The organism is Paenibacillus sp. FSL W8-0187, from assembly GCF_037969755.1.
In the GTDB taxonomy this organism is placed as follows: domain Bacteria; phylum Bacillota; class Bacilli; order Paenibacillales; family Paenibacillaceae; genus Paenibacillus_AQ.
In genome coordinates, this window is sequence record NZ_CP150206.1 from 375687 (window position 1) to 433357 (window position 57671).

Sequence of the window (57671 nt, forward strand, 5' to 3'; positions counted from 1 at the left end):
GACGCTTCCCTTCACCATAAACATCGCATGCTGCAGCATATGGCCCTCTTGAATCCTATGCGGAGTAGAAGGGTCTATGGACACGAGCTCAGCGTGTTGCCAATCACGATGCGGAATCGTGGACAGGAAAGGGAGAACAGCGGTTATTCGATCAATTTCAGAGGGATTCATAGGGGGCTCCTTTTACAATTGAATTCAGCGTCGTAAACCTGGAAGTGTTAATTCTCATTATAGGCCTAATTAATATTAGATGGTGATTATATGTGATTTCAGGGAAAGTGAAAGGGTGTAACGCAGGCTAAGGCTTTGGCTTGTCGGGGCTGAGCTGTGGAATAGTGAAATGATCCCCAAACCTGTCGTTTGGGGATTCTTAATGAGGGGCATATGTAATGGAGGGTGTTTGAGGGCTGCAGGATGATTAGATAAACGACCCATGAAGTTCACGATTACTCACTTATGGTATCTAAGACCAGGGCCGTTAGCTGGTGCACGGTATGTTCGTTTAATGGACGTTGAATCTGGTACATAGCCATACTGCCGGACATGCGGGCCGTAATGTCAAAATGCCACTTCGTTAATCCGCTGCCGGATAGAAGTTGGTTTCGATAGGTATGACGATGCAACAGTGGCAGCTTCTCTAATTTATCAACCGCACGTATATGCAGTTGACGGCAATCCGTTTTAACGAGCTCAAAGATGCCAGCCAGCGGCAGGGGCTTGTTGGAGAATTGGGATGTAACGGGGATGGCGAACTTGGTTTCACGGTCGAACAAGGGCCGGAAATGACGGGAGTCCATTCCAAAAACTTCGAGGCTTTCCTGCCAAAGCTTTTGTTGAGGGTAAGCTGGCGTTACATAAGGAGTATTTTGCTGATCCAGCGTCACAGCGATGACATCATCCGTTACCAATTGATATCCTTTCTGCAGAAAGGCAGAGGCCAGCGTCGACTTCCCGTGTCCCGAGTGGCCGATGAAGGCATAGGCTTTATGGTCAATGACTACCGCACTGCCGTGCAGGGGGAGTATTTTACGCTGCAGTAAAAGGGCACCCATACAAGATCCAAGCACGTACAGCCGGATTTTATCCTCTGCAGCGCCCTTCTCTGGGGAGACAGAAATGGTCGTCCCGCCCTCTATTGCAAAAACAGCGAGTTCAGGTACTCTGAACATGACCCTATCTTCGGTACATAAGAATGTTTTATTTGACTTATCAGGTCTTCCAAGCCATCTTTCGGTCAGATCAGCATAACGGATGACAATATCGGCAAAAGCATCCGGGAGGACGACGGGCTGTAACTCAGGCAGGGGAATGTCACTATGGATGGAAAACCCGAAGGCCTTATATGCGGTTGGCTTATACGTTTGAAGCATGGTCCTCACTCCAATGATTAATATGCGAAAAAAAAGATAGCCCATATACCCGATCAGGCGTATAGGGGCTCTTTTTATCAGAACATGATGACTTTATATGTTAGCTGGTGTGAACCATTTCATCCGGATCCGGTTGCACTGCATCCGGAATCGCACTACCAGGACCAGCCATGGTCATTTTGATGTCAAGAACCTCCAAAGCAGGTACGCTCCATTCCTTTTTCATATAGATTCACCTCCTTTCAGAAATTTTTTTGTAGGAATCGATACAAAATTACGCTGCGCATAAGCAGTTTAATGGCGGGATTGTAGGCTTGATTCGGGCTGATCCCTTGGCGGGCTTCTGCTAAGGCATCGTGTATGACAGGCATGTTGATGATCTGCTGCATTCGGGAATCGTGGGATACACGGTCCAGTTCTGCTAAAAACACAGGCCAGTCACTTAGCATTCGGTGGATTGAATCTGCTGCTTGAATCCCTCTTGTTCGATGGTTGAGACGGATGGAATCAGGGAGCCAGCCTTTAGTAGAACGACGAATTAAAGCACGGTCCATCCCTTTCTGAACGAATTGCTCCATGGGAGTTGATAAACAGAAGCGGATAACCCTTAGATCATTCGAGGGATCATGGCTCCATAAAGAGTAACGAAGAGAAAGTTTACAATTACTTGTACCGGTTGCACTCCACATGTTGACTCTTTCGAAATGCACTCTTCTCGCTTCCAAGGGGTCGTCAGGCAGATCGTCTGTCGAGCCGATTCCCGTAAACGTAAGGTCATGGAGTTTCTCATAAATACCCACTCGTTTGGCGTAGTCGGAATTGATTAATTGTGGGAAATCGCCGGAAGCGATTGAAGAGCTTCGCTGTTTCAATACCGGGATAGCTTTACGACCGACAATGGAATATAGCCGTCTGCGACCCACTCCGACGTACCTGCTATATCGTTTAATTTCCTGCGTTAGCTGAAGCCACTTGAGGTTCTTCAGGAGTTTGGTGTAATATTCGATCGCAGGTCCCCAAGAGATGCTGTAATTTCCTCTGGCTCCATTAAGCAGAATCCCGATATCTCGTTGTTCTGCATGCTCGAAAATGCCCCTAAGCCAAAACGAATTATCAAAAAACTTATATGGAGACTCCAGGATGTCAATCCAATCATCGATTTCCGTGAAAGCACTTCTTCCGGAGAAATCCAAATAGTGGTCGTTAATGTTCCCCACGAATTGTACCGTTTGCTTAATGAGAGGTCTCTCGTCTGCAAGTCTGTGCTTCGGCGTCCAATCCACAAATCCGGTTTCTGGCACGTAACTGAAGGTATGTAACGAACGTTTTTCATGCTCTAACGCTCTGGCCGCAAAACTAACCACCGAACCTGAATCCAATCCTCCGCTGAGATGAGCTCCGACGTTTCGCTTCGTTCGCCGAAGCCGTGCGGTTACGGCATTGTTGAATATTTCCCGGAAAGCCTCCTCATACTCTTCTGATGATGCCAGTTGCAAAGGAATGACATCCGAGAGGCTATGGTATCGGCTAATCGATACGTTATCATTCTTAATGATGATTTTATGAGATGGCGGTAGCTGAAGGATGTTTTTGTAAATCGTAGTGGATACATCCGGTGGTTCAAAAACGCCATGGATTGCCAGAAACTCAGCCAGCCATGTTTCATTGATTTCTTTATGTATAAAAGGTAATGAAAATAAAGGATTAATGGCCGTACAGAAGCAGATCTGCTGCTCATTATGATGGTAATAGAGCGTCCTTGCGCCTGAGAAGTCCCTGGCTCCGAAAAGGAGCTGCTTTCTCTCGTCCCAAATGATGAAAGCAAAGTCCCCGACCAACCGTTCCGGCATTCGTTCGGACCATTTCTCATAAGCAAGGAGCAGAACTTCACTGTCTGTCATATGTTGCCTCGAGTGATGCGGCACTTGCAATTGATCCATTAATTCATCGCGGTTGTCGATAATGGCGTCAGCCGTTATGGCAAGCCCCCGGTTCGAATCGTAGTAAGGTAAACATTCCTGGACGGATTGCTCCGTAATCCACTGTGCATGACAACCCAACATGACGTGATCCATGTTCCATAACCTGCTTTGGTTGGCCGGATATTGCCTCAAAGCCTCCATGATAAGTCCGCCATGTTCCGACTGGACCGCTTCCCCATTAAAACGATAAATACCGGCAATAGCACTCATTTGAATTTCCTCCAATTGGACCAGAACAATCACTGCTTGATACCTATTGTATCGTAGTCATTATATAACATGATACAATACGTATCAATGTTTTTTTTATTTATTATTTTTCTTGCTTGGAAAAGGATGTACAACCTCGATTAAAATTCTTTTATGTCTTGAGCTAGTGTTGAACAGGATTAAACAAAATAGATAAGCCAGTAGAACACCGAAGGAGTCGTTAATCACATCATAGATCCGGCCTCCCCGAAAAAAGAAAAGCTGAAGAATCTCCGTTAAAGCAGCGTAGATAATAGCCCAATAAAAAGCCGATTTATATTTCCCGAAATTTGAAGCGAGCAAGGCAAGAATAAAGAATCCGATAAGATGGCCTATTTTCCGTAAAATCCAGTCCTGGCTAGCCCATTGGAAATCAAGCCTTAACAACTCCGACCAATCGGGATTCGGATTGAGTTGGAAATCAATAATATGATATTGGATTAACAGATTGAAGTTAACGGAGCAAGTGAAGATAAACAGGGCAAGAGCCCAGATGATCGTAAGAACGATGCGCATAGCAGAGCCTCTTTTCATAAAAGCGCTTCAATATTGGGTGCATTCTTATAAAATGCAGGAACAGGAATGGCCGTTGATACATAATGTATCTAACTAAGGTTGTATATTATAGCAGCTCTACACTTATTTCAAGTTTAAAAACAGCTTTTTTGATAACAAGACAAGATGAATGCCTTCTATTCATCTTAGTTAAGCGTTTACAGAATGCATGTTTACCACTTGAAGCAAGGAGGATATCAGCATGGCTGACAAGTATACCCATTACATGAAGATGAATACATGGTCATCTAGCGATGAGATGCTCTTGGAAGACTTAAGCTTCAACTTTAACTTGCTTGATGAGGAAATGATGAGCCGGGGTATTAACGTTAAGTGGTTTGGGGCTGTAGGTGATGGTAAAACAGATGATACTGCGGCATTCCAGGCAGCGATGGCAATGTGTGATAAGCGTTATAAGCTGTTTGTGCCGGCAGGCAATTATCGGATCCGACAAACGATAGAGAACAATAGTCGTGGGATCTATGGAATTGCTCCTTATGTGGATAGCGGACAAATGGGGACTCGAATTATCTGGGATCCCCTCGACACTACAACGGATTTGCTCCCTTGTATTAGAATTGCAAATGCTGGAGTAAGAGCAGTTTTTGAGGATTTTGGAGTTTATGGGGTCTCGCAATATAACTCAAGACAACTCATCAACTGGATTAATAAGGAGTTATTTGAACAAAGTTTGTACGATATGTTTGCCGTAGGTCCAGCTGCGTTCGAAGTAGCAGGATCAGCGACACCGATATTTAGAAATATTGCTACATCCGGAGTAAAGGTTGGACAGCTTCTTAACAGTAACAATGGGCATGTATCCTCATACGAATGTTCCTGGAACGGATTAATTGGCGTATATTGCCGTATCAACACGGGGGATTATTTTTATCAAGGCGGCAGTATAACAGGAGCATTCTGCGGCATCATGTTCGGTACGATATTAGCGGCTGGACATCGCGGGGGGTTCAATGCCAATATTCATAGAACGCATCTTGGATTTTCACCGTACGCTATTTATCAGTGCATTGACAGTGGACTTGATGACTATAAGGCAGCTCCTGTAGTTATAGGATTAAGCGGCATCTACATGAATGCTCAGTTTGAGCAATGTGGAGAAGCTGCAATCAAACTATTGAGTAAATCTTTGACTTCGAATTTAAGAATATTCGGCTTCGGCTTTACTTGGTCAGTAACAAGTTATACAGGAAATCCTTCAAAGTGGGAGTACTCGATGCCGGATGAACTGATACCTGCTGGTGAAAAACAAAAATATGCAGCTTGGTTTGGAACCGTTACAGCTCCGGCGACATTTAATGACGAACTTGGAGTATTAAAGAAATCGAATGCTCAGGGTGCCATTGGAACAGCATATATTGATATTCTAACCGGGGATAAGGAATCCGATTTGACTGGTTTAGGAGCAGAGGATACGGTGATTCGCAGAAAGATTACTCCTTTATACAAAAGCGCTGACTTACAAGCTCGTATGAAGGAAAGAGAGCATCGCACGTTAATGCCGGTATCAGCGCCGAACCTGCTCAAAAATCCAGAAGTACTATCGAACTGGACGATAGTAAATGGAGGCGTACTTAGTCTTGTCACAGCAGACCAAGTGCCGATCCCTATTAGTAATGAGATGAAGCAGGTCATCGGTCCGCATCCGGTCATTTTAAAAATCACGCCAGATGGAGTACGGTCACCGATGATGGCGATCAAGTTCAATAGCCAGACACTGCCGTATCGTGGAGATGCAAACAGAAACTTGGCCATGCAATATTTCATTTTGCAAACGGAGTATGAAAGCGGCTCGTTATATAAATCAATGGGCCGAGTAGCTGCCCAGAATGCGGAGTATATTTTTAACGATGCCATCACTTGGCGTGAAAAAGGTTGGAAGCATCTTCGTGGGAGAGAGCTTGCAAGTCAAACAGGTTTATTGAATGAATTCAGCATATCTTTCATCCCCAAAGTGGGAGAAACCTATATTGCTGGGGTGATGGTGACGTGGGATCATATAGGGGCGTATTCTCCGTATCCACATAGCTATATGACCGATTCCCTGGAAATCGAGGGTCCAGGAAACGGAATTATACTGACGGACTCCGTAACAAGAGCCAGATATCAATTATCCATTATCAACGGCAGTTTGCAGATTACCCCAAAATGATAACTGTCTTGTTAACCGATGATCCTCTTCGGTGAATCAGCTTTGTTGATCTCGTATATCAACAAGGCTGATTTTTTTTGCGGTTAGAACGAAAAGGAGACGGCATTCATGATACATTTTGTGTCATTTTTATGTAAATTCATGAAAATTAACCTTGACATGATACAAAATGTATCGTAAATTATGGAATGTAAAATATACAGATTGTATCGAAGAGTTTGAAAATCAAGGCATGTTTTTCAATCCATAAAATAAGCGGAGGTTTGCAGCCGAATGGAACTCAAACAATATTTCCGAGTTGTTCAGAGAAAATGGTGGTTGATTGCGGTTATTGTCGTAATTGCAATGGTAGCAGCCGCTGTAAAGAGCTTCTATTTTACGACACCTATCTACGCAGCGAACGCTAAGTTAATAGTAAACCAATTCTCGGGCGACAGAGCGGCGACACTCAATGCAAGCACGATTCAAACTAGTATTTTTCTGATCAATTCGTACAAGGAAATTATTAGGTCCTCGGCCGTGATGAACAAAGTGGTTGAGCAGTACCCCGAGCTGGGTGAAAGCCCCTCACAAATTGCTGCCAAAATATCTGTTACCTCGGCAAACAATTCGCAAGTAATGAATTTGGTTTACGAAGATGTCTCTTACGCCAAGGCCGCCAGTGTCGTAAATGCTGTCTCCACGGTATTTAAAGAGCAAATTCCAAACATTATGAATGTGGACAATATAACCATTCTGAGCGAAGCGGATCCAACCATATCTCCTGCGCCTATCAATATAAATCCGGTGATGAACATGTTGATTAGTTTTGTTATCTCACTCCTTCTGGCGATCGGCTTTATCTTTCTGCTCGATTATTTGGACGATACCCTCAAGACCGAAGTGGAGATTGCAGAGATTATGGAAGTACCTGTGCTTGCTGTCGTAGGAAGGATCAGCAGAAAAGAGCTGAAGAGGTCCACAAGATCGAAAGCTATTCCAAAACAAAAGGCAGGTGAGAGTCAGTATGCGTCGCTCCATCAATAACCATAATCTGATCGTTTCCGCCAATCCAAAATCGCCAATTTCAGAGATTTATCGACTGCTTCGAACCAAGATCCAATTCTTTTATAAAGAACAGGAATTGAAGACCGTTACGGTGACATCGTCACAGCCTGGAGAGGGCAAAAGTACTGCGATAGGCAATTTGGCGGTAGCTTATGCGCAGGAAGGCAAGAGTGTGCTTCTGATCGATGCAGACCTGCGAAAGCCCTCATTGCACCGGATGTTCTCGCTGTTAAACTCCCAAGGCTTAAGCACTCTGCTTGCGGGAGACATAAGTCTTGAGGAAGCGATTCAGGAAACGGCTGTTGAACGATTATCATTGCTGCCATCCGGACCGGTCCCCGTAAATCCATCGGAATTGATCGATTCACCGTCTATGCGGGAACTGCTAGAGCTGTCGAAACTGCAATATGATGTCATTCTTGTCGATACGCCATCGGTGCTTTCCGTATCGGACTCCGTAATTGTCAGCGCATTATGCGATGGAGTCATTATGGTAGCTGCAACCGGAAAGGTAAAGAAGGATCATCTTAGAAAGGCGAAGGAGCAGTTGGACCATGTGAATGCCCGAATATTGGGGATTGTGCTGAATTAATCGAAGAGAACGCCCGCAAGGAAACGGCTTTCAGGCAGGAATGGTATTAGGCGAAGAAATGAGTAAGAAAAGGTAATGTCTGCTGCACCTCTATCACTGCAGACACTCGGTTACGCTGTGGGTCGTATCGACCTTAGACATGATTGTCGAGGGTGTAATGTGAGGACGGGTTCAATGCCCTTTTTTCATGAAAGGCTTAGCTATGTTCTTTTCTACAGAGAAGAGTATATAGCTGAGCGTTTCTGCTAAACGGACAATGAGCCTACCCGTTGTCTATATAAAAAAAAGAGTTGGAGAGTGAATGGGTGATGAGGAGAGTAAAGAAAGCCATTATTCCTGCAGCGGGGCTTGGTACACGTTTTCTGCCTGCAACGAAAGCAATGCCAAAGGAAATGCTTCCGATCGTGGATAAACCCACCATCCAATACATTGTGGAGGAGGCCGTGGCATCGGGAATTGAGGATATTATCATAGTGACGGGTAAAGGCAAGCGTTCCATTGAAGACCATTTCGATCATGCGTTTGAACTGGAGCATAATTTGCTCAGCAAGGGGAAGTATGAATTGCTTAATGAGGTTCGGCGCGCTTCGAATGTTGAAATCCATTACATACGCCAGAAAGAAGCCCGGGGTCTAGGCCATGCCGTTTGGTGTGCACGTAATTTTATAGGAAACGAGCCGTTTGCTGTCCTGCTAGGGGATGATATTGTCCAATCCGATACACCGTGTACTCGGCAATTGGCGCAGCAGTTCGAACGCTTGCAGAAGTCCGTGATAGGTGTTCAAACCGTACCCGATGATCAAACGCATCGCTATGGTATCGTGGCTCCGCTGGGTAAAATGAACCGCTTGTATGAAGTGGATTATTTTGTAGAGAAGCCTCCTGCCGGTCAAGAACCGTCGAAACTAGCCATCATGGGCCGCTACATATTAACTCCTGAAATTTTTGATTTTTTGGAGCATCAAGAGGAGGGCGCTGGTGGAGAAATTCAGTTGACGGACGCGATCCAGAAGCTGAATGAAAGTCAGGGCGTATACGCCTATGATTTCGAAGGCACCCGATATGATGTAGGTGAAAAGCTTGGATTTATTATGACAACTCTTGATTTTGCACTTCAAAATGAGGAGCTCCGCAAACCCCTTCTACAAGGTATGGAGACGATTCTTGAAAGAGAGTATTCAAATTCAAATAAAAATTAATAGCTGAAGAGGTGTATCATCCATGTCTCCCAATCCGCAACGTAATGAAGTAGACGTTGTGTTCGAAGTAAATAAACGATATGCAAACGATTTGGCATTAGAGGCGGAACCTAGAGTTATGTATCTGGCAATAAAACGTGTCATGGATTGTGTATTGGCCTTCATCGGTCTTGTTCTGTTGTCGCCACTCTTTGTGATTGTGTCCATTCTTATAAAACTGGAGGACCCGAAAGGGTCTGTTTTTTTCTACCAGACACGCATCGGTAAGGATGAGAAGCCATTCCGAATGTACAAATTTCGCTCCATGGTATCGAATGCAGAAGAACTGCTTGAGGAGCTATTGGATCAAAATGAAGTCAGCGGTGCTATGTTCAAAATGAAGAATGATCCTCGTATTACGAAGCTTGGGAAATGGATTCGAAAGACGAGCATTGATGAGCTGCCTCAGCTGTGGAATGTTCTCTGCGGCGAGATGTCTCTGGTCGGTCCAAGACCGGCATTACCAAGAGAAGTTCAATTATACAGCAATTACGACAGGTTGCGATTGAGGGTAAGCCCTGGCTGCACGGGATTGTGGCAGGTGAGCGGTCGTAACAATTTAAGTTTTGATGAGATGTTGGAGCTGGATCTGGAGTATATCGAACGAAGAGGCTTGTGGATGGATCTGAAATTGATACTTCAAACCGTCAAGATCATGATCCTTCCGAATTCAGCCTATTAACTGAGGCGTGCTATTGGAATTTTTGAGGGAGATAGGGTGATTGGAAAATATGGAGAGGATCGCTGGATTAAGCTCTTGGAGAAGGAACGCCGCACGAACGATTCGTGGGTCGATACAGGTCGGGGTCATTATAGCGAGCGGTACTTTGATTGGATTGCTCAGTTCCATTGACACTCTGCATATTAAACTGCTGGAATTGGTATTCCTGGTCTTATGTATGCTGATCGGGCTGTATATCCAGTTTAAGAGCCCCCATGTTCTTATTCCATACTCACTTTTGATATGGACGATCAGCCCTGAGGTAAGACGCTTGCTCGACTGGTCGTTTCAGTCGTACAGCGATACATCGATTATCATGCTGACTCCGTATTCTGTTTCATTGATATTACTTATAACAACGCTCAAACACTTTAATCGGATCGATTCGAGAATAAGACTGATCATAAAAATCATTGGCGTGGCATTGATATATGGGTTTATCCTCGGTTTCATGAAATATGGGCTGTCTTCTGTATATGACTTGATAAGCTTATTTGTTCCATTCTTAGTGCTGCTATACGTGAGTGCCAGTCAGTTCGATAAGGAAGTTTGGGACAAATGGCTGAGAAGCTTTGCTTATCTTGCGGTCCTTGTTGGAGTTTACGGCATTTATCAATACTTGGTTTTGCCTCCTTGGGATCATTTCTGGATGACAACCGCGGATATGAACTCAGTCGGAATACCGGAACCTCAGAAATTCCGGGTATTCTCTCTGCTGAATTCACCGGGACCAGCAGGCATGTTTCTTGGGTTTGCACTAGCCATTATGATTGTGCAAAAAAAGTGGAGATCGTTTGGCATTGTAGGCATCATGATCGTCGCGTTTGCGCTTCTGCTCACTCTAGTTCGGGTTGGATGGATTACGTGTGTAATAATGATCGTTGCCTATTTTGCCCGTTCCCGATTAAAGAGCAAAGTGCAGTTGGTAGCCTTAGGTGTCATTATGGTGCTGGCGTATACCTTTATTCTTCCGCTCTTGCCGGGGGCCAATCAGGTATCCTCGCGCATTAGCACGTTCGAGTCATTGGAGGAGGATCACTCTTTTAATGAGCGGTTGGACTTTGCTAAATATATTATCTCGGATGTGATATCCAATCCCATTGGAAGAGGACTGGGCAGTTCGGGACTGGGGGTCAAGCTAACCCAGAGTTCGAATACAGTGGCTGTATTTGATAATGGGTATTTAAATTTGTTTTATTCATTTGGTTTACCCCTGGGACTGGCCGTTATTTTTTTATTAGGATATCTGTTCGTGATTCTCTTCAAGATCAGCAAAACAGAGAAGGGTTATGCTCCGATTTCCTTTGCAGCTATCAGTGCGATTCTATTTCTGTTATTAGGAAGCAATGTATTGAGCGGATTAAGCGGATATATTCTGCTGCTGATTATCTCACTCGCATTTCCATATGCGTCTACAAATCGGAGGGAATTATAGCATGTTAATCGTTTTTTTAGGCGACTCCATTACGGAAGGATTAGGTGTCATTCGCTCCAATACCAATTATGCCAACTTGTTGCAGGCACAGCTCAAGTCACTGCTTTCCCAGCCTGTTGATATCATGAATTTCGGCTCCAGCGCCATGCAGGTAAACGAATCAAGGGCGAAGTATGAACAGCGTATTATGGAGCTGCAGCCGGATTTCATCGTGTTTGCCCACGGCATTACGGAATCCATTGTACGGGAACAGAAACAGTATTTGAATTGGCTGCCCAGACGGTGGCGAAGGCCCGGTTGGATGGACCCAAGACCTTATTTTTCGACTCGAAAAGCGCGGAGACTTATGGAAAAGGTGGAATCGGCGATTCGATGGAGAGTAAAGGTGACCCTGATTAAAGTGTTCGGCGGCAGACCATGGATGAGTCTCGAGGAATTTAGACAGCATACGACCGAACTTATTCTGAACATTCTGAATAACAGCCCGAAGACCAAGGTGGTGCTGCTTACTCCCAGTGATATCGAGGAGAAATATTTTCCGGGATCTGTAGAATCAATGAAGCGGTACAGAGGTATATTGCACGATATTTGCGAGAACAGCCAAGATTCAAACCGGGTATATCTGTGCGACACATCCCAAGTCTTAAATAAATGGAGTGATTACTTGGAAGATCGGTTTCATCCGAATGAACTGGGACACAGTAAAATTGCTAAAGCGTTGCTCAGTGCCATTCGTGAGGATTCCCTTGCAGCACAACCATGGATGAAAGAGGTACAACGATGAGAATCTGTTTTGTTACGCACAAGGTGAAGAAGGGAGACGGACAAGGCAGAGTCAATTATGAAGTTATTGTGGAGGCCTTAAAGCAAGGGCACGAAGTGATCGTGATATCCTCAGAGCTGTCGGAAGACCTCCGAAATCATTCCCAAGTGGAGTGGATTAGGATCAATGTTAGCAAAGTCCCGATCGCCTTGCTGCGAAATCAGTTATTTGCTATCGTTTCCGCATGCTCAATCTGGCTTCGTCGAGCCCGTATTCAGCTAGTTGTGGTCAATGGATTCATAACTTATGCCCGGTCTGATATCAATTGTGTGCACTTAGTTCATAGCGCGTGGGTGAAATCGAAGTATCATCCGTTTCGGGAAAAGAAAACGATAAGAACGTTTTACCACTTCGTCTATAACGGGATCAATGCCGTTCTGGAGCGAATCGCACTGAAGAAAACCCGGCACATTATTTCCGTATCTGAGCAGGTGAAGCAGGAGCTTGTCCGGGATGCAAAATTAGGCGGTCGGCGCATTTCAGTCGTTCATAATGGCGTTGACACGAGTGAATTCTATCCACGGCCGATCAATAGAGCCGATTATAAGCTGGATGAGCATACAGTCTATGCCTTGTTTGCAGGAGATTTGAACTCAGGCATAAAAAATCTGGATACAGTGCTTCGTGCGTTATCCGAAGTGGAGCATGTTCATCTGCTGGTTCTAGGAAATGCAGAAAGGAGCCCATATCCGAACTTGGCCGAACAATTAGGAATTTCGAACCGTGTTCATTTCCTCGGGTATCGGAAGAATATCGCAGATTTTATGGCGCTAGCCGACTTGTTTGTTTTTCCTTCAAGGTATGAGTCGTTCTCGCTTGTCATTTTAGAAGCGATGGCATCAGGCCTGCCTGTGATCATGAGCAACCGCTGCGGCGTGGTTGAGCTTCTGTCTGACGATGCAGCCATAGTCTTGGACAATCCGGATGATGTCCAGACTCTGACCAATGCAATCAGAGAACTATCCTCCAATCCGGAACAATTAAGAAGGATGGCACGAAGAGCGAGGGAACATGCGCTCCAAAACGACTGGGAGGCCATGGCGATCAAATACATGGAAATATTCAGAGAGACGATGAACGCTCAGTCAGGCATCCTGCCGATCGACAGGCTTGAAGGGAAAGAACGGTATGTTGAAAATACATATACTCAAAAATAAAAGAAGTTGGGGCAGTCTTGGCAATGTGATGCAAACATTTGCATCCAATGTGTTAATCCTCGGTGTCAACGTATTGACAGGTATTATTATCGCGAGGACTTTAGGCCCTGAGGGCCGTGGAGAACAGGCAGCCATGATTATGTGGCCGCAATTCTTGGCGTACTGTTTAACTTTAGGCATTCCGTCAGCGCTGGTCTATTATATGACAAGAAAAGATGGGAACCAGGGCTCGCTCTATATCACCGCGTTGATTATGTCGTTGATTCTTGGATGCGTGGCCATAGCGATCGGTGCTGCACTCATCCCGTTCTGGATGAAGGAATACTCACCGGAAGTCATTGAATTTGCCGTGTGGGCACTGGCAGTTTCGCCGCTTGCCATACTAGGCACCATTAATATAGCAGCCTTACAGTCTAGGGAAGAATACCTCTTGTATAATTTCATGCGATATATTCCGGTCCTGGGTACACTGATTCTGCTCTGTGTTCTTGTTGCAACCGGGAATGTTACGTCATTTTATACATCGATCGTATATCTTTTTCCCGCTATCCCAATCACCATATGGATAACAATCAAGCTGGTCTTGCATTATAAAATGAAGCAGAGGAACAAGTTGGAATCCGCCAAAAAGCTGCTCAGTTATGGGGTCCGTTCCTATGGAACCGATGTGGCCGGGACCTTTTCCGGTTATATTGATCAGATTTTGGTAGTAGGGTTACTATCGCCGGCCAGTCTTGGCCTATATGTTGTATCGCTGAGCCTGTCAAAAATTTTAAATACGATTCAGACTGCGATTACCTCAGTGTTGTTTCCCAAGGCGTCCGGACTTCAACAGGCGGAAGCCATTCGACTCACGTTCAAAGTTTACCGCGTTAGTATGCTGGTGACCCTTCTTGTAGGTGCCTCGGTATTTCTTATTGCACCGTATCTGTTAATTCTCCTGTATGGACAGTCATTCACGGATGCTGTTCCGATATTCCGAATTTTAATCTTCCAAACGGGGATTGCGAGTCTTTCATGGATTCTTTCACAAGGCTTTATGTCTACTGGCAAGCCGGGGGTAGTTACCATCATTAGAGTATCAACCCTTGGGCTTAATATTGTGCTGCTGAATATTCTTATCCCGATGCTGGGAATTGAAGGTGCGGCAATTTCGCTGTTGATTACATCCGTCGTGGAATTTGTTCTGATCTTCCTGCTCTATACGCTGAAGCATCATATTAAACCACGGGACTTTATCTTGACGAAGAAGGATATCGTATGGCTGCTTCAGCGTATTCGTATTCAATTGAGCGGCTAAGGAGTCATACTGTGCCAATTGAGCTAGCTTTACCGTTAAATCTTATTGAAGAAAAGAGAGATTATGATGAATATACTTACAACTGGAATGGGTTGGATCGATATTCAGCATGGCGGGTTAAACCGTTATTTTGCGGATTATATGAAAGCTATGAAGGAGTATGGCCATACCGAGCTTGGACTTGTCGTGGGTCCACAGGGGGCTAGTATACAGACTGATCTTAATATTATCAATACTACGGAAGGAACAACAAATCACGATCTCCTATCTCGAATGAGATCTGTACAGAAGCGCTCCTTTCAAGCGGTAGGCAGCTTCCAGCCGGATGTGTATAATCCGCATTTTGCACTCTATTCGGCTATGGTTACTAGGAGGAAAATTCCGCCGCATGTCCCGATCGTTACTCATTTTCAAGGGCCTTGGGCGCTGGAATCCAAGATTGAGGAGAAGAAGCAGAGCGGAGTCATGACAGAGGTGAAGTGTTGGCTGAAGAAACAAGTAGAACAAATAAGCTATCGTCGTTCCGACAGCTTCATTGTTTTGAGCCAATATTTTAAACAGATGCTTGCAGAGAACTATGATGTGAACGAGCGGGACGTTCATGTTATACCAGCAGCCGTGGATCATGAACGCTTTCGTCCTCATCCCAATCGGGAGCAATTAAGAAAACAGCTGGGTATGTCAGCTAATCAACCTATACTCTTCTGTATAAGAAGATTAGTCCGCAGGATGGGAATTGACAGGCTGATTCATGCCATGGTAGATGTGATCAAGATACATCCTGAATCTCGCCTGTTCATTGGTGGAGATGGACCCATGCGTGCGGAATATGAAGCGTTAATCGGTCGGCTTGGACTCTCTTCGCATGTTAAATTGCTTGGAAGAATTTCCAACGAAGAGCTTGTTCAATACTATCAAGCTGCGGATATCAGTGTTGTTCCGACACTTACCTTAGAGGGATTTGGTCTTATTACTGTTGAGTCTCTTGCATGTGGAACGCCTGTGTTAGGAACTCCATATGGGGGGACCAAAGAGATTTTGCAGCAATTGTCGAATGACTTACTGTTCAAAGACGGGACATCTGAAGCCATGAGCGAAAAAATTATTGATGTACTCAATAACAATTCATTTTTGCCAACCCGGGAAACATGCAGGCAGCATGTGATGAATCGGTATACATGGAGCAGGGTGGCTGAGGCTGTGACCGGGTTATTTACAGAAGAAATCGAGAAGAGAAAGGTACTTAGAACATGAAGATTGCCTTCTACAATCATACGAGTACCGTGAGCGGGGCCGAGATTAGCTTATTATTGACCGCCAGGCATTTAACCAAAGCCCATCCGATATTGTTCGCGCCAGAGGGGGAGCTTCTTCAGAGGGCCCGCAGTCAAGGGCTTGAAGCAGTCGGTATACCAAGCTTTCGTGCAAGGTTAACTAAGAATCCCCTTCTTCTTGTTATATACGTTTTCGGTATGTTATGGGCAGGTTGGAGGCTAGCTCTTCTTATGAAGCGAAGCCAGGTAGATCTTATTCATGCCAATTCGATTCGTGCTGGTATGATGGCATCATTATTCGGGTGGTATCATAGGCTTCCTGTCGTATGGCATTTGCGAGATATGCCGCCTAAGGGAATCATTGGAAAGCTTATTCAAAAATTAGCCGTTCATACGACGCAAGCCCTCATCGGTATTTCTGAATCGGTTATCCATAGTGTGGATCATCCCTCCTTACAAGAGAGGTGCCATCTCGTACATAACGGAGTAGAACTGGTTTCATTTGATGCGGGGGAAAAACAGGACATAAGGGCACGGTTAAGGTCAGAGCTCGAAACACCGCAAGATGCGAAGGTGCTAGCCATAATTGGCCAGATTGCCCCATGGAAGAGGCAGGAAGATGCAATTGAAGCATTTTCAAGGTTTGCGGTTGAAGAACCGGATGCGGTTCTATGGATCGTTGGTGAGGCTAAATTCAGGCAAGAGAATGAACGTTATCTCGAGAGTTTAAAGGCCAGAGCTAGGACGTTAAAACTCGAAGATAGAGTTAAGTTTACAGGGTTTAGAGATGATGTACTGGAGATCTGCTGTGCAGCAGATCTCCTTTTATTATGCTCAGAGAATGAGCCGTTCGGGCGTGTAATTATTGAAGCTATGTCGCAAGGCATGCCGGTTGTTGGCAGTCTTGGAGGCGGCGTACCTGAAATTATCCAGAGCGGTGAAAGTGGGCTGCTGTATGAGACTGGAAACATCGAAGAGCTTACACGCTGTATCCGGCAGGTACTAAAGGATAAACGAATGTGGTCGGCGCTTAGCCATAACGGGCAATCACGTGTACGAGATCACTTCTCAATTAAGCAGACATCTCAAAAAATTGAGCTGATCTATCAACAGCTGTTGTCTAAGCCAGGAATGAAGCAGGTGGAGCAACAGCATGCAAGGGAGCTGGTATAATGCGGGATTTGAAAATAGCCATTGTGCATGATTACCTCAATCAAATGGGGGGAGCCGAACGAGTGGTGGCTGTATTACATAAAATGTTCCCCGAGGCACCAATTTACACAACCATCGTCGATCGCAACAAACTACTCCCTGAGTTACAGGACGCCGTTATTCATACGACTTGGATGCAGCGAATCCCGGGGATATTGAATAAATTCAAGCTTTATTTCTGGCTGTACCCATTCTCAATAAGGTCTATAAACGTGAAGAGCTACGATCTTATTCTTAGTTCCAGTAGTGCTTATGCGAAGGGGGTTCGGAAGGGCAGGCAGAGTCTTCATGTCTGTTATTGCTATACACCGATGCGCTTCGTTTGGGACTTCGATACGTATATGGAAAGCATTCAAGTCCCCCGTTTGGTGAAAAGAATTGCGAAGTGGCTGATCACTCCTCTAAAGAGATGGGATAAAAATAACTCTGAACACGTGGATCGTTTGATCGCTATTTCCACAATCGTGAAGGAGCGCATTAAACAGTGTTATGGCGTAAATGCTCCAATCATATTCCCTCCCGTAGAAGTTAGCCGGTTTAGCGTCAAGGAAGGGGAGCCTGAGGATTATTTTCTTGTCGTCTCCCGATTGGTGTCTTACAAAAAAATAGACTTGGCGATTGAGGCATGCACCCAGAGTGGTAAGCGTCTGATCGTAATTGGAGATGGACCGGATCGACCAAGGCTGGAGCAGCTTGCCGGGGATACGATCACTTTTCTTGGAAGAAAAAGTGACGAAGATGTTGTCCGCTACATGCAGAATTGCAAGGCGTTGATATTTCCCGGTATTGAGGATTTTGGCATAACCCCGCTTGAAGCCAATGCATGTGGCAGACCGATTATTGCCTACTATGGAGGCGGAGCGCTGGATACCATTATAGCTGAACAGACAGGATTATATTTCGAGGAGCAGTCGATAGACTCCTTGGTGAAGACGATTAACCGGTTCGATCAATATGATTGGGACCCGCAGTATATAAGGCAGCATGCTGAACAATTCAGCGAACACATATTTATCGAACGGATGCAATCCATCATTGAATCTTCGCTGAATTCAAGAGAGATCAATTCGACCATTCCAGAACCGGAGGGAAGTTATTAGCATGCATATTGTTCTATTGTCAGGAGGCAGCGGAAACCGATTGTGGCCGTTGTCTAATGAGACACGTTCCAAGCAGTTTCTTAAAATATTGAATAACGCAGCTGGCCAACGTGAATCGATGGTTCAGAGGGTATGGAATCAGCTTGGCAAGATGAACTTAACCCAGACCGCTGTTGTCGCAACCGGAAGATCGCAAGTTGAACTGCTTCAAAATCAGCTGGGACATGAGGTCGAAATCATCGTTGAACCAGAGCGAAGAGATACGTTCCCGGCTATTGCCTTAACAGCCGGTTATTTATACTCCGTGAAGGGTGTCAGTCTGAATGACGTTGTCATTGTGCTTCCGGTGGATCCTTTTGTTGAGGATCATTTCTTTGAGAAAGTAAAGGAACTGGAAGCGTTAATGTTTGAAACGGAAGCCGATCTTGGATTAATGGGGGTTTCGCCAGATCATCCCTCTTCGAAATTTGGTTATATTGTACCGCAGTCCGTATCGCAGTTAAGCAGTGGGATGGAATTTCACAAGGTCAGCCATTTCGTTGAGAAGCCTGAAGAACAACACGCTGTTCAACTGATGGAGCAATCAGCGCTTTGGAATTGCGGCGTGTTTGCCTTTCGGCTCGGTTATCTTATCAATCATCTTATAGAGCAGTCTCTTCCCATTCAATATGATGAATTACTTCTGCAGTATAATCGAATGCAAAAAACGAGCTTTGATTACGCTGTGGTGGAGAAAACAAATAATATTGTGGTTATGCCTTATAGCGGCCTGTGGAAAGACTTAGGCACATGGAATGTGCTGACAGAGGAAATCAAAAACCCCTTAGTTGGGCGGGGCACATTGAGCGAGGATTCTTCCAATACACATATTATTAATGAGCTGGATATACCAATAACCGTCATAGGTGGTCATAATTTGATCGTTGCTGCTAGCCCGGACGGAATTCTTGTATCTGAGAAGAATGCCAGTATGCGGCTTAAAGAGGTAGTCAAATTTGGAGATCAACGGCCCATGCATGAAGAGCGCCGCTGGGGACGCTATCGTGTACTGGACTATACTAAATATCCGAACGGGTGCGAGGTATTAACGAAGCGCATCTGTATTCTGGAAGGGCAAAATTTAAGCTATCAATACCATATGCTGCGCAGTGAAGTGTGGACGGTAATATCCGGAGAAGGTGAAATGATACTAAATGATGATGTCCGTCATATTAAAGCTGGCGATGTCATTGTCATTCCGATCGAAGCGAAGCATAGCATAAGAGCGATAACAGAGCTTGAGATCATTGAGGTTCAGACAGGTAGTGAGCTCATTGAAGACGATATTGTAAGACTGGCCATCAGGTGGGAGGAAATCATTCATATTGTTTCTGTGTAACATGGATTTTCACTACTCATGGGAGTGATAAGAGATGAAATTAACGGTAGTTGGAACCGGGTATGTCGGATTGGTCTCGGGCGTATGCTTTGCTGAGCTTGGGAATGAAGTTATATGCGTCGATAAAATCGAACAGAAGATCATGCAGCTTAATCGTGGAGAGGTACCCATATATGAACCCGAGCTTCAACAATTAATCGTTACTAACCAAGCAGCAGGCAGATTAAGCTTTACAACTGACCTAAATGAATCGGTCAAGTGCTCGGATATTGTAATTATCGCAGTAGGAACGCCATCCTTGCCTAATGGTCATGCCAATCTGAGCTACATCGAACAGGCCGCTAAAGAGATCGGTCGAGCCGTGAATGGTTACAAAATTATCGTAACGAAAAGCACGGTTCCAGTTGGCACCAACGAGAAGGTTCGGGAGATCATTTCGGAATATACGAATGAATCGTTTGATATCGCATCGGTTCCTGAATTTTTACGTGAAGGAACAGCGGTCTATGATACGTTGAATCCTGATCGTATCATCATTGGAACCGACAGCGAGAGAGCGGAGAGACAACTGGTTGATCTTCATAAAACGTTGACCTCGGATATCATCGTAACCGATATTCGAAGTGCCGAGATGATTAAATACGCCTCGAATGCTTTTCTGGCAACCAAAATATCTTTTATAAATGAAATTGCGAATATATGTGAAAAAGTTGGAGCTGATGTGACGAAGGTAGCCTCTGGTATGGGCTATGACAGACGCATCGGCTCTTCATTTTTGAAAGCGGGCATTGGTTATGGCGGGTCCTGCTTCCCTAAAGATACACAAGCACTTATTCAAATAGCGGGACAAATGGATTATGATTTCAAGCTCTTGAAGTCCGTTGTTGAGGTTAATCGTGATCAACGATTTAATGTGGTCCGCAAGCTCGAGACTTTACTGGGTAATTTATCCGGGGCGACAATCGGCATTTGGGGGTTAGCGTTCAAGCCAGAGACTGATGATGTTCGTGACTCTCCCGCGTTCGAAATTATTGCTGCCTTGCAGGAGCGGGGGGCCAGAATTAGAGCTTATGACCCTATTGCATCCGACAATTTCAAAAATCACTCAGATTTCAAACAGATCATTTACTGTCAAGAAGCGAAGGAAGCGGCTTGGCAGGCAGACGCACTGTGCATTCTGACCGAATGGAAGGAATTCGAGCGCATCTCGTTAACCGACATTGCCGAATGGTTGAATTCACCTTATCTGATTGATGGAAGGAATATATACACAGAGGAGCAGTTGGCCAATACCCAGCTTGTTTATTACTCGGTTGGCAGGCCCAATATGCGGGGCGGGATTAAGGAAAAGGCACCATCTCTTGCCTTGTAGGTCAATGATTGTATGTAAAACATGTACTCACCATCAGTATTATAAATTATGGATAAAGGGGAAGATTTATCGTGACTAAGAATGCACTCGTTACTGGAATAACTGGACAGGACGGCTCTTATTTAGCGGAATTACTGCTGGAGAAGGGCTATAAGGTTTATGGACTGCGTAGAAGAACTAGTACTCCAATCATGGAGAATATCGAACATATTCAGAATGAAATTGAATTTATCGATGGTGATTTACTGGATCAGGGTTCACTGTTTAATGCGGTGCGCATTTCGAATCCGGACGAGGTGTATAATCTGGCAGCCCAATCTTTCGTAGGCACTTCATGGATTCAGCCTATACTGACAGGACAATCAACAGCGATTGGTGTCACCAACATGCTCGAGGCTGTACGCTATGCAAAGCCAGATGCAAGATACTATCAGGCATCGAGCAGTGAGATGTTTGGTAAAGTGGTGGAAACGCCTCAGAAGGAGACAACCCCATTCTATCCGCGCAGTCCTTACGGTGTAGCCAAGGTATACGGGCACTGGATAACCGTTAATTATCGCGAAAGCTATGATATGTATGCTTGCTCCGGCATTCTGTTCAACCATGAGTCTCCTCGCAGAGGCGTGGAATTTGTGACCAGAAAGGTAACGGACGCGGTGGCAAGAATTAAATTGGGACTCCAAACAGAGTTGTGTTTGGGCAACCTGGATGCCAAACGTGATTGGGGATTTGCAGGCGATTATGTAAAGGCCATGTGGCTCATGCTGCAGCAAGACAAGGCAGAGGATTTTGTTATTTCAACAGGAGAAACCCATACCGTAGAGGAACTTGTCGCCATTGCCTTTGGTCATGTGGACCTCAACTGGAGAGATTATGTTGTTATTGATGAAAAGTTCGTTCGTCCAGCTGAGGTGGATTTATTGCTAGGGGATTGTTCAAAAGCGAAAGAGAAGCTCGGATGGAAGTTGGAGGTTGGATTTGAGCAAATGGTTAAGATGATGGTCGATAACGATTTGCAGAAAATCTCCAGCAATAATAATTATTTGGTACACCAATGAAAGCCTTAGTTACCGGAGTTAGTGGTTTTGTTGGCAGGCACCTAGCTCAAAACTTAGTTGATCATGGTTATGAAGTATGGGGCGCATCACGTGGGGCGCCTTCTTTCATGCTAGAAGGAGTGCATATCCTTAAAATTGACTTCTATGATAAAGAAACGATAACGAATGTTATAGAAGCAGTAAAACCGGATGTTATCTTTCATCTATCGGGTCAAAGCTCAGTCCAGTATTCATGGGGTCATATTAATGAAACCTTTCAATCAAATGTAATGGATGCTATCGGACTATTTGAGGCTGTCAAGGACTCCTCCATAAAAAGCAGCGTAAGAATTATATCGATAGGCTCGTCGGAAGAGTATGGATTAGTTAAAGATTTACCGATCGTGGAGGACGCAGATACGAATCCAGGCAACCCTTACGGGTTGTCCAAACTTACTTTGAGTAAGTTGATACTCTCATATTGTAGTGTTTATCAAATAAATATCATTCACGCCCGAGCCTTTAATCATATAGGCCCGGGCCAAGCCCTGGGTTTCGTAACAAGTGACTTTGCCAACCAACTGATTAAGATAGAGTTGGGTAAAGCTGAGCCGGTAATCTCTGTTGGGGATTTAAGCAGTAAACGAGATTTTACAGATGTGAGAGATATCGTAGAGGCGTACCGGTTGCTTTTTGAAAAAGGTAAATCGGGAGAAGTCTATAACGTGTGCTCCGGTAAATGTGTCTCCATCCAAGACATCCTTACGCTGCTCGTATCCTTTTCTTCCAAGCCAATCGAGGTTGTGATAGACAAAGACAAATTAAGACCAAATAATGTTCCTGAGTATTATGGCTCGAATGGTAAGTTGACGGAGGCGACCGGGTGGACCCCTTCAATCTCTTTAGAAAATAGCTTGAGGGATATTTACATGTATTGGAAGGAGCGGCACTTATATATAACTTCTGAGGAAGTGCAACTGACATTAGAAAGCCAGCAGATCTGATTGGAGGACTTTTACGCTTACCAATTTATATAGATAGGGGGTGGATACCTTGATTATTGAAGATACCGTTATGCTGGACCTGAGTGATATCTCCAAAGAGCTGTCTTTTTTACTCTATCTTCTCCGCAATAACACGCATGAAGAAATTCTCATAAAGCAATATGCATCAGATATCGATTGGGATATGTTCATGAAACTCGCGCTGCACCACCGAGTTTATCCGCTTGTATATCTGCGACTTAAAGGGGTGGATGCATCCCTCATTCCACCCGAGGTTATGGCGTCTCTCCAGCAGCATTATCATAATAACGTGATGAAAATGCTGCATTTAAGCAGGGAAATGAGCCAGCTTTGTGAGGCGCTCAAGGATACTGGGGTGCGTACACTTTTGCTTAAAGGCCCTATACTAGCTACACAGCTCTATGGGGATCTGGCACACAGGACTTCGAAGGATTTGGATATCTTGGTGGATGCGGATGACGTGGAAAGAGTTGAACGGGTGCTGGTACAGCTTGGGTACGAATTGCAGGATGAACGTATCTTGGGAAATTGGAAGAAAACAAGCCATCATTTGTCCTACGAGCATAAGAAACATTCAGCGCAGATCGAAGTTCACTGGCGTCTGAATCCTCATTATAACAAGTCATTTTCCTTTGATTTATTGTGGGAGCGCAGGAATGATGTGATGCTGTCCCATCAGATTTATCATTATCTGGGAAATGAGGATTTGCTAAACTATCTGGCCGACCATGGTGCCAGGCATGGTTGGTTCCGGCTGCGTTGGCTGATGGATATTGCAAGGCTGCTTCCCATGATAAACAGCAACGATATGAAGGCCCACTTTGAGCGATATGGGGGACAGCAATATGTAGGGCAGGCCTTTATTCTTTTATCGCGACTGTTCTCAGTCGACATTCCGCACGATATGACTGTATTAACGATAAACTCCAAAGCCCACCGCCTTGCACAAAGTGCACTCTACTATATTAAAAGGATCGTCAAATTGAACCCGGTGCCGGAGAAAAGCGTGGCATGGCGTTATAACCGTTACCTATTCTCGTTAATGACGGGAAAACAGAAAGTTTTGTATATATGGAATAAGTTTCTGCCCAATTCGCGGGACGCTTCGGTACTGCCATTACCCAAATCACTGCACTTTCTGTATTATCCGCTCCGGCCATTTCTCTGGTTCTGGCGGCGTATGAAACAACCATCGATTTAAGGTGCATCATCGCTTTTATCATTGGATCACAATCACAATCCATTTTGTAGAAGCGGGTATCATCAGAATATTCTCAGGCCAGTTTATATAGCTGAAAAAAGGGGGGTTCTATCCATGACTACTGAATTAATCACGACAGACGCTCTCGTTGTACAATCCGAAGGTTTCCTGGTCAGTGATATGGATGGTGAGAAGGTGATGCTGAGCATCGAAAACGGCAAGTATTATAATCTGGGACGGATTGGCGGGCGGATATGGGAACTTATTTCGTCTCCCGTCACGATCTCCAATATGGTGGATCAACTGGTATTGGAGTATGAGATCGAACCGGAGCTCTGTGAGCAGCAGGTACGATTATTCCTCAAGCAGTTAGCCACAGAAGGCCTTGTTCAGGTGGATAAATAGCAATGAGCCTGTACCGGAAAGCACGCCGATTCATGTCTTTTCCTGTAAGCATGAAGCTTATGTTGGCAGAAGCTTACTTGTATCTGGCTTGGGGAAGAGTGTTCAAGCTGTTCCCTTTTCAAAAGGTATCTCCGTCTCTGGGAGAACCTATGAAGGAGACACCGTATGTGGGCTATACGGAGGAGGAGCTTTCGCTTGTCCGCCAAATCTCCAGAGCCGTCCATACCATGAGCCGTGTCACATGGTGGGAAAGCCAATGCCTGGTTAAAGCCGTTGCCGCGATGAAGATGCTGGAGCGAAGAGGGATTCCGAGTACACTTTATCTGGGAAGCGGTCGGGACGATAACGGAATGATGGTTGCCCATGCCTGGCTCCGCTTCGGCTCTTATATTGTAACGGGAAGAGAAGGGCATGAAAGGTATGCCGTTGTCGGGATATTCGGTAAGGATATGGGGACCGAAGGTTTGAACTTGAAGCGGTTATCCGATAAGGAGTTTTTACATTGAAGGATCTCTTTTATTTTATCCGTAAAATGCATGGGATGGCCGGGTTTAAGCTCTACCTCAATATGGGTATGATCCTGTTCATCAGTGTTCTGGACGGCATCGGCATCTATTTGATCGTCCCTCTGCTCGGTGTCATTGGTGTATTCCAGACCGATTTGAGCGGGGTGCCGCTTGTCTCAACCTTGATGGATCTGGCTGGTTCATGGTCATTGCAGCTCAATTTGCCGATGGTGCTGGCCCTCTATGTGGTGATTGTGGGCGGGCAAGCCCTGCTGCAGCGCAGTCAGAACCTGTTGAATGCAAAAATATTGCAGCGATTCATTCGCAAACTGCGCATGGAAACGTATCAGGGGTTGCTGCATGCCAAGTGGGAGTTCTTCCTGCGCCACCGAAAGTCGGATTTCAACCATATCATGACCAATGAACTCGGGCGCGTGAATCAAGGCACGTTTCTGTTCTTGCAGATGGTTTCGTCTTTCTTGTTCACGCTAATTCAGATTGGGCTTGCTCTATGGCTTGCCCCGATGCTGACCCTCATCGTCCTGATGAGCGGTGGGCTCCTTGCCCTGTTTGGACGCCGATTCATCCGGCGGTCGAAGCGGATCGGCGAGCAGACGACAGAGCTTTCGAAATATTATTTTGCGGGCATCAGCGAACATTTCAACGGCATCAAGGATATTAAGAGCAACCGGTTGGAGCCATTTCATATGAACTGGTTTGACAGGCTGTCGCGAAAAATGGAGCATAATTTTATCCAATTTGGCAAGATCAATTCCTTGTCCCAGCTGATCTATCGGCTCTCGTCTGTATTGCTGGTTGCCGGATTTGTGTATTTGGCGCTGGAAGTGCTGCGTACGCCTGCTGAACAGCTGCTGATGATCGTTCTTATCTTTTCGCGCCTATGGCCTAGATTTATCAGCATTCAATCGAGCACCGAGCAGCTCGTGTCGAATTTCCCGGCCTTCCGGGCGATACGCGAGCTGCAAGCGGAATACGAGGTAGACAGGGAGATCGCCGGATCGATTTCGATGACAGGGGGCGAGCGACTTCAGCTGCAGAATGGAATCGATTGTATTCATGTGGACTATCGGTACGATGGCGCTTCCCCCGTCTATGCTTTGCGAAATATCAACTTACATATTCCTGCTAATCGCATGACGGCCATCGTCGGCAAATCAGGGGCGGGCAAGAGCACCCTTATCGATCTTCTTATGGGACTGATCCAACCGGAGAGCGGGCAAGTTCTTGTGGATGGCGTGTCCATGGAGGACGAACGTCAGTTGATGTCGCTCCGAGGGAGTATTGGATATGTGGCGCAGGATCCTTTTCTCTTCAATGAGAGCATCCGGGATAATCTGAAGCTGGTTGCTCCCGATGCCTCGGATAACGAGCTGTGGGAAGCGCTGAGGTTTTCAGCCTCCGACGAATTCGTACATGGGCTTCCGCTAGGCCTCGACACCGTCATTGGTGACCGCGGTATCCGCCTGTCCGGTGGAGAACGTCAGCGGATTGTGCTGGCGAGAGCTATCTTGAAAAAGCCTTCGATTCTGGTGTTGGACGAAGCGACAAGTGCACTCGACAGTGAGAACGAGCAGCGGATACAGGAAGCGTTGGAACAGCTGAAAGGGAACATGACGATCATCGTGATCGCCCACCGACTGTCCACCATTCGCCATGCCGATCAGGTCATCGTGATGGAGCAAGGGCGGGTTATCCAGCAGGGGGGGTATCAGCAGCTTTCCCAAGATCACAAAGGCACTTTCCGGCAGCTGCTGAGTTATCAGACAGGTGCTCAGATGTAACCTCTGATTGGATCGCATAACACTGCTGTATGTGCAAGACGTGTTGTTTAAAGCTGCAACCCTACGGCCATTTCCCGGTATTTTACCGGGAAATGGCCGTTTTTTTGCGGAAGCATTTCTTGAGCTAGCAGATTATACTTACACCCGACCTCCTTCAACATCCCCTTTAGCGGCCATTTGTTTACATTCAGCTTACCCTTGTCTTTTTATGAATTGTACATAAGAAATAAGACGTTTGCTATTTTGGAACGGTTGGGGTATAATAAGTTTATTGGGATTTTGACCTGAGATTCACATATTGCAGAGGGTTATTATTTTGATCAGGAACCTTGTGCAATATGTGAATTTTTTGTTTTTAACCAAAAATGAGAAAATCATATAAATTTAGGAGGTGTTTCTATGCAAACAGGAACAGTGAAATGGTTTAACGCAGAAAAAGGCTTTGGTTTCATCGAGGTTGAAGGTGGCGAAGACGTATTCGTACACTTTAGTGCAATCACAGGTGACGGCTTCAAGTCGCTTGATGAAGGACAACGTGTTGAATTTAACGTAGTCCAAGGCAACCGCGGACAACAAGCTGAGAACGTTGTAAAACTGTAGATTTTTGAAAAGATCCCCAAACGTACCGTTTGGGGTTTTTTTTATAATAGAGCTCAAAACAGCATGAAGGCGTTAAAAATGTAGCTAAGGGGGAAGTTCATTGTCTTATTCTTGGAATAAACCACTGGAAAATCTGCCGGAAGAGATGACTGCGATCTGGTCTTGTACGAAGGAAGGGTGTAACGGTTGGATTCGAGATAGCTTCTCGTTCAAGGAAGTTCCCGTTTGTTCACAGTGCGCGTCGTCCATGGTCAGCAGCAATAAAGTCTTGCCGATCCTTGTTTCGTCGGATCAGCAAATCAAGCTTTACCGTAAGAATCAGCGCAAGGACACCAAATCGTAAGGGGCTGCTCTCACGGCTCCTTGACCATTTTGTTTTAGTCGTTGCGTTAAAGAAAGGTTGAGATCTCATGCAGGTGTTCGAAGATTGGAATTTAAAGGTGAAAAAAACGTTTAATGCAACCAGTAATGAAGAAGTATTAACCGTTTCTGAGGCAGGTCAATTGTTAGGTCTGTCCAAAGATCAAATGAAAAGATATGTCGATCAGAATAAGCTGACCAAAGTTCCGATCATGAGAAGCGTGCATCGATACCTTTTGTTGAAGAGTGAAATCGATCATATTGTGAAAAACGGTAGGTCTGCTCACCCCAATATATAACTGAAACGGGCACCCATTCGGGTGTCTTTTTTATCGTGCTAAATTTCGCGTGAACATAACTTTATTGGGAAGCATGGAAACGAAACAGTCAAAAGGTCAAAAAAGGTCAAATTAAAAGATCGAAACCAATTTATTCGAAAAATCGGCTGAAAATGCGCTAATTTAGTCCTGTTTTCTTTGTCATCGGTTTTGGCATTTATGCGTGCAAGGCATATAATAAAGGCGTAAGGTCAAACAAGGTCAAATAAGAAAGGGGAAATCGATGATGTTTGATTTGATGCCATTTGGAAAGCGTAGAGAGGATGCCTTCGGACAGTTGGTGAAGTCATTTCATGATGTCTTTAACGATACTTTTCAAGATGAGGTGTTTGCACCATTCAAAGGTTCGATGATGTCTTTCAAAACAGACGTTAAAGAGACGGAGCGCGCTTATCTGGTTGAGGCGGAGCTTCCAGGCTTTCAAAAAGACGACATCGAAATCAGCTACGCTGACCCTTACTTAACGATCAAAGCCGTTCGCAAGGAAGATAACAGCGTGGAGGATACGAAGCAGCAAATCGTCCGGAAGGAACGTCGTTATGGCGAGTATGTGCGCAGATTCTACGTTCAGAATATAGCGGAGGACCAAATTGCCGCTTCCCTGAAGGATGGAGTTCTCAAGCTTGAAATACCGAAACAGCCGGACTCTGGTAAGAAACGCATCCAGATTCGGGATGATATCTAATAAACGTACCCTCCGATCTATATGGTCGGGGGGATTTTTTTGCGTATCATTAGTTATATTTTTACATATATTCCATCAAATTTCGGCATTTGAAACCTTTTAGCGGTATGTAGGGTATTATAGGTTAAATGTAAACTTTTCGAGGGGGAAACTCATGGTGGGAATCTTATCGAGGTTTAAGGATGTTATGAAGGTGAATGTGAACGCACTGTTGGATCGGACGGAAGATCCGGAGAAAACAGTTGACACGTATATGCGTAGCTTGAATACGGACTTGGGTCAGGTGAAAGCGGAGACGGCTTCCGTGCTTTCGGATGAGCGAAGAGCGAAGCGGGCCCTTGATGAGTGTTGTGCCGAGATCAAGAAGCTGCAGCGATATGCAGAGAAGGCCGTAGAAGCGGGAAATGAGGATAATGCCCTGAAGTTTCTGGAGAGAAAAGCAACCCAGGCCCAGAAGCTGAACGAACTGCAGGCAGCATACGAATCGGCATCCGCAAACGCCATTAGGATGAAACAAATGCAGGATAAGCTGGTGTCGGACATGAGCCAACTGGAGGCTCGCTATGCCGAGTTGAAAGGGAAGATGGCGGCTGCCAAAGCCCAGCAGGATTTAAACGCCAGCCATTCATCCTCGGGCGGTGCGAATGCGGCATTCAACACGATGGAAGAGAAGGCAAACCGTGCCTTGGATGAAGCGCTGGCCCTGGCTGAGCTTCGCGCCGGAGCGAAGGAAGACGATCTGGACGATCTGATCGCTGAATTGGAGAAGAATATGGGGAAGGACGGAGCTGCTCCAATGGAGACTCTCCCTGCCCAGGATGAACTGGAAGCAATCAAAGAAAAGCTGAAAGAGAAGGAATAATCATTTCATTGTTATCGAGGTGAGGAAATGCCGGTTATCGAATACAAGTGCCCGAACTGCGGCAGCAGCATGGTTTTTGACGGCGATACAGGAATGTTGTCTTGCCTGAGCTGCGGAAGAAAAGATAATATCGAGGAAATTCCCGACCCGCTGAAAAAGCAGGTTTTCGTCGAAAACGAAGTGAAGGAGTATCACTGCAACAGCTGCGGGGCCGTCATCGTGACGGAGCCGGAGACCAGCGCCACGACCTGCAGCTTCTGCGGATCCGCCGTTGTACTCAGCGACCGACTGAGCGGCGATCTGGCTCCGGTTATGGTCATCCCTTTTTCGATTACCAAGGAAGAAGCGATGAAGGCTTTCAAGAAATGGTGCAGAAATGGCCTCCTGACACCAAGCGGATTTATGACAGCGAACCGGATCAAGGAAATTACCGGGATATATGTACCCTTTTGGCTATATGAGTTACATAATCGGGTTGAAGTTCATGGCCACGCCACCAAGGTGAGAACCTACACGCAAGGAGATTACCAGTACACGGAGACCCAGCATTTTGACATCTACCGGAAGATTCGCTTGAACTATATGAAGGTGCCGATCGATGCTTCGGAGAAAATGAACGATGAGTTGATGGATAAGCTGGAGCCTTTTCCCTATCAGCAGCTGAAGGAATTCAAGACGCCTTATCTCGCCGGGTACATTGCCGAAAAATACAGCCATAATGAGCAGCAGCTTCTTCCGCGTGCCAAAGATAAGATCAGCTCCTACATTGATTCGTATATTTCGTCAGCCGTGTCAGGATACACAACCGTAAATTATACCAACAAGCAGATCGATACCACCTTAAAACAGGCGGATTATGTCCTCCTTCCGGTATGGATGGTGCACTATGATTACAACAAATCGGAGCATACCTTTGCGATGAACGGCCAGACGGGTAAGGTCGTCGGCAAGCCGCCGATCAGCAAAGCGAAAGTGGCTGCGTGGTTTGCAGGCATTTCGGGCGTCTCGTTACTGTCATTGAAGCTGATCTCCTGGGCGATGGGAGGAGGTTTCCTGTGAGAAGACGATATGTATTAGGTGCTGTTTTGTTCTTCCTGGTTGCCTATTTGATGGTTCCGGCCTTGATGGTCAAAGCTGCAGATGATAAGCCATTGATCTTTGATGAAGCCAATCTCCTCAGTCCAGAAGAACGAGAAGAGCTGAATGTGATGGCGAATGAGTATGGCGCCGAACGCGAGACAGACTTTATGATCCTTACGGTTGACCGTGTCGAGAATGACGATTATGAGACATGGACGGAAAACTTTTACGATGAGTATGCCCCCGGGTATGATAAGCCGCACGGCAATACCGTTATTTTGACCATAGTAATGAGTGCGCGTGACGGTTCTCGTAATGTGCATTTGGAAGGTTATTATAAGGCTGAGAAGTATCTGGACGCAGGTAGGCTGACCAAAATACGCAGCAAAATTACTCCGGACTTGTCCAGAGGCAATTATAAGCAGGCTTTTGAAAAATATATCAAAACCGCTCATCGGTATATGGGCTTTGAGCCCGACATGAACCCGGATAATATTCTGTTTAATCTTTGGTTTCAACTGGGATCTGCCGCTGCCATCGGCGCTATCGCCGTTGGTGTCATGGCTTACCGTTCCGGCGGACGGGTGACGGTCAATTCTCGCACCTATGAGGATACCAGCACATCGGGGATACTGAACCAGCAGGACCGTTATGTTAGAACAACTATAACGAAGCAGAAGATCGAGCGCAACACGAGCAGCGGCTCGGGCGGCGGAGGCGGTGGCGGCGTCAGCAGTGGCGGCCATTCGCATAGCAGCAGCAGCGGGAAATTTTAATGGAAGGGATGGATAACATCGATGGGATTTTTCAAGAACCAATTCTCTAATGTCGTGGAATGGGAAGAGTTTAGGGACGATATGATTTTCTGGAAATGGAGCAACCGGGAGATTAAAAAAGGAAGTAAGCTGGTCATCCGCTCCGGTCAGGACGCGATTTTTGTCAATAACGGCAAGATCGAGGGGATTTTTGAGGATGAAGGCGTATATAACATCGACTCGGATATCATTCCGTTCCTTTCTACTTTAAAGGGATTTAAATTTGGCTTTAACAGTGGCATGCGCGTGGAAGTACTGTTCGTGAACACGAAGGAATTCACCGTCAGATGGGGGACGCAGAATCCGGTCCTCATTCCGACGCCACAGCTTCCGGGCGGTATGCCGATTCGTGCCAACGGCACGTTCAATTTTAAAGTGAATGATTATGTGACGCTGATCGACAGAATCGCCGGGATGAAAGAGAGCTATCTTGTGGACGACGTCAAGATCCGGATCACTTCGGTGCTCGATCAATTGTTGATGAAATGGATCAGTCGCGAAGGCAAGGACATGTTTAATCTGCAGGCGAACGCCTCCGAAATCGCGAGAGGGATTCGAGAAGACCTGGACATGGAAGTGATGGACAACGGAATAACGATAACCGGCTTCCAGGTGATGAGCTTCAATTATCCGAAGGAAATTCAGGATATGATCACCAAGACGGCTTCCCATGAAATGATCGGCAATCTGCAAAAATACCAGCAGGTCAGCATGACGGATGGGATTGCATCCGGCAAGGTGCAAGGCGGCGGTGCGGCTTCGGATATGGCCGGCATGATGATGGGGATGAACATGGCTAATGAAATGATGAAAAATATGAATCAGAACCAGAATCAGAATCAGAACCAGAATCAGAATCAGAACCAGAACCAGAACCAAAACAATCAGAATCAAAGCCAGCAGTCTCCAGCTGCGAAGGAGCCATCCGCCCCGGCGGCTGCATCCCCTTCTGAAGGAAGCAAGAAGCCCAATTTCTGCCCGAACTGCGGCGCAAAGAATGAAGGGGCGAACTTCTGTCCGAATTGTGGGCAGAAGCTGGGTTAAGTTGAATTTGTGACTAGCCGCGCTAATAAATGTACAAGATTTGATACAAAGTTCGATGCCATCATTGGAATGACGCAAATGGTGGTGGCGTTGAGCGAACGTAAAAACTCTTATCAAAACAGCACCCCTCGCTTTTAAAGCGGAGGGTGCTGTTTTTCTATGTTCGCTGTTTCCTTTAACTAGTTATGTATCCACCTATACTGTTTGTACCTTCTTAGTTATCTTTCGTTCTCCACGTTCCTCCAACACGTTACTTCCAGCTCTGCAACCCTCTCTTCTCATATAGATTCACTTCTCTGTCTGTTCCAACTCCTGCACAAAAAATGTGATTCCTACATGAAAATGATTACGACCCATTCGATCAAATTCCTAATGAAGCTGGTCCAGCGGGCGATTGAGAACTCGCCGGGCCAAAAACAACCGGTGGAACCCGTTTGATTCGGCCGCGCGAGTACCGAATCCGGCCAATGAGAACTAGGCGTGCTGCAGCGGTGAATGCTACGATGGCTCCGTTCGAATCCTGCAATCCTCACAAGAAAAGGAGGAATGTCTTTAAGAGCAACGGAGAACGTTCGGTGGGCCGTTTGTCGAGCTGTCGCGGAGCTGCCGGCGCTGCCCGGCACATGCGAAAGAATAAGCAAAAAGGAGGTATTAAAGAAATGAGTATTAAAAGCAGGAAGCAATGGCTTTTCGTTGTTGTGCTTGTTTTCGTTGTTCTCTTGACGGGGTGCACAAGGGGCGGAGGGAATTCCGCCGACGAGCCGAAGCCGGAACCTCAGATGGCCGTGACAGAGCAGGAGGATGAGCAGCCAAAGAGCGGGGAAGAGCAGCAGGCGCCTGAGGAGGAGCAAACGATTGACATGCAGGGAAAACCGGTGCGCGTCATATCGTGGGGCTATGCCGGAGGCGAGAAGGGCACAGAAGCAGGTGAGCAGCGAATCGCCCTCGAGCAGGAATTGGAAAAGAAGTACAATACAAAGTTTCAATTCGAGCAGATTCCCTGGGGTGATATCCAGGATAAGATTACAGCGTCCATCGTAGCCGGCGAGCCGATCGCGGATGTCTTCCTGCTGGAGCGGTATCGGGCATTCCCTGCGATGGTGCAGAAGGATTTCCTGCAGCCGATTGATGGCATTCTGGATATTAACAACGAAAAGTGGCCTGCTGAAATGCGGATGACCGGCAGCTTCGATGGCAAAGTGTACGGCTTCTCGACGGCTGTAGGCGGCGGGGGCGGCATTTATTACAACAAGGCGATATTGAAGAAGGAGGGTTTACCAGATCCACAAGAGCTGCATGAGAAAGGGGAGTGGAATTGGGATACGTTTCTGGATATAGCGAAGAAGTCGACCAAGGATACAAACGGTGACGGGAAAATTGACCAGTACGGGCTGGCGCTTACCTCAGTAAACTTCGTACCGGCATTTATCGCGTCGAATGACGGAGACGTGACAAAGGTGGTCGACGGTAAGCTGGCGTTCACCGGGGACGACGAAAATGCGATGGAAGCGCTGCGGTTTTATAGCGATTTGAGTAATGTGCACAAAGTCGTCAAGCCGAACCAGACTGACAATTGGGAAGATTACATCAACGCCTTCAACGAAGGCATCGTCGCGATGCGGTATGGAGAAGGTTGGGAGGGAGGCGGTATTCAGACGAACCTGGGGAATGATTACGGCTTCATCTTCATTCCGAAAGGGCCGAAAGCGACCGCTTACCACAACGCGATGCAGCCGACGCTCTGGTTCGTGCCGAAGGGTGCGAATCCGGATGCTGTCCGCATCTACGCCGAGTACCTGCTCGGCTACATGCCGAAGGAGGGGGAGTTGGACGCTTGGACGGAATCGCTGTTTGCCGATCAGAAAAGCCTCGACAACTACATGGAGATGGGAAAAATTATGAAGCCGAAGGATTGGGAGGGAATCCCTAACTTTGGTCAGGAAATCCGCAAGGTCTGGGATAATATCGGTGCAGGCAAGGAAACGCCGGAAACGGGCATGAAGAGCGTACGTCCGGTGCTGGAAGGGCTGCTCGATGCAGCGCAGTAATCATAGCGATACTCCGCGGTGCCCGGGCTTCGGGAAGTCTCCCGGATGCCGCACAAGTTCGCGAGCAAAGAGGGGAGTGGCGGATGAGAGTTCGAGCCATCTGGAAACGAAGCTTGTTAACCGTCCTATGCGGAGTGCTTGGCTGGGCCACACTGCTGCTGTTGCCTGATGGAAGCTCCGCGCCGCTAGCGGCAACGGACGCGGCAGTTAAGACTGTCTCTCCAGAGGAAGCCTTCGAGGGGAAGGAGGGCTCGTACGCCCGCTATCTTCAGGACTATGCAGACGAGCGTCCTCCCTCAGACGAGATACGGATTGAAGCAGAGCGGCAGCCGATCAGTGGTTCCGGCGCTGTCGTTGCCATGGAGCGCGAGGGGGCGGAAGGAAGCGCCGCTCTGTCCGGCGAGAGCGGCGAGATCAGCTGGGACGTCGACATCGAAGAGGGCGGCCTCTATCATCTCTACGTGCGCTATTACCCAATGGAAGGCCGAAGCGAGGCGATTGAGAGGGCGCTGCTCATCGACGGTCAGCTTCCGTTTACCGAAGCGGAGCGGTTGCTGTTTCCACGTGCTTGGGGCAACAAGGAGGAGCGCATCCGGCAGGATGCGAACGGAAACGATATGAGGCCGTCCCAGGTGGAAATCCCGGCATGGGAGGAGGTGGCGCTCTCCGATGCGGACGGCTATTATGAGGAACCTTACCGGTTTTATTTTGCCAAGGGAAAGCACAGGATTACACTCCGCTCCGTACGGGAGCCGATGCTGGTTGATTATTTGGTACTGCGCCCGGCCAAGGAAATACCCGCTTACGCCGACCTGCGGGCATCGTACGAGCGGCTCAGATACGGCAAACCGGCGGAAGGTACCTTGATCTCCGTGCAAGGTGAAGACGCTGCTGTCAAATCGAGCTCGACCTTGTATCCGCTTGCCGACCGGTCCAGCCCCGCCACTGAACCGTTTCATCCAAAGGAAATCCGGCTGAATACGATTGGCGGCAACAATTGGCGCATCCCGGGACAATCCATTACGTGGACGTTCGAAGCGCCACAGGATGGACTGTACAAGATCGCCGTGAAGTATAGGCAGCATTTTGTCCAGTCCCTCGAAGTTTCACGGCGGCTCAAGATCGACGGCCAGGTTCCCTTCGCAGAAGCAAACCGTATCGGCTTCAAGCCGAGCGGTGGGTGGCAGATGATGCAGCTGGGCAATCCTGAAGAGCCTTATCTGTTCTATTTGACGAAAGGAAAGCACAGGCTATCGCTCGAAGTGACATTGGGCGAAATGACGCAGCATATCCGCAGCGTTGAGCAAGCCGTACTGGAACTGAACCAACTGTACCGTAAAATTATTATGATTACTGGCGGGTCCCCTGACCCGTTCCGCGATTATGAGCTGCAGAAGCGGATTCCCGAGCTGCGCGAGACATTCGAGGTGGAGGGCCGACGTCTTCAAGGCGTGATCGGAAGCATGGAGCAGCTGTACGGAGGCAAGGGTGAGCGGATGGCGGTGCTGAATACGGTCGCCTTTCAGCTGCTAGATCTGGCGGACGACCCGGAATCGATCGCCAAGCGTCTGGATGCGTTCAAATCCAATATCGTCGCTTTGGGGACGTGGATGTTGACAGCGAAGGAACTGCCTTTGGAAATCGATTATTTGATCGTCGCTTCAGAAGAAGCCCGGCTTCCGCAAGCGGACGTATCGTGGCTGGCTAATGCGGAACACGGCGTCCGGCAGTTCCTTCAGTCGTTTTTCACCGATTACGATGCAGTCGGCGCGACCGACGAGGAGGCGGAGGCGGTAGACGTCTGGGTTACAGGGGGGCGGGATCAGGCCCAACTGATCAAATCGATGATCGACACCTCATTCACCCCGCAGACCGGCATTCCCGTCAATTTGCGGCTAGTCGACCCGGCGGTGCTGCTTCCAGCGACGCTGGCCGGCTCCGGGCCTGATGTGGCGCTCGCGTCTAGCAATGTCATCGATTTCGCCATGCGTGGCGCTTTGCAGGACCTGTCGGTCTTTGACTCGTTCCAGCATGTGAAGCAGCGGTTTGCAGCCAGCGCGTTCGTCCCGTTCGAGTACGAGGGCGGGGTGTACGCTATCCCGGAGCAGCAGACGTTTCCGATGCTGTTCTACCGAAAAGACGTGCTGGAAGAGATCGGCGCAGAGGTGCCGCAGACATGGGAGGAAATGTATGCGCTTATCCCGGTGCTGAACAAGCGACAGCTGTCGATCGGATTGACGCCGGATGTGACGATGGACATTCTGTTGTACCAGAACGGCGGCTCGTATTACAAGGACGGAGGTAAGGCGTCGGGATTGGATGCAGAGGAAGCATTGTTGGCTTTCAAGCGGTGGACGGATCTATATGTCAACTACAAGGCACCGCAGCAATTCGATTTCATCAACCGGTTCCGCATCGGCGAGATGCCGGTGGGCATCGCGGACTACACAATCTACAATTCACTGGTCGTCTTCGCTCCGGAAATCCGCGGCTTATGGGCTTTCGCTCCTGTCCCGGGAACACCGGAAAGCGAAGACGCAATCCATCGCGAAAGCGCGTCCGTCACGCTCGGCTCGGTCATGTTCAAGCGTGCGAAGAATAAGGAGAACGCCTGGGCGTTCATCGACTGGTGGAGCGGCAAGGAAGCCCAGCTGACGTTCGGCCGGGAGCTGGAGGCGCTCATGGGCGCTGCAGCGCGGTATCCGACGGCCAATCTGGAGGCGCTGCGGGAGCTGCCTTGGCCAGCTGACGATTTTGAGCGGCTGATGGAGCAACTGGAGTGGGTACGCGGTATTCCGGACGTGCCCGGTGGCTACTTCACGAAGCGTCATCTGAACAATGCGTTTTTCGAGGTGCTGAACAAAGGGGCCAATCCGCGCGAGACGCTGAAGGATTACGCGCGGACGATCAACCAGGAAATTACGGTCAAACGTCGCGAATTTCATTTGCCAACGGATTAGAGAGGAGGATGCATCATAAGCGTACTGTCTAAACAGACGAAGGCAGGCGCGGCGCCGTTTCGGACGGAGCGTCCGACTCGATTCCGTAGGCTGCTGCTCGAGTTGAAGGCGAGCCGGCAGGATTATATGATGCTGGCGCCGTTCTTCGCCATCTTCTTCACATTTACGGTCCTGCCTGTTCTCATGTCTATGCTGCTCAGCCTGACGGATTTCAATATGCTGGCGTTCCCGAACTGGGTCGGGCTTAACAACTATGCCCGTTTGTTTATTAACGACGAAGTGTTCCTCATTGCGGTGAAGAATACGATCCTGCTCGCGACGATTACCGGCCCGATCAGCTATCTGGCCTGTTTTGTCCTGGCCTGGCTGATCAACGAAGTGTCGCCGAAGATCCGCGCCTTCGTCACGCTTGTGTTCTACGCCCCGTCCTTGTCGGGCAACGCCTTTATCGTCTGGAAGCTGCTGTTTGCGAATGATTCCTACGGCTTCATCAACGCCTTCCTGCTGCGCAACCGTATCATTATGGAGCCCATATTGTGGCTGTCCGACATCAACTACATCCTGCCGATTCTGATCATCGTGCAGCTTTGGCTCAGTCTGGGCACAAGTTTTCTGGCGTTCATCGCAGGACTGCAGGGGATGGACAAAACGCTGTTCGAAGCCGGCGCGATCGACGGCATCCGTAACCGTTGGCAAGAGCTGTGGTATATCACACTCCCGTCAATGCGTCCGCAGCTTATGTTCGGCGCGGTTATCCAAATTACAGCTTCATTCGCAATTGCCGAGGTTTCGACCCAGATCGCCGGGTTTCCGAGCGTGCAGTACGCAGGCCACACCATCGTCACCCATCTGGACGATTATGGCGGTATCCGGTACGAGATGGGCTATGCATCGGCGATCGCGACCGTGCTGTTTGCCTTGATGCTGGGCTCCAATTTGCTTGTTCAAAGACTGCTCAAGAAAGTCGGTGAATAAAGTTGGCGACGATACGGATTCGACGTAATCGAAGATGGAACCGTTCGCTTGCCGTCGACCTTCTGCTGTTTCTGGCGCTTGCTGGCGTCGGCGCCTTTATGGTGCTGCCGCTGCTGTTTGTCGTCAGCAACGCGTTTAAGCCACTCGACGAGATCTTCCGGTTCCCGCCGAGGTTTTTCGTCCGGTACCCGACGCTGCGAAACTTTACGGAATTATATTATTTGCTGTCCTCATTCTGGGTGCCATATACGCGCTATATATTCAACACTGTCTTTATCGCGGTCGTCGGCACGGCGGGCCATGTCATACTGGCGTCTTTGGCCGCTTACCCGCTGGCCAAACGCCGCTTCCGGGGGCGAGGCGCGCTTTTTACCATCGTTGTCCTTTCCCTCATGTTTTCCGGGCATGTGACAGCCATTCCCAACTACATGACGATGTCGTGGCTCGGCCTGCTGGACAGCTATTGGGCGGTCATCATCCCGGCGCTCGGCTCTTCGCTCGGACTGTTCCTGATGAAGCAGTTTATGGAGCAAATGGTACCGGACGCGCTGCTTGAGGCAGCCCGCATCGACGGCTGCAGCGAGTATCGGATCTTATGGCGGGTTGTGATGCCGATCGTCAAACCGGCCTGGATGACGCTCATCATTTTCTCCTTCCAAGGGTTGTGGGGCGCGGGCGGCACCGGCAAAATCTACATCTACAGCGAACAGCTCAAGACACTCGATCATGCGCTCGGGCAAATATTGGCGGGCGGCATCGTGCGCACGGGACCCTCGATGGCTGCAACGCTGCTCATGATCTCAGTGCCGATTGCGATCTTCATTATCTCGCAGAGCAACGTTATCCAAACGATGTCGACATCCGGTATGAAAGATTGAGAGGGGGGGGACAAAAGGAATGAATCGGATATGGCTGCCGCTTCTCGTTATGCTTGTCCTTGCTCTGGCATCGCCCCCGCTAGCCGATGCGGCTCCCTATTACGGCTATCATTACTCCTCTGACGGAGAGGCCGTTCCGGCTCCGCTGCCGTATATGCCGGATAAGGTCATCTATGGCTCGACTGTGAATGCGGAGGCCTTCAATAATCCGGAGGATCTGTTTGTCGGGCCGGACAGGCGCGTCTATATCGCGGATACGGGCAACGACCGCGTTGTCGTGGTGGACGAAAATTGGCGGCTCGTCCGGATTATCGGTTCCTTCCAGCGCGAAGGCAAGGCCGATGCGTTCAATAAGCCGCAAGGCGTCTTCGTCGACAAGGAGCATCATATTCACGTGGCAGACACGCAGAATGGGCGGATCGTCGAGCTGGACGGGGAAGGGAAGCTCGTGCGTATCGTAGGGCCGCCTGAGTCCGAGACGCTTCGCGCGGATTTTAAATTTTTGCCAACAAAGCTGGCACTCGACTCTGCGGGGCGGCTGTTCGCGGTCAGTCAGGGGGTGTTCGACGGCATCGTAGAATTTGATGCGAATGGGGCTTTCAGCGGCTTTTTTGGCAAAAATCCGGTCCGCTTCAACGCGGCAGACCTGTTCTGGAAGCAGCTCGCGACCGATGCGCAGCGCCGGCAAATGGCGCTGTACGTCCCGATCGAATTCAACAATCTGGCTATCGACGCCGAACAATTCGTCTATGCGACGGCAACGGAGAACCGAACCACGATTGATATGGTGAAGCGACTCAATCCATCAGGTATCAACGTTCTAAGGCAGGATGGCATGATCCCGGTTATGGGAGATTTGCGCTCGACGCGTTCCGGCAGCTTCGGTGGCAGCTCTACGCTGATCTCCATCGATGTTGACGCCGACCAGATCTACCTGGTACTGGACTCCAAGCGAGGCCGCACATTCGCCTACGATTATGACGGGAATCTGCTGTTCCAGTTCGGCCAAATCGGCGATAAGGTCGGCAATTTCCGCGGGCCGGCGGATGTTGCCTGGTTCGGACGGGACATTCTCGTGCTCGACCGCGCACTGAACAGGCTTACGTTGTTCAAGCCGACACGCTACGGCTCGCTTATGCTTGATGCGGCATCGGCTTACTACAATGGCAAGGAAGAGCAAGCGGCAAGGCTGTGGCGCGAAGCGAGCAAGCTTAACGGCAATCTTGAGCTTGCCCATATCGGCATAGGGAAGGCCCAACTGGAGGAGGGGAACTACGAAGCGGCGATGGCGAGTTTCAAGTTCGGCGATTCGCGCCCGTATTTTTCCAAGGCGTTCGCCGGCTACCGCAAAGCGTTCCTGTGGAACAACTTTGCCTGGCTGTTTGCTTGCCTCGCCGCTACCATCGCGGTCTTTGTCCTCGTCAAGCGTTTCGCGCCAAAGCGATCATCGGATGACGAGTATGGGCCAGTCCGCACCGCGCTGCTTACGACCGTCAGACCGTTCAAGCAGTTCTGGGAATTGAAATATGAAGGGAAGGGTAGGCTCTGGGTCGCGTTGACTATCGTCGCGCTAGTCGGCTTCATCTTTGTCCTGCGCGCCTTCTACTCCGGCTATCTCGTCTCGGGCGGGCATTGGGAACGGATCAACAGTGTGAAGGAATTCGCCTTCATCGTTATACCGTTTCTGGTCTGGTGCGTGGCCAACTGGTCGCTGACGACGCTTATGGACGGAGAAGGGACGTTCAAGGAGATCGTTATCGCGAGCGGTTATGCCATGCTGCCGTTGCTGCTGGCCAGCACGCTGCAGCTGGCTTTCGGCTGGATGATTACCTTGCAGGAGTTGAGCTTCTACTCGTTATTTGGAACGATCGGCGTACTGTGGTTTGCCGGTCTGCTGTTCGTGGCCACGCTGACGGTGCATCAGTACACGCCGCTAAAGACTGTCGTGACGATGGTTTTGACGGTCGTAGTTATTGCCATCATCGTTTTTTTGGCCCTATTGGTGTTTAGCTTGATTCAGCAACTGGTTGTCTTTATTTTGACGGTCTACCAGGAATTATCATTACGGATATGAGGGGAGATGCGCTTGATGCGAATGAGCATGCTTTGGCGACGGTTCGTTATCATCACGGTCGGGGTTTCGGCGCTTGCGCTTGTGGCCGCCGTTGTCTTGTCTTCGCTGTCCGCGCCGGACGACCCGGCTGCCGTACTTGCTGAAGCGGAAACCCGGCTCGAGGCGAGCCGAACGGCGGCAGCCGCTTCGGCGCCCGCGCTCCCCTGGATTCAGGATCAGGGCGCCGTTCCGGATGGGATGGAGAAGGCGGCCGAAAACGGCCGGCTGACGCTGTTCATGGACCGGCAGACGACGTCGTTTGCCGTCAGGCACAAGGAAAGCGGCCGATTGTGGCACTCCAACCCCACCAGCCGCGAATCGGACCCAATCGCGTCAGGAGTGCATAAAGATCGGCTGTCATCCCTGTTTTCCCTGTCCTACTTGCTGGATACGGGCCAGGAGCAAGAGTACGACAGCTATGCGGACAGTGTCGCGCTTGGACAGTTCGAAACGGAGCCGATCGAGAACGGGGTGAAGGTGACGTATACGGTCGGTCAGGTCGTCCGCGGGATTGAGTCTATACCGCGAGTGATGACCGGGAGTCGTTTCGAGGAGCGGATTATCAGCCGATTGTCGGACGAACGGGCCGTAAGCGAGATGAAAAAGCGGTTCAAATATGAAGCAGACCGCGATGTGTATACGCGGCGGGAGTTGCCCAGTTTGGCGGTGTCTGCCGTGCTCGACATTTTAGATCAGGTCGGATACGGGGAGGAGGATCTGGCTTACGACGATGAAGAGAATGGTCTGGAGCCGGAAGCGGGCTCCGGACGGCCGCGATTTTCGATTCCGGTCGAATACAGGCTCGACGGGGAGCTGTTTGTCGTGCGCATTGATGCAGGAGCGATTGAGAAAACGGGGACAATGCCGCTGCATACCATAACGCTGCTGGAGTTTTTCGGGGCGGCCGATTCATTGCAGTCCGGTTACATGCTCGTCCCCGATGGGTCAGGAGCGCTGATACGGCTGAACAACGGGCGGACCGTCGAACCACCATACCTCGCTCCGGTGTACGGAGAGGACGGCGCGATCGCCAGGGATGAGAAGCTGGCGGAGCATGAGACGGTCCGACTGCCTGTATTTGGGATGAAGGCGGGTGACGCGGCTTGGCTTGGCATCATTGAGCAGGGTGACGCGATTGCATCCATCAAGGCTGACATCGCCGGCAGGCTGAACGGCTATAACTATATCGCCCCGTCATTCACGCTAGCGAGCAGGGATAAGGTGATCATCGCCGGAAACTCGGCGACAAGCACGAATCCGGTTCACCAGAAAACGCCGTACGGAGGGGACATCGTTGTTCGTTACGGATTTCTGGCGGATGCCAAGGCAGACTACTCCGGGATGGCAGCTTTGTATCGCGACTATCTAGCCGAACATAACCGGCTGCGGAGGCTGGAACCTGCGGCGGACACTCCGTTCGTGCTCGAGCTCGTCGGCGGGATGGAAACGCGCAAATCGATGCTGGGCGTGCCGTATGATGCGGTCACGCCGCTGACGACGCTCGATCAGGCGCTGGAGGTGCTTGCCGCCTTGCGCAAGGAACAGGTGGCAGCCGTCAAGCTGCGTTATATGGGTTGGTTTAACGGCGGGACTCAACATCGTTACCCGTCGCGGGTGGTGGTTGGTGAAGAGATTGGCGGACGGGCGACATTTACCGAGTTCGCGCAGAAGCTGCACGGACAGGGCGTCAGGTTCTATCCGGACGCGGCCTTCCTGAACGTCTATACGGACGGTCACGGATTCCGCGCTGGACGCGATGCGATCAAATACATGTCGCAGAAGACTGCGAGCGTGTACCGTGTCGACAGGCCGAGCTTCATCCTCGACGGGGAGTCCTTCTCCCACTACCCGCTGTCTCCTGTCCGGCTTCCTGCGGTTATCCGCAGCTTCACCAAGGCAGTGAAGCCGCTCGGCATCGGCGGGCTGTCGCTGCGGGATTTGGGCGACACGCTCTATTCCGACTTCGACCAGAAGAAGCCGGCAGACCGGCAGCAGAGCGCAGCGATCGTCGAATCTCAGCTGATTGAGCTGTCCGCGGACTTTCCGGATCTGATGGCGAGCGGCGGCAACGCTTATTTGCTGCCGTATGCGCAGACGATCGTGAATGCGCCTGCGGCTTCGAGCGGATTTAACCTGGAGGACGAATCGGTCCCTTTTTATCAGATGGTTCTTCACGGTTACGCGGATTTGGCCGGCCTGCCGTTCAACCAGGCGGACGACCAGTATGCCCGAAAAAATATTTTGAAGGCGATTGAGACGGGTTCAAACGTTTACTATCGCTGGGTGTACAGCATGCCGTCCGAGCTGAAGTCTCCCGCAGCCCGCGAACTGTACGCGGCCGGCTATGCGGACTGGGTCGAGGAAGCAGCCGCAGCCTACAAGGAAGTGAACGAGGCACTGAAGCCGGTCCGGCACCTGCGAATCTCCCGGCACGAGAAGTTGTCTGAAGGAGTCTACCGGACCACGTATGAGGACGGCACGGCAATTACGGTCAATTACAACGACAAACCGGTTTCACCGGGCGGCTATGCCGTCGGTGCGCTAAGCTATCGGATAGGAGGGAAGTGACATGCGTCATGTCCGTTTCACTCTTCAGCGCAAGAGGGCGCTGATGGGCATGCTGTTTACGCTGCCGTGGCTGATCGGATTCATTTTCCTCTTTGCTGTCCCGTTGGCCCAATCTTTTCAATTCAGCCTGCATGAGCTCAAGCTGGGGGAAAGCGGCCTGGAGCTTGAATATCTGGGTTGGGACAACTACAAGCACGCTTTCTATGTCCATGCGACGTTCAACCGAATACTGACCGAGTCGGTCATCGGAATGGCTGTGAACGTACCGCTTATCATCTTTTTCAGCCTGTTTATCGCCACCGTGCTGAACCAGAGGTTCAGGGGCCGGTCGCTCGCGCGCATGATTTTCTTCCTGCCGGTTATCGTGTCCACCGGCGTCATCTCCAGCCTGGGCTGGGCTGATTACATGTCACAGGCGATCGGGCAGACGCTCGCAGAGGGCGGCTTCAGCAGTCTCGGCAGCTTCGAGCTGAAAGGCATCCTGTACGATATGGGCATGAACCGGGGGCTCGTCAATTATTTGGCGGACGCAGTCGATCGAATCTATGACATCATCAGCTCGTCCGGCGTGCAAATTCTCATTTTTTTGGCAGGGCTACAGTCGATCCCCCCGTCTCTCTATGAGGCATCGCGAATCGAGGGCGCCACAGGGTACGAGAATTTCTGGAAAATTACATTTCCGATGATGGCGCCGCTCATCCTGACCAACGTGATCTATACGATCATCGACTCGTTCCTGAACAGCCGGATGGCCAGCCTGCTGAAGGAAACGTCGTTCAAGCTGTTTGATTTCGGCTTGAGCGCTGCAATGTCCTGGATCTATTTCGGCGTCATCGTGCTGCTGCTTGGTTTGTTCACGGCCGTCATTTCACGCAGGGCGTTTTATTACGATTCATAGCGCTGGCTGCCGAATCGGAGCTGCTGTGAGCTTTAGCCAGCGTGGAAGCTTGAACGGTGCTTGAAGGGAGCTTCCGCAGCTACACTATATTTGGAGGAGGGGCATCATGCTTGTAACAGCCGCCGGCAAAATCAAGGCTTGGTCATGGGCATTGTTCCGCACAGTCCTCGTGATGGGCATCGGCTATGTCATCTTGTATCCGATCCTGTTGAAAATTTCACTTGCCCTTCGGGGAAAAGAAGACATTTACGATCAAACGATCATTTGGTTTCCGAAGCATGCCACCCTCGACAATCTGGTGTTCGTGCTAGACAAAATGAATTACATGGATGCGCTGCTCAATACGATCGGCATCTCGGCCATGGCTGCTGTCCTGCAGACGGCTTCCTGCGCCCTGGCGGGTTACGGCTTCGCGCGCTTGAAGTATCCTGGGCAAGGCCTCCTATTTATGCTCGTTGTCTTCACGATCATCGTCCCGCCGCAGACGATTATGATTCCGACGTACATGCATTTTCGGTATTTCGATCCGTTGGGGCTTGTAGAGCTGTTTACCGGCAGACCGGGTGTCAGCCTGCTTGATACCCATTGGCCGTTTGTCTTGTCGTCCATTACGGCGACGGGGCTAAAAAACGGGCTTTACATTTATATTTTCAAGCAATTTTTCCGCTCGCTTCCCGGAGAACTAGAGGAGGCCGCTCTCGTGGACGGCGCAGGTATATTCAAAACTTTCTATCGGGTTATGCTGCCGAACGCGATGCCGGCGATCATCACCGTCGTGTTGTTCTCATTCGTCTGGCAGTATAACGATTCATTCTACGTTTCGATGTATTTGACGGATACAAAGGTGCTGTCGATGCAGCTTGCGTCTTTGCCCGGTTTGCTGGCTGCGGACTCGCCCGAATATATGCTGACCTCTATTCGGTTGAATGCGGGCACCGTACTGGTGATCATTCCGTTGATGATCTTCTACTTGTTCTTGCAGAAGCATTTCGTCGAAGGAGTCGAACGCTCGGGCATCGTCGGCTGATCGAATGTCATGATGGATACACCCACCGTATTCCGGCTCTGAATGTCGGGTCCAGAATTTATAGGGAGGTAATCTGATGTTTACGAAAAAAAATGGATTTATACTCACGTTCATTGCCGTCATGCTGTTTACCCTTACTCCAAGTGCACTGGCCCAAGAAGAAACTGAAACACCAAGGAATCTGGCGGCTGAATCAAGCTATCAGTACTCAGCGGCTCCGAATGAAAGTTACCCTGACTCCGGAAACGAGTTGACCGATGGGGTATACGAGCCTTTGGAATATGTGAACCCCGGCTGGCAGGGACATCTTCGCGGTATCACAAGAGAAGTGGTGTTCGATTTGCAGGATTTCAAATCCATTAACGCCATCAAAGCGCATTTTATGCAGGACAGCAATGCGGGAATATTTTATCCCGTAACGGTTTCGATGTACGTCTCCGATGATGGCCAAAACTGGGGGACGCTGGCACATCGAAATACACAAATTCCATTGTGGGAGCCGGGACCGGCAACCGAACAGTTCTATATATGGGACGCAGCAGCGGACGGATTGCCGCATCCGAACAAGAACGCTTCATCGGCATATGCGCGTTATGTAAAAATTACGTTTACGACGCAAACGTGGACATTCCTCGATGAAATTGAAATTTGGGGCAAGGACGGCAAAGCGAAGCATGCGGTTCGGATCAAGCATGAAGAGCCGGCTTATTTGGAACCGGGCAAAGATACGAACGGCATCCGCGATCTTGTGTTGCTGTACAATGGCTGGTATCCAAACGGAGAAGGCATTTGGACGAAAGATAAAATTATCCCGTACATTAGTTATGTCGACCAGCAAGGTGAACCGACCGATTGGTTTTATGATGGCGTCCTTTACCTTGGTTTGCTGACCCCAGGCGGGGAACGAAACTTTGGCAGCACGGCTTTATTTGAAGATTGGCAGTGGTACTTGGACACCACGTTTGGCGCGGACGGCGACATGAAGCATTTGAACGATGCGACTGCAGAAGTCGGTCAAAAACTCGGCGATCCAAAGCACCGTACGAAAGTCGTGCTGATGATTCCTAACCCGGACACCGCTACGACGGATTTTGGCGACGTTGATGGCGATGGCATTTCGGAGAACTTCAATCCCGACCAGGTAGGCGCGGAAGCGGCTCTCCATAACAGACAAAAAGCAGTAAGCTGGTATATGGATCAAGTTAAACAAAGATGGTCAGCGGCGGGCTACTCCAATCTCGAATTGTCTGGCATGTACTGGCTCGCCGAAAGCGCGTGGCTCGGTGAACAATTTGATGAACCGTTGATCCGGTATACGAGCGATCTTGTCCATAGCAATCACAAGCAGAAGTTTTTCTGGATTCCGCATTTTTACGCAAACGGCAGCTTCGCTAAGGAACAGCTTGGCTTTGACGCCGTGGCTCTGCAGCCGAATCATTTCTTCAACGAAACAGAAGCGACGCGTCTCGAGGATGCGGCCGGGCTTGCCCGCCAGTATGGGATCGGCGTTGAATTTGAAACGGATGAACGGATGAACACCGATCCGGAGATGCGCAAGCGATTCATCGAATATTTGAATGGCGGCGTCGATTACGGATATATGACCAGTGCCTTCAAGGCTTATTATCAAGGCAATACTTCCCTTCTGGACAGCTCAAGGAGCAGCGATCCGACCGTGCGTTCGAATTATGACTTTATGTATCAATTCGTAAAGGGTACTTATGTGAAGCAAACGGAGCCCGATTCGGCGGAATGAGCGTTGATTTCATATGATACGTTATCAATTCGCTCATCCCACTCTCATATCACGCTCGGCTTGATCAAGTGTCGTCAATATTACAGCTTTGAGATGCACGCCTGAAGTGATGGTTCAAAAAATCATTAGAAAAGAGGTTCGTTGCATGATGGTATGCACCCTCCAAGCCTTGTTTTATCGTCACAAGCGGGTCCGTATTGCAGTTGTTATTGCTGTTTGCAATGCAGCGGTGAAGCTGCTGGCCGGGTTCAGCACTCCAGCATTAGCTAAAGCAAACGTTACAAGTGCGGTGCATGAGGAAACGGTTGATCTGAAGGTTATGACCTTCAACATTTGGCTTGGGGGAGGCGTTGTGTCTTTCGATCAAACCGCCGAGGCGATCCGGACAGCCGGGGCCGATATCGTCGGCATCCAGGAGCCAGGTGGCAATCTTGACGCGCTTGCGCAAAAGCTCGGTTTTTATTATGCCGAAGGCCATAACATCATGAGTCGGTTTCCCATTATCAACGCACACCAGCGAGAGTATGTTTACATCGAGGTCAGGCCGGGCAAAGTGGTTGCGATGAGCAACGTGCATCTGTCTGCGTATCCGTACGGGCCTTATGACATACGGGACGGGAAATCTATACATGATGTGCTGAGCAACGAAAAAAAATATCATATGGCTGAGATGAAGAGTCGGTCCGAAGTGCTGCCGAACCTTGCGAGCCGCGGACTATCGGTATTTCTTACGGGCGATTTTAACGTGCCGTCCCACCTCGACTGGACGAATGCAACAAAAAGCAATCATTTTGGCGTTTCAATCCAATGGCCCGTGTCTGCGAAGCTGCAACAGTTGAATTTCCGCGACTCATACCGTGAAATTCGCCCGAATCCGGTTAAGCATCCTGCCAATACGTGGACGCCGGGGGAAAACGGACAAATCGGCACGAATGAAGTACATGACCGCATCGATTTTGTGTATGCGTCGGGACCATCGACTACGCTGGACAGCAAAATCGTCGGCGAAAACGGGCCCTATTCGGATATTGTGCTTACGCCTTGGCCATCCGATCATCGTGCAATTGTCTCCACATTCCGCACGCAGCTCGCTCCGACCCCCGATTTGTTGAACGGAGTAACGATATGTACAGATAAGCCGGCATATGCTCAAGAAGAGACTATACTCGTAACATATACGAGCGCATCGGGCAGCAAGGATTGGATCGGCATTTACCAGGCAGGTACAATTCCGGGTATCGGCAATCCGTCGATCGTTTGGAAGTATGCAAGCGAAGGGCAGCAGCCGAACGGGACGATCAGCTTCGACTCCTTGAGCCTATCGGCCGGAACTTACGATGCTATACTGCTCACCGACGACGGGTATACTGAATTGGCACGAACGACATTTACAATCGGGTCAAACGCAGGGCGATGAGATGGTGCAGAACGTTGCATTGAGCTGTTCCAAGGCTTCTCGATCTGGAACGTCGCCAATACAAGCTTTATTGCCTTTGTCTTGATTACCACGGAGTAACTTACTCTTGTTGCCACGGACAAAACACCTTCAAGATTGTTTCCATATCTGATGATATGGTTGCATTTACTTGAAGGTGTTTTTATTTGTCTCATTCCCTGGGGCCAGTCCCACCGCATATTCCTGCACTTAACTGCAGATCGTGGACGTATGCTGCAGGCGAATCCGGAGAAATAGAACTTGACGGACAAATGAGAACTAGGCAAACAGAAAAGGGGTGCATTATGATAGGACATATTAGTCATAAGAGAACTGCCATTGACGAAGGGGGACTGAGGGATATTATGTTCAGATCGACATCCTGGCGCATATTTGTGATAAGCGGCATCTTTTTTGCAATCACCATCATACCGCTCTCGTTGTTTCTGGCCAACCGATTTTCTCATTACGCTTATTCCCAGATGGGGACGTTTAATCAGGACCGTATCAACGAAATGGCAGAGCGGGTCGAGTACATCCTGGCTAAGCTGAAATGGTACGGTCTGACCATGTACGAAGATCGTACCGTGCAAAACTGGATGTATGCTTCCCCCGACGATCTGCTGCAGAATGCCAGCGCGATGGGGGTGTTGACTAAATATTTATCTAATGAGCCTTATATTGAAACCGCTTACTTATTTAGCTTTCGTAAACGTGAGGTGATCGACTCCAAAGTTGGGTTGATTCCGTTCGAGGAATTTGCCGATCAGCCGATGCTACAGCGAATTGAGCGTACTCCCGGGGCCTTCCTGCGTTATTTTGACCACCAGATAGGAAATAAATCGTATTTGGCTCTTCAGCTACCCTCGACTCCTGTGCAGAAAAATCGCGATGGGTATCTTGTTGTCCTGTTCGACAAGAAGGAGCTCCAGAAGCATTTGATCTCAAGCGGTGAAAGAGCGGATACGCTGCTTACTATTGTGGATGATCGAGGAAAATGGATTCTGGGGGAACAGGATGAGCGGCTTGAGGAGACCATCTATAACATCCAACCGGGAGTGAAGGAAGGTTCATTCGAGTTGAACAGAGCGGGAGGGGCAGCGTTCGTCAACTACGCCCGAATGGAATCGTCGGAGTGGACTATTATATCTGTCACTGAAATGAAGCAATTTCGCGAAAAGGCAGGGGCGTTCAAAACCGTCATCATCGCCTGCTCACTGCTGCTGCTCATCGCGCTGCTTCTGGTCGCCTATTGGAATTCGCGCCGTTTCGTCGGACCATTCCGTCGGCTGGCGGATCAACTGCAGCGGAAGCTAGGCGTGAAGGGGGAGAACGATTACGGCGTCATCGAGCAGGGCGTCGTTATGCTTCGCGATCATTATCCGCTGATCAAGACCGAATATTTGCGGCAATGGCTGTTGCAGGGCAGGCTGACTGACGGCGCCAGAGCGGCGATTGTCCGCGAATCTTGCCTGCTTGACTATGAGTGGCTTCGATTGGCTGTTATCAAGATTGACTCCTATTATGAGATATCCGAGCGGTATGATTTCGTCTCTCGCAAGCTGCTTAAGTATGCAATCGGCAATATCGCAGAGGAGCTGCTGGGCACACCTGAACGGCCGATCGAGGTGGTCGATTTTGGGACCGACCATCTGGTCGTGCTGGTTGGCACGGTTAGCTCCCTCCCTGATCCCGAGTTGACTAAAGAGCTGAAGGAGCTTAGTCGTCAAGTCACCCGTCACGTAAAGCTGGACGTGACGATCGCCGAAAGCTCAGCGCGGCGTGTGCATGATGATTTACGCAAAGTATACGACGATATGAACGAGCTGACATTATTCAAGTTTGTCAGTGGTGATGACAAAATCTACGTTGAACAAGACTTTGAGCGGTATGCCGATTTACAAGCGCCGATCGACTCCGCCGTGCATGAAAGATTGATCCAGACGATTCGCAGCGGCAAAGAGGAGAAGGTGCTGGCCATGCTGGAGGAGGTGTTTACGCGCCTGCAGACGATGAAGTATACCGAGTGCCAGTTCCAACTGAAGCTGATTCTGTTTGCGATCGTCAAGTCGTTCAGCAAAATAATGTCTATTCAGAGTGTTGAAGGGATTGAGCGCCACTTGAGGCAGTTCGCCACGCTTACCGAGGTCCGCGAATGGCTGAAGGAAGAGACTGGGCGGATTATCCGGCAGCTTAGCGACCAAAAGGGATTCAATCGCAAGGAAAAGCTGATTGGGGAAATCATCGAGTATGTCCGCTATCATACTCATGACCCGTTGCTGTCGGTAGACGATATCGCTGACCATATCGCTTTGTCGGCCAAATACGTCCGGCAGCTGTTTCACGAACAATATGGCATGCCTCTATCGAATTTCATCTTGAACGAGCGGCTCGGGAAGGTTAAGGAGCTGCTGGAGCAGACCAGCATGCAGATCACCGAGATTGCAGAGCAGTCCGGTTTTCAGACGAAAAGCCACTTTTTCACCGCATTTAAAAAAGCGACCGGCATGACGCCAAGCCAATACCGCGACAGCAAGGCGAGCGAGCGGCTGGAGCGGACGACGCGGCAGATAGCCGGGAACTCTGCCAATTAGCAGTCGGGTGAGCGGCGATTGAGAACTCGCCAGACCAATAACAACCGGCGAACGCTCGTGATTTTCGCCACGCGAGAACCGAATCCGGCTAATGAGAACTAGGCAAGCCGCAGCCGTGAATGCTACGATGGCTCCGTTCGAATCCAGCAAGCCCACAAGAAAGGAGGAACGCTTTTTGGAGCGACGGAAAAGGTTCGGGTGGCCGATTGTGCGTGAGCTGTCGCGGAACCGGTATTTGTACTTGCTGGCGCTGCCCGGCATTGCGTTTCTGGTCGTATTCGCGTATATGCCCATGCTGGGGCATCTGCTTGCCTTCCAGAATTACCGGCTATCGGATGGAATATGGGGGAGCGAATGGGTCGGATTTAAAAACTTCGAGTTTTTCTTCAATGGGAAAGACTGGCTGCGGGTGACGCTGAATACCGTTTTCCTGAATGCGCTGTTTCTTCTATCCGGCCTCGGCAGCGCGGTCGTGTTGGCTATCTTCCTGAACGAAATCCGAAACAGGCTGTTCAAGCGAATCACGCAATCCTTTATTTTTTTACCGTATTTTATTTCATGGCTTGTCGTCAGCATGATGGCCTTGACGCTATTCAGCACATCGGAGGGACTGATTAACCGCGCGCTTGTCGCCCTTGGCTACGAAGGAGTGGACTGGTATTTGTCGCCTGGCGTATGGCCGTATATCTTAACCGTGATTAGTGCCTGGAAGATGGCCGGATATAATTCCATTATTTTTTTGGCCGTCATTACGGGCATCTCCGCGGAATATTACGAGAGCGCCCGAATTGAAGGCGCGAGCCGGATGCAGCAGATGCTCTACATAACGCTGCCGTTGATGCGGCCGACCGTGATGGTATTGGCGCTGCTTGGCATTGGCCGTATTTTCTACGGCGATTTTGGCATGATTTACGCGATCATCGGAGATAACGGCGTACTCTTTCCGACGACAGATGTCATCGATACGTATGCATTTCGTGCGCTGCGGCAGCTGGGTAATTTCAGCATGTCGTCTGCCGTCATCGTGTACCAGTCCTGCATGGGGCTCGTCACGATTCTCATCTTCAATGCGATCGCGCGCAAGGTGGACGCGGATTCAAGACTATTCTAAAAGGGTTCGGCGAAACGGGCAGTGGCCCGGTCCATGCGGCCTTTTCGCCGGACAATGTAAGGTGTGATCGACATGAGAGAACGGTTGTTTCTTATTCTGATGTATGCGGTGCTGGGCGCGTTTGCGCTGTTTTGCTTCATTCCGTTCTGGATTGTGTTCATCAACTCGTTCGCTGATGAATCGCTTCTGCAGACGGCGGGGTACCAGTTGCTTCCGAGCAAATTCAGCCTCCATGCGTACAAATTTCTGCTCTCCGGCAAGCAGGTGTTTCTAAGCTACGGCATTACGATTATCGTGACGATCGCCGGCACGGCGCTGGGCGTCCTTTTGACAGCTGCCTATGCGTACACGCTGAGCCACCGGAGAGTGAAGTACCGCAACATTTTATCGTTTTTGACCTTCCTGACGATGCTGTTCGGTGCAGGGCTGGTCGGCTTCTACATGCTGATTGCCAACTGGCTGCACCTGAAAGACTCGGTGTGGGCGCTCATTTTGCCCTATCTGCTTAATCCGTTCTATGCCTTCATTCTTGTCTCCTACTATCGGACGCTGCCGTATGAACTGAATGAAGCTGCGACTGTGGACGGAGCCAATGATATCTTTATTTTCTTTCGGATCATCTGGCCGATTTCGCTGCCTGTAATCGCCACGGTGAGCCTGTTCTACGCATTGCAATATTGGAACGACTGGTATTTGTCATTGTTGTTCATCGACAATTACAAAATGCTGCCGCTGCAGATGATGATACGCCAGCTTATGTCCAATTTGAATGTTATGGCTTATGTGAGCGGGAGCCAAACGCAGTACAACGTCGTCGTGCCGACCTATGGGATGCAGCTGGCGATCGTCTGCGTTACCATTGGCCCGATCGTGTTCGTTTATCCCTTCATCCAGCGCTTCTTTATTAAAGGTTTGACACTTGGATCGGTAAAAGGGTAGAGCGGCAAGCGGGAAGCGCGGTTGACCGGTTCGAGCTTTCGAGCGCTGCTGTTTTCGAACCGGCCCATCCGCCTTTTTTTCTATTTTTTGAAACAGGGGGAATGAACAATGAAAAGACTCTTGTCCATCGCGCTCGTGTTATTGATCGCGCTTGTCGCGATTGCAGGTTGTTCGGGCAAGAACGAAGGGGAAGGGAAGACGCCCGGACCGTCGGGTCAGACCGGAGATGGCGTGAGCGGTGATGCCAAACTTGAAGAGGTCACCTTGAAAATCATGATTCCCGGCGACCGGCCGCCGGATATGGATTTAGTCATCGCCGAAGCAGAGAAGCGAATGAAGGATACGATCAAGGTCAAGCTTGATATCGTGTTCGTGCCTTGGTCCGATCTGGCGCAAAAGACACAGGTGACGCTCGCTTCCGGCGAAAACATCGATCTTATCTTTGATGCGCCATGGCTGCACATCAACCAAATGATTGCAAGCGGTTTCTATGAACCGCTGGATGACCTGTTGGCCCAGTACGGCCAAACGGTGCTGGAGAAACGGCCGCAGCAAATGTGGGACTACAACAAATACGGCGGCAAAATTATGGCCGTCCCGCTCGGCGTCAGCTACATGTCCGGCAATTCCTACATGGTGCGCAAAGACATTCGCGAGAAGCTCGGCGTACCGCCGATCAAGACGTATGATGAACTGATTGCATTCGCCTACAAGGTGAAGGAGCAGAAGAAAGACATCATTCCGATGAGCGCAGGTTCTTACACGTATTCATTCGTCAATCACCATGCGCTGAACGATTACGAAACTCATGTCAGGCCGACCCACGCGCTCGGCAACAGCTTGATGCTCTACTATAAGAACAACGACGGGAAAGTATACAATTTGCTGGAGGATCGGGAACCGATCGGAACGTGGCTGGCGAACACGAACAAATGGTTTAAAGACGGACTGATTTTCAAGGACATTTTGACGACGAAAGATTTCCACCAACCGATCTCGGCAGGCAAAATAGCAATCGTCACAAACGGCGCGTTCGGTATCGGCGATTCCTTCAAGAACACATTTAAGAACAATGTACCGGACGGCGAGCTGGAAACGGTCACCTTCTTTAACCCGGAAAAAGGCGCGAATCTCACCAATTTTAAGCAGTGGAATTTCCTGGCTGTTCCGAAGGTAAGCAAAAACAAGGAGCGGGCGATTATGTTCCTGAACTGGGCGAATGAGAAGGAAAACTACGACCTGCTCTCTTACGGAATTGAAGGGAAGCATTGGGAAGCGGCAGGAGAAGACAAAATGAAAAACCTGGATACATCCGGCTACTCTGCATTCGGCTATGTTTGGCTATGGAATCCGGTCGATGAGCGCAGTGTTGTGGGTGGCGATCCGAAGAATGATGAAATGGATGCCGTGCTTCGCGATGCCGACATGTTCACCACCGATATTTTGGCCGGTTTCGAATTTGATAGTGCCCCGGTGCAAAACGAAATCAGCCAGTACAATACAGTCGATGGACAATACTACACGGCGCTGTTCAACGGGGTGATCGATCCGGACGAAACATTGAAAAAATTCGAAGCGGAAGCTGGCCCTGCCCTCAAAAAAATTCAGCAGGAACTGCAAAAGCAAATCGATGAGTTCCTGGAGGCAAAAGCGAAATAGACCAGAATCAGTACGTGGTGGTGACGGCTTCCTCTTTTGGAGGAAGCCGATCTTATACGCGCTGCTGCTTGCGTATGCCAGATTTTGCGAAAGGGGGGATCCAAATTTAGCGTTCACCCGGAACAGAAATAAGAGTTTAAAGTTTTTGATATTTCTGTACTCGAGAATAAGAAAAAGGAGCTGGCCTTGATGAATTCCAATCAAAAATGGGTATCCGGATTAATGGCAGCCGTATTACTAATGGCTCCGGTCTCTGCGGTTCAGGCGAAATCGCTTGTTCCGGATGTGACGGACCTGCAAGCGGCAAATGAAGTCAATCAACCGACGAAAGCTGGTGAACCGGAAGTGGAACAGGCACCACTAGCAAGAGACGAGAATCAAGCAGCAGCATCTTCGGAAGTAGAGGAGACGCAATTCCGCAATCTTGCGGCCGGCCTCCCGTATGAATGGTCTGAAGCTCCGGAAGCTTCGCATCCCGATGACGGATACAAGCTTACGGACGGAAAATACGGCGCATTGGATATGAACGACCCGGCATGGGTAGGACATCAGCGCGGAAAAGCGCGCGAAATCGTATTTGATCTGGGGGAGGAAAAGTCGGTCGGGAAGATAACCGCTCGTTTTCTCCAGGATTATCCGACGAACTCGATCCTCGTGCCGCTGTCGGTATCGATGTATGTCTCTGTCGATAAGGAAAATTGGGGGCTGCTTTCTCATAACGCTACGCAGCTGCTATGGGGAGCAGGACCGCCTAGACAGGAGACTTTTGAATGGGATGGCAGCCGGGATGGAATCAAGGGCGGGAATACGGATGGCAAGTTGGCTTATGCCCGTTATGTGAAGGTAATCTTTTATATGCATCCTACACAGTGGGAATACATTGACGAAATCGAAATTATGGGTATGGACGGCAAGATTGAAGGGGCGGTAAAGGTTCCTGCCGAGCAGCCTCGTTTTTTGGAGCCGGGGGAAGCTACGGCCGGGATCCGGAATCTGAATCTGCTATATAACGGGCAATACGCGAATGGTTTGGGCGATTGGAAGAAGGAACGGATTATCCCTAATATCAGCTATGTAAATAAAGACGGTGAGCCGGTCGATTGGCTTTATGACGGCGTTCTATATCTCGGGATTGCTTCGCCTGCTGGTCGCGATTTCGGTCAGGGACAAACGAACCTGGACGATTGGAAATGGTATTTGGATAAAACATTTGCAGCCACGGGCGATATGCAGCAGTTGAATGAGGCCGCCAAGGAAGTTGGGGCCAAGCTGAAACAGCCCGATCATCAAGTCAAGGTTGTGTTAATGATTCCGAATCCAGGGGAATCCTTAACAGATTTTGGCGACATTGACGGCAGCGGTTCCTTAAATTTCAACGACTCCGTCGTAGGCAAAGAAAAAGCGTCTGAAAACAGAGGAAAAGCAGTACAGTGGTGGCTGGACCAGACCCAGCAAAGATGGCAGGCTGCCAACTACTCTAATCTTGAGCTTGTCGGCATGTACTGGATGCCGGAACAAATCGACATATCCGAATCAGGACCGGACATAGCTCGCATGGTGTCGGATAAAGTGCACGCCATGAACATGAAGGTTTTCTGGATTCCACACTCATATGCTTACAAAATGTTTATGTGGAAAGACGTAGGGTTCGATGCCGCGGCGCTTCAGCCTAACTATTTCTTCGGCGGAATGGATTCCGACCGTCTGGACGATGCTACAGATACTGCAAAGCGGTACGGAATGGGGAACGAAGTTGAATTTGATGACGGAATGTTGACAGATCCCGTACTTCGTCAGCGTTTTATCGAATACTTGGACAGCGGCGTCAGATCCGGTCTGATGCAAAATGGCTTCAGAGCTCACTATCAAGGCAATAATGCAGTATACAACTTAGGGGTAAGCAAGGATCCAAGTTTGCGTTTAATGTATGACTGGCTGTATCAGTATTTGAACGGAATGTACGCCACTGACAGCA

48 protein-coding genes (2 of these 48 cut by a window edge) are annotated in these 57671 nt (G+C 49.1%); 43 read left to right on the forward strand and 5 right to left on the reverse strand.

The annotated features are described in order from the left end of the window. The 5 genes from MKY48_RS01705 to MKY48_RS01725 form a co-directional block, all read right to left on the reverse strand. A protein-coding gene (locus MKY48_RS01705; protein WP_339269548.1) for a Crp/Fnr family transcriptional regulator crosses the window boundary here: on the reverse strand, positions 1-171 show its 5' portion. It extends 504 nt beyond the left edge of the window; only the first 171 of its 675 coding nucleotides appear in the window; it begins with the start codon at positions 169-171; its stop codon lies beyond the left edge, outside the window. 275 nt (positions 172-446) lie between these two features. Next, positions 447-1370, reverse strand: coding sequence for an aldolase (locus tag MKY48_RS01710; protein WP_339269550.1), 924 nt, complete (start codon positions 1368-1370; stop codon positions 447-449). A 100-nt stretch (positions 1371-1470) separates the two neighbouring features. Further along, on the reverse strand, positions 1471-1596 hold the full coding sequence (locus tag MKY48_RS01715) for a paeninodin family lasso peptide (protein ID WP_114149298.1): 126 nt from the start codon (positions 1594-1596) through the stop codon (positions 1471-1473). A gap of 16 nt (positions 1597-1612) precedes the next feature. Further along, positions 1613-3562, reverse strand: coding sequence for an asparagine synthase-related protein (locus MKY48_RS01720; RefSeq protein WP_339269552.1), 1950 nt, complete (start codon positions 3560-3562; stop codon positions 1613-1615). A gap of 96 nt (positions 3563-3658) precedes the next feature. Next, positions 3659-4117, reverse strand: coding sequence for a VanZ family protein (locus MKY48_RS01725; protein WP_339269554.1), 459 nt, complete (start codon positions 4115-4117; stop codon positions 3659-3661). 241 nt (positions 4118-4358) lie between these two features. On the opposite strand from MKY48_RS01725, the gene MKY48_RS01730 reads away from it, so the two are divergent. From MKY48_RS01730 to MKY48_RS01940, 43 genes are all read left to right on the forward strand, one after another. Next, the gene (locus MKY48_RS01730) at positions 4359-6326 is read left to right on the forward strand and encodes a glycosyl hydrolase family 28-related protein (protein WP_339292125.1); all 1968 of its coding nucleotides are present in this window, start codon (positions 4359-4361) and stop codon (positions 6324-6326) included. 273 nt (positions 6327-6599) lie between these two features. Beyond that, positions 6600-7352, forward strand: a complete 753-nt coding sequence (locus MKY48_RS01735; protein WP_339292126.1) for a Wzz/FepE/Etk N-terminal domain-containing protein — start codon at positions 6600-6602, stop codon at positions 7350-7352. Then, positions 7333-7965 carry a CpsD/CapB family tyrosine-protein kinase gene (locus tag MKY48_RS01740; protein WP_339292127.1) on the forward strand — a complete coding sequence of 211 codons (633 nt, stop codon included), beginning with the start codon at positions 7333-7335 and terminating at the stop codon, positions 7963-7965. Before MKY48_RS01735 ends, MKY48_RS01740 begins: the two co-directional genes overlap by 20 nt. A 308-nt stretch (positions 7966-8273) precedes the next feature. After that, positions 8274-9164 carry a UTP--glucose-1-phosphate uridylyltransferase GalU gene (gene galU, locus MKY48_RS01745; protein ID WP_339273360.1) on the forward strand — a complete coding sequence of 297 codons (891 nt, stop codon included), beginning with the start codon at positions 8274-8276 and terminating at the stop codon, positions 9162-9164. Between the two features lie 22 nt (positions 9165-9186). After that, positions 9187-9885: a sugar transferase gene (locus MKY48_RS01750; protein ID WP_127594056.1), complete on the forward strand. Its 699-nt coding sequence runs from the start codon at positions 9187-9189 to the stop codon at positions 9883-9885. Positions 9886-9934: 49 nt separating this feature from the next. Beyond that, positions 9935-11359, forward strand: coding sequence for an O-antigen ligase family protein (locus MKY48_RS01755; protein WP_339292128.1), 1425 nt, complete (start codon positions 9935-9937; stop codon positions 11357-11359). Between the two features lies 1 nt (position 11360). Next, the gene (locus tag MKY48_RS01760) at positions 11361-12143 is read left to right on the forward strand and encodes a GDSL-type esterase/lipase family protein (RefSeq protein ID WP_339292129.1); all 783 of its coding nucleotides are present in this window, start codon (positions 11361-11363) and stop codon (positions 12141-12143) included. After that, complete coding sequence (locus tag MKY48_RS01765) at positions 12140-13339, forward strand: glycosyltransferase family 4 protein (protein ID WP_339292130.1); 1200 nt, start codon at positions 12140-12142, stop codon at positions 13337-13339. The genes MKY48_RS01760 and MKY48_RS01765 overlap by 4 nt, the downstream gene beginning before the upstream one ends. Then, positions 13311-14639 carry an oligosaccharide flippase family protein gene (locus tag MKY48_RS01770; protein ID WP_339269569.1) on the forward strand — a complete coding sequence of 443 codons (1329 nt, stop codon included), beginning with the start codon at positions 13311-13313 and terminating at the stop codon, positions 14637-14639. The genes MKY48_RS01765 and MKY48_RS01770 overlap by 29 nt, the downstream gene beginning before the upstream one ends. 66 nt (positions 14640-14705) lie before the next feature. Beyond that, entirely contained in the window at positions 14706-15893 is a 1188-nt protein-coding gene (locus MKY48_RS01775) for a glycosyltransferase family 4 protein (RefSeq protein ID WP_339292131.1), read from the forward strand. Beyond that, entirely contained in the window at positions 15890-17086 is a 1197-nt protein-coding gene (locus MKY48_RS01780; RefSeq protein ID WP_339292132.1) for a glycosyltransferase family 4 protein, read from the forward strand. Before MKY48_RS01775 ends, MKY48_RS01780 begins: the two co-directional genes overlap by 4 nt. Continuing rightward, positions 17086-18225: a glycosyltransferase gene (locus tag MKY48_RS01785; RefSeq protein WP_339292133.1), complete on the forward strand. Its 1140-nt coding sequence runs from the start codon at positions 17086-17088 to the stop codon at positions 18223-18225. The genes MKY48_RS01780 and MKY48_RS01785 overlap by 1 nt, the downstream gene beginning before the upstream one ends. Position 18226: 1 nt before the next feature. Next, the gene (locus MKY48_RS01790; RefSeq protein WP_339292134.1) at positions 18227-19603 is read left to right on the forward strand and encodes a sugar phosphate nucleotidyltransferase; all 1377 of its coding nucleotides are present in this window, start codon (positions 18227-18229) and stop codon (positions 19601-19603) included. A 34-nt stretch (positions 19604-19637) separates the two neighbouring features. Then, positions 19638-20975: a UDP-glucose/GDP-mannose dehydrogenase family protein gene (locus MKY48_RS01795; RefSeq protein ID WP_339292135.1), complete on the forward strand. Its 1338-nt coding sequence runs from the start codon at positions 19638-19640 to the stop codon at positions 20973-20975. A gap of 71 nt (positions 20976-21046) precedes the next feature. Next, entirely contained in the window at positions 21047-22033 is a 987-nt protein-coding gene (gene gmd / locus MKY48_RS01800) for a GDP-mannose 4,6-dehydratase (RefSeq protein WP_339292136.1), read from the forward strand. Then, complete coding sequence (locus MKY48_RS01805) at positions 22030-23016, forward strand: GDP-mannose 4,6-dehydratase (RefSeq protein ID WP_339292137.1); 987 nt, start codon at positions 22030-22032, stop codon at positions 23014-23016. The genes gmd and MKY48_RS01805 overlap by 4 nt, the downstream gene beginning before the upstream one ends. 49 nt (positions 23017-23065) lie before the next feature. Then, positions 23066-24238 (forward strand): nucleotidyltransferase family protein, encoded by a 1173-nt coding sequence (locus tag MKY48_RS01810; protein WP_339292138.1) that lies wholly within the window; start codon positions 23066-23068, stop codon positions 24236-24238. A gap of 114 nt (positions 24239-24352) precedes the next feature. Further along, positions 24353-24643, forward strand: coding sequence for a lasso peptide biosynthesis PqqD family chaperone (locus tag MKY48_RS01815; protein WP_076322552.1), 291 nt, complete (start codon positions 24353-24355; stop codon positions 24641-24643). 2 nt (positions 24644-24645) lie between these two features. Further along, positions 24646-25149, forward strand: coding sequence for a lasso peptide biosynthesis B2 protein (locus tag MKY48_RS01820; RefSeq protein ID WP_339292139.1), 504 nt, complete (start codon positions 24646-24648; stop codon positions 25147-25149). Next, entirely contained in the window at positions 25146-26951 is a 1806-nt protein-coding gene (locus MKY48_RS01825) for an ABC transporter ATP-binding protein (protein ID WP_339292140.1), read from the forward strand. Before MKY48_RS01820 ends, MKY48_RS01825 begins: the two co-directional genes overlap by 4 nt. Positions 26952-27350: 399 nt before the next feature. Continuing rightward, positions 27351-27551 carry a cold-shock protein gene (locus MKY48_RS01830; protein WP_006207692.1) on the forward strand — a complete coding sequence of 67 codons (201 nt, stop codon included), beginning with the start codon at positions 27351-27353 and terminating at the stop codon, positions 27549-27551. 100 nt (positions 27552-27651) lie between these two features. Further along, entirely contained in the window at positions 27652-27894 is a 243-nt protein-coding gene (locus MKY48_RS01835; protein WP_076322548.1) for a cold-shock protein, read from the forward strand. 67 nt (positions 27895-27961) lie between these two features. Continuing rightward, the gene (locus MKY48_RS01840) at positions 27962-28210 is read left to right on the forward strand and encodes a helix-turn-helix domain-containing protein (RefSeq protein WP_339269591.1); all 249 of its coding nucleotides are present in this window, start codon (positions 27962-27964) and stop codon (positions 28208-28210) included. Positions 28211-28475: 265 nt separating this feature from the next. Beyond that, positions 28476-28934, forward strand: a complete 459-nt coding sequence (locus MKY48_RS01845) for an Hsp20/alpha crystallin family protein (protein WP_339292141.1) — start codon at positions 28476-28478, stop codon at positions 28932-28934. A gap of 157 nt (positions 28935-29091) precedes the next feature. Continuing rightward, positions 29092-29796: a PspA/IM30 family protein gene (locus MKY48_RS01850; protein WP_339293461.1), complete on the forward strand. Its 705-nt coding sequence runs from the start codon at positions 29092-29094 to the stop codon at positions 29794-29796. 27 nt (positions 29797-29823) lie between these two features. After that, the gene (locus MKY48_RS01855; protein ID WP_339292142.1) at positions 29824-30855 is read left to right on the forward strand and encodes a TFIIB-type zinc ribbon-containing protein; all 1032 of its coding nucleotides are present in this window, start codon (positions 29824-29826) and stop codon (positions 30853-30855) included. Beyond that, positions 30852-31652 (forward strand): TPM domain-containing protein, encoded by an 801-nt coding sequence (locus MKY48_RS01860; RefSeq protein ID WP_339292143.1) that lies wholly within the window; start codon positions 30852-30854, stop codon positions 31650-31652. The genes MKY48_RS01855 and MKY48_RS01860 overlap by 4 nt, the downstream gene beginning before the upstream one ends. A gap of 21 nt (positions 31653-31673) precedes the next feature. Next, positions 31674-32735, forward strand: a complete 1062-nt coding sequence (locus MKY48_RS01865; RefSeq protein ID WP_339292144.1) for an SPFH domain-containing protein — start codon at positions 31674-31676, stop codon at positions 32733-32735. Positions 32736-33394: 659 nt separating this feature from the next. Then, positions 33395-34783, forward strand: a complete 1389-nt coding sequence (locus tag MKY48_RS01870) for an extracellular solute-binding protein (protein ID WP_339269599.1) — start codon at positions 33395-33397, stop codon at positions 34781-34783. A gap of 83 nt (positions 34784-34866) precedes the next feature. After that, positions 34867-37743: an extracellular solute-binding protein gene (locus MKY48_RS01875; protein WP_339292145.1), complete on the forward strand. Its 2877-nt coding sequence runs from the start codon at positions 34867-34869 to the stop codon at positions 37741-37743. A 24-nt stretch (positions 37744-37767) separates the two neighbouring features. Further along, positions 37768-38718 (forward strand): sugar ABC transporter permease, encoded by a 951-nt coding sequence (locus tag MKY48_RS01880; protein WP_339293462.1) that lies wholly within the window; start codon positions 37768-37770, stop codon positions 38716-38718. A 2-nt stretch (positions 38719-38720) separates the two neighbouring features. Beyond that, complete coding sequence (locus MKY48_RS01885) at positions 38721-39596, forward strand: carbohydrate ABC transporter permease (protein ID WP_339269602.1); 876 nt, start codon at positions 38721-38723, stop codon at positions 39594-39596. A gap of 19 nt (positions 39597-39615) precedes the next feature. Then, positions 39616-41670, forward strand: a complete 2055-nt coding sequence (locus tag MKY48_RS01890) for a YIP1 family protein (RefSeq protein ID WP_339292146.1) — start codon at positions 39616-39618, stop codon at positions 41668-41670. Positions 41671-41685: 15 nt separating this feature from the next. After that, positions 41686-44277 carry a DUF5696 domain-containing protein gene (locus MKY48_RS01895; RefSeq protein WP_339292147.1) on the forward strand — a complete coding sequence of 864 codons (2592 nt, stop codon included), beginning with the start codon at positions 41686-41688 and terminating at the stop codon, positions 44275-44277. Between the two features lies 1 nt (position 44278). Further along, positions 44279-45175 (forward strand): sugar ABC transporter permease, encoded by an 897-nt coding sequence (locus tag MKY48_RS01900; protein WP_076322535.1) that lies wholly within the window; start codon positions 44279-44281, stop codon positions 45173-45175. A 106-nt stretch (positions 45176-45281) separates the two neighbouring features. Then, entirely contained in the window at positions 45282-46202 is a 921-nt protein-coding gene (locus MKY48_RS01905) for a carbohydrate ABC transporter permease (protein ID WP_339292148.1), read from the forward strand. Positions 46203-46278: 76 nt separating this feature from the next. Continuing rightward, positions 46279-47958: a DUF4855 domain-containing protein gene (locus MKY48_RS01910; RefSeq protein ID WP_339292149.1), complete on the forward strand. Its 1680-nt coding sequence runs from the start codon at positions 46279-46281 to the stop codon at positions 47956-47958. 145 nt (positions 47959-48103) lie between these two features. Then, a complete protein-coding gene (locus MKY48_RS01915) occupies positions 48104-49375 on the forward strand; it encodes an endonuclease/exonuclease/phosphatase family protein (protein ID WP_339292150.1) in 1272 nt (423 codons plus the stop codon). 383 nt (positions 49376-49758) lie between these two features. Continuing rightward, on the forward strand, positions 49759-51987 hold the full coding sequence (locus tag MKY48_RS01920) for an AraC family transcriptional regulator (protein ID WP_339292151.1): 2229 nt from the start codon (positions 49759-49761) through the stop codon (positions 51985-51987). 175 nt (positions 51988-52162) lie between these two features. Continuing rightward, complete coding sequence (locus tag MKY48_RS01925) at positions 52163-53098, forward strand: ABC transporter permease subunit (RefSeq protein WP_339292152.1); 936 nt, start codon at positions 52163-52165, stop codon at positions 53096-53098. 72 nt (positions 53099-53170) lie between these two features. Then, positions 53171-54037, forward strand: coding sequence for a carbohydrate ABC transporter permease (locus MKY48_RS01930; RefSeq protein WP_339292153.1), 867 nt, complete (start codon positions 53171-53173; stop codon positions 54035-54037). Positions 54038-54145: 108 nt separating this feature from the next. After that, positions 54146-55696 carry an extracellular solute-binding protein gene (locus tag MKY48_RS01935; protein ID WP_339292154.1) on the forward strand — a complete coding sequence of 517 codons (1551 nt, stop codon included), beginning with the start codon at positions 54146-54148 and terminating at the stop codon, positions 55694-55696. A gap of 189 nt (positions 55697-55885) precedes the next feature. After that, positions 55886-57671: the 5' portion of a DUF4855 domain-containing protein gene (locus MKY48_RS01940; RefSeq protein ID WP_339292155.1), read on the forward strand. The gene runs 1070 nt beyond the window's last position; the window shows 1786 of its 2856 coding nt (coding positions 1-1786); the start codon lies at positions 55886-55888; the stop codon falls past the right edge of the window.

Coding starts and splice junctions, on each gene's coding strand:
- MKY48_RS01710 (WP_339269550.1), bottom strand. CDS start 1,370: ATGCTTCAAACGTATAAGCCAACCGCATATAAGGCCTTCGGGTTTTCC.
- MKY48_RS01715 (WP_114149298.1), bottom strand. CDS start 1,596: ATGAAAAAGGAATGGAGCGTACCTGCTTTGGAGGTTCTTGACATCAAA.
- MKY48_RS01720 (WP_339269552.1), bottom strand. CDS start 3,562: ATGAGTGCTATTGCCGGTATTTATCGTTTTAATGGGGAAGCGGTCCAG.
- MKY48_RS01725 (WP_339269554.1), bottom strand. CDS start 4,117: ATGCGCATCGTTCTTACGATCATCTGGGCTCTTGCCCTGTTTATCTTC.
- MKY48_RS01730 (WP_339292125.1), top strand. CDS start 4,359: ATGGCTGACAAGTATACCCATTACATGAAGATGAATACATGGTCATCT.
- MKY48_RS01735 (WP_339292126.1), top strand. CDS start 6,600: ATGGAACTCAAACAATATTTCCGAGTTGTTCAGAGAAAATGGTGGTTG.
- MKY48_RS01740 (WP_339292127.1), top strand. CDS start 7,333: ATGCGTCGCTCCATCAATAACCATAATCTGATCGTTTCCGCCAATCCA.
- galU (WP_339273360.1), top strand. CDS start 8,274: ATGAGGAGAGTAAAGAAAGCCATTATTCCTGCAGCGGGGCTTGGTACA.
- MKY48_RS01750 (WP_127594056.1), top strand. CDS start 9,187: ATGTCTCCCAATCCGCAACGTAATGAAGTAGACGTTGTGTTCGAAGTA.
- MKY48_RS01755 (WP_339292128.1), top strand. CDS start 9,935: ATGGAGAGGATCGCTGGATTAAGCTCTTGGAGAAGGAACGCCGCACGA.
- MKY48_RS01760 (WP_339292129.1), top strand. CDS start 11,361: ATGTTAATCGTTTTTTTAGGCGACTCCATTACGGAAGGATTAGGTGTC.
- MKY48_RS01765 (WP_339292130.1), top strand. CDS start 12,140: ATGAGAATCTGTTTTGTTACGCACAAGGTGAAGAAGGGAGACGGACAA.
- MKY48_RS01770 (WP_339269569.1), top strand. CDS start 13,311: ATGTTGAAAATACATATACTCAAAAATAAAAGAAGTTGGGGCAGTCTT.
- MKY48_RS01775 (WP_339292131.1), top strand. CDS start 14,706: ATGAATATACTTACAACTGGAATGGGTTGGATCGATATTCAGCATGGC.
- MKY48_RS01780 (WP_339292132.1), top strand. CDS start 15,890: ATGAAGATTGCCTTCTACAATCATACGAGTACCGTGAGCGGGGCCGAG.
- MKY48_RS01785 (WP_339292133.1), top strand. CDS start 17,086: ATGCGGGATTTGAAAATAGCCATTGTGCATGATTACCTCAATCAAATG.
- MKY48_RS01790 (WP_339292134.1), top strand. CDS start 18,227: ATGCATATTGTTCTATTGTCAGGAGGCAGCGGAAACCGATTGTGGCCG.
- MKY48_RS01795 (WP_339292135.1), top strand. CDS start 19,638: ATGAAATTAACGGTAGTTGGAACCGGGTATGTCGGATTGGTCTCGGGC.
- MKY48_RS01805 (WP_339292137.1), top strand. CDS start 22,030: ATGAAAGCCTTAGTTACCGGAGTTAGTGGTTTTGTTGGCAGGCACCTA.
- MKY48_RS01815 (WP_076322552.1), top strand. CDS start 24,353: ATGACTACTGAATTAATCACGACAGACGCTCTCGTTGTACAATCCGAA.
- MKY48_RS01820 (WP_339292139.1), top strand. CDS start 24,646: ATGAGCCTGTACCGGAAAGCACGCCGATTCATGTCTTTTCCTGTAAGC.
- MKY48_RS01830 (WP_006207692.1), top strand. CDS start 27,351: ATGCAAACAGGAACAGTGAAATGGTTTAACGCAGAAAAAGGCTTTGGT.
- MKY48_RS01840 (WP_339269591.1), top strand. CDS start 27,962: ATGCAGGTGTTCGAAGATTGGAATTTAAAGGTGAAAAAAACGTTTAAT.
- MKY48_RS01845 (WP_339292141.1), top strand. CDS start 28,476: ATGTTTGATTTGATGCCATTTGGAAAGCGTAGAGAGGATGCCTTCGGA.
- MKY48_RS01855 (WP_339292142.1), top strand. CDS start 29,824: ATGCCGGTTATCGAATACAAGTGCCCGAACTGCGGCAGCAGCATGGTT.
- MKY48_RS01865 (WP_339292144.1), top strand. CDS start 31,674: ATGGGATTTTTCAAGAACCAATTCTCTAATGTCGTGGAATGGGAAGAG.
- MKY48_RS01870 (WP_339269599.1), top strand. CDS start 33,395: ATGAGTATTAAAAGCAGGAAGCAATGGCTTTTCGTTGTTGTGCTTGTT.
- MKY48_RS01875 (WP_339292145.1), top strand. CDS start 34,867: ATGAGAGTTCGAGCCATCTGGAAACGAAGCTTGTTAACCGTCCTATGC.
- MKY48_RS01890 (WP_339292146.1), top strand. CDS start 39,616: ATGAATCGGATATGGCTGCCGCTTCTCGTTATGCTTGTCCTTGCTCTG.
- MKY48_RS01895 (WP_339292147.1), top strand. CDS start 41,686: ATGCGAATGAGCATGCTTTGGCGACGGTTCGTTATCATCACGGTCGGG.
- MKY48_RS01900 (WP_076322535.1), top strand. CDS start 44,279: ATGCGTCATGTCCGTTTCACTCTTCAGCGCAAGAGGGCGCTGATGGGC.
- MKY48_RS01905 (WP_339292148.1), top strand. CDS start 45,282: ATGCTTGTAACAGCCGCCGGCAAAATCAAGGCTTGGTCATGGGCATTG.
- MKY48_RS01910 (WP_339292149.1), top strand. CDS start 46,279: ATGTTTACGAAAAAAAATGGATTTATACTCACGTTCATTGCCGTCATG.
- MKY48_RS01915 (WP_339292150.1), top strand. CDS start 48,104: ATGATGGTATGCACCCTCCAAGCCTTGTTTTATCGTCACAAGCGGGTC.
- MKY48_RS01920 (WP_339292151.1), top strand. CDS start 49,759: ATGTTCAGATCGACATCCTGGCGCATATTTGTGATAAGCGGCATCTTT.
- MKY48_RS01930 (WP_339292153.1), top strand. CDS start 53,171: ATGAGAGAACGGTTGTTTCTTATTCTGATGTATGCGGTGCTGGGCGCG.
- MKY48_RS01935 (WP_339292154.1), top strand. CDS start 54,146: ATGAAAAGACTCTTGTCCATCGCGCTCGTGTTATTGATCGCGCTTGTC.